Annotated in this window: 57 protein-coding genes and 1 tRNA gene (1 of these 58 only partly in view); 29 read left to right on the top strand and 29 right to left on the bottom strand. The window is 45.8% G+C overall.

From position 1 onward, the window contains the following. The 4 genes from HMPREF2794_RS21225 to HMPREF2794_RS21210 form a co-directional block, all read left to right on the top strand. A protein-coding gene (locus HMPREF2794_RS21225; RefSeq protein WP_024986810.1) for an Imm5 family immunity protein crosses the window boundary here: on the top strand, positions 1–859 show its 3' portion. Its footprint begins 260 nt before the window's first position; only the last 859 of its 1119 coding nucleotides appear in the window; its start codon lies beyond the left edge, outside the window; its stop codon occupies positions 857–859. Positions 860–909: 50 nt separating this feature from the next. Next, positions 910–3225, top strand: a complete 2316-nt coding sequence (locus tag HMPREF2794_RS21220) for a rhomboid family intramembrane serine protease (RefSeq protein WP_036617890.1) — start codon at positions 910–912, stop codon at positions 3223–3225. Between the two features lie 207 nt (positions 3226–3432). Next, positions 3433–4272, top strand: coding sequence for a helix-turn-helix transcriptional regulator (locus HMPREF2794_RS21215; RefSeq protein WP_036651041.1), 840 nt, complete (start codon positions 3433–3435; stop codon positions 4270–4272). Positions 4273–4378: 106 nt separating this feature from the next. After that, a complete protein-coding gene (locus HMPREF2794_RS21210) occupies positions 4379–4993 on the top strand; it encodes an RteC domain-containing protein (protein ID WP_036617874.1) in 615 nt (204 codons plus the stop codon). A 58-nt stretch (positions 4994–5051) separates the two neighbouring features. Here HMPREF2794_RS21210 and mobC read toward each other — a convergent pair whose 3' ends face one another. Genes mobC through mobA form a run of 3 tightly spaced genes read right to left on the bottom strand, consistent with a single transcriptional unit; the run spans position 5052 to position 8758 of the window. Continuing rightward, positions 5052–7064 (bottom strand): conjugal transfer protein MobC, encoded by a 2013-nt coding sequence (gene mobC / locus HMPREF2794_RS21205; RefSeq protein WP_168166623.1) that lies wholly within the window; start codon positions 7062–7064, stop codon positions 5052–5054. Between the two features lie 46 nt (positions 7065–7110). Next, the gene (mobB, locus tag HMPREF2794_RS21200; RefSeq protein ID WP_024986812.1) at positions 7111–8337 is read right to left on the bottom strand and encodes a conjugal transfer protein MobB; all 1227 of its coding nucleotides are present in this window, start codon (positions 8335–8337) and stop codon (positions 7111–7113) included. Continuing rightward, positions 8312–8758 carry a conjugal transfer protein MobA gene (mobA, locus tag HMPREF2794_RS21195; protein WP_024986813.1) on the bottom strand — a complete coding sequence of 149 codons (447 nt, stop codon included), beginning with the start codon at positions 8756–8758 and terminating at the stop codon, positions 8312–8314. Before mobA ends, mobB begins: the two co-directional genes overlap by 26 nt. Before the next feature lie 15 nt (positions 8759–8773). On the opposite strand from mobA, the gene HMPREF2794_RS21190 reads away from it, so the two are divergent. From HMPREF2794_RS21190 to HMPREF2794_RS21105, 18 genes are all read left to right on the top strand, one after another. Further along, positions 8774–9160, top strand: coding sequence for a hypothetical protein (locus tag HMPREF2794_RS21190; RefSeq protein WP_227225854.1), 387 nt, complete (start codon positions 8774–8776; stop codon positions 9158–9160). A 361-nt stretch (positions 9161–9521) separates the two neighbouring features. Further along, positions 9522–10280: a ParA family protein gene (locus HMPREF2794_RS21185; RefSeq protein ID WP_024986815.1), complete on the top strand. Its 759-nt coding sequence runs from the start codon at positions 9522–9524 to the stop codon at positions 10278–10280. 3 nt (positions 10281–10283) lie between these two features. Next, on the top strand, positions 10284–10646 hold the full coding sequence (locus HMPREF2794_RS21180) for a DUF3408 domain-containing protein (RefSeq protein WP_024986816.1): 363 nt from the start codon (positions 10284–10286) through the stop codon (positions 10644–10646). 12 nt (positions 10647–10658) lie between these two features. Then, positions 10659–11381: a hypothetical protein gene (locus HMPREF2794_RS21175; protein ID WP_036617877.1), complete on the top strand. Its 723-nt coding sequence runs from the start codon at positions 10659–10661 to the stop codon at positions 11379–11381. 148 nt (positions 11382–11529) lie between these two features. Next, positions 11530–11829 carry a DUF4134 domain-containing protein gene (locus HMPREF2794_RS21170; RefSeq protein WP_024986817.1) on the top strand — a complete coding sequence of 100 codons (300 nt, stop codon included), beginning with the start codon at positions 11530–11532 and terminating at the stop codon, positions 11827–11829. 31 nt (positions 11830–11860) lie between these two features. Beyond that, positions 11861–12196 (top strand): DUF4133 domain-containing protein, encoded by a 336-nt coding sequence (locus HMPREF2794_RS21165; RefSeq protein ID WP_024986818.1) that lies wholly within the window; start codon positions 11861–11863, stop codon positions 12194–12196. After that, positions 12181–14706 (top strand): TraG family conjugative transposon ATPase, encoded by a 2526-nt coding sequence (locus HMPREF2794_RS21160; RefSeq protein ID WP_057327756.1) that lies wholly within the window; start codon positions 12181–12183, stop codon positions 14704–14706. Before HMPREF2794_RS21165 ends, HMPREF2794_RS21160 begins: the two co-directional genes overlap by 16 nt. Then, positions 14696–14968 (top strand): DUF3876 domain-containing protein, encoded by a 273-nt coding sequence (locus tag HMPREF2794_RS21155; RefSeq protein ID WP_024986820.1) that lies wholly within the window; start codon positions 14696–14698, stop codon positions 14966–14968. Before HMPREF2794_RS21160 ends, HMPREF2794_RS21155 begins: the two co-directional genes overlap by 11 nt. An 81-nt stretch (positions 14969–15049) precedes the next feature. Continuing rightward, positions 15050–15679: a DUF4141 domain-containing protein gene (locus HMPREF2794_RS21150; RefSeq protein WP_036614157.1), complete on the top strand. Its 630-nt coding sequence runs from the start codon at positions 15050–15052 to the stop codon at positions 15677–15679. Between the two features lies 1 nt (position 15680). Further along, entirely contained in the window at positions 15681–16688 is a 1008-nt protein-coding gene (gene traJ / locus HMPREF2794_RS21145) for a conjugative transposon protein TraJ (RefSeq protein WP_036651044.1), read from the top strand. Positions 16689–16711: 23 nt separating this feature from the next. Next, the gene (gene traK, locus HMPREF2794_RS21140; protein ID WP_024986823.1) at positions 16712–17335 is read left to right on the top strand and encodes a conjugative transposon protein TraK; all 624 of its coding nucleotides are present in this window, start codon (positions 16712–16714) and stop codon (positions 17333–17335) included. Between the two features lie 16 nt (positions 17336–17351). Then, positions 17352–17678, top strand: coding sequence for a TraL conjugative transposon family protein (locus HMPREF2794_RS21135; RefSeq protein WP_024986824.1), 327 nt, complete (start codon positions 17352–17354; stop codon positions 17676–17678). Further along, positions 17626–18954, top strand: a complete 1329-nt coding sequence (gene traM / locus HMPREF2794_RS21130; RefSeq protein ID WP_070752603.1) for a conjugative transposon protein TraM — start codon at positions 17626–17628, stop codon at positions 18952–18954. The genes HMPREF2794_RS21135 and traM overlap by 53 nt, the downstream gene beginning before the upstream one ends. A gap of 41 nt (positions 18955–18995) precedes the next feature. Beyond that, a complete protein-coding gene (traN, locus tag HMPREF2794_RS21125) occupies positions 18996–20015 on the top strand; it encodes a conjugative transposon protein TraN (RefSeq protein WP_021936889.1) in 1020 nt (339 codons plus the stop codon). A gap of 1 nt (position 20016) precedes the next feature. Then, positions 20017–20601 (top strand): conjugal transfer protein TraO, encoded by a 585-nt coding sequence (locus HMPREF2794_RS21120; protein ID WP_070752600.1) that lies wholly within the window; start codon positions 20017–20019, stop codon positions 20599–20601. A 3-nt stretch (positions 20602–20604) separates the two neighbouring features. Further along, positions 20605–21498, top strand: a complete 894-nt coding sequence (locus HMPREF2794_RS21115; RefSeq protein WP_036614171.1) for a DNA cytosine methyltransferase — start codon at positions 20605–20607, stop codon at positions 21496–21498. Between the two features lie 13 nt (positions 21499–21511). After that, positions 21512–21958 (top strand): DUF3872 domain-containing protein, encoded by a 447-nt coding sequence (locus HMPREF2794_RS21110; RefSeq protein ID WP_036614379.1) that lies wholly within the window; start codon positions 21512–21514, stop codon positions 21956–21958. Then, a complete protein-coding gene (locus HMPREF2794_RS21105) occupies positions 21955–22545 on the top strand; it encodes a hypothetical protein (protein WP_036614174.1) in 591 nt (196 codons plus the stop codon). The genes HMPREF2794_RS21110 and HMPREF2794_RS21105 overlap by 4 nt, the downstream gene beginning before the upstream one ends. Before the next feature lie 61 nt (positions 22546–22606). Here HMPREF2794_RS21105 and HMPREF2794_RS21100 read toward each other — a convergent pair whose 3' ends face one another. Genes HMPREF2794_RS21100 through HMPREF2794_RS21075 form a run of 6 tightly spaced genes read right to left on the bottom strand, consistent with a single transcriptional unit; the run spans position 22607 to position 24725 of the window. Beyond that, complete coding sequence (locus HMPREF2794_RS21100; RefSeq protein ID WP_036614187.1) at positions 22607–22825, bottom strand: DUF3873 family protein; 219 nt, start codon at positions 22823–22825, stop codon at positions 22607–22609. 28 nt (positions 22826–22853) lie between these two features. After that, positions 22854–23441, bottom strand: coding sequence for a hypothetical protein (locus HMPREF2794_RS21095; RefSeq protein WP_036614190.1), 588 nt, complete (start codon positions 23439–23441; stop codon positions 22854–22856). Positions 23442–23461: 20 nt separating this feature from the next. Next, positions 23462–23719, bottom strand: a complete 258-nt coding sequence (locus HMPREF2794_RS21090; protein WP_024986832.1) for a hypothetical protein — start codon at positions 23717–23719, stop codon at positions 23462–23464. Between the two features lie 17 nt (positions 23720–23736). Beyond that, entirely contained in the window at positions 23737–23955 is a 219-nt protein-coding gene (locus HMPREF2794_RS21085; RefSeq protein WP_024986833.1) for a hypothetical protein, read from the bottom strand. Positions 23956–23961: 6 nt separating this feature from the next. Further along, positions 23962–24450 (bottom strand): SLOG family protein, encoded by a 489-nt coding sequence (locus HMPREF2794_RS21080; RefSeq protein ID WP_036614194.1) that lies wholly within the window; start codon positions 24448–24450, stop codon positions 23962–23964. An 11-nt stretch (positions 24451–24461) separates the two neighbouring features. Further along, positions 24462–24725, bottom strand: a complete 264-nt coding sequence (locus HMPREF2794_RS21075) for a hypothetical protein (RefSeq protein ID WP_036614382.1) — start codon at positions 24723–24725, stop codon at positions 24462–24464. Between the two features lie 565 nt (positions 24726–25290). Between HMPREF2794_RS21075 and HMPREF2794_RS21070 the strand changes: the two genes are divergently transcribed. Continuing rightward, positions 25291–25557, top strand: coding sequence for a hypothetical protein (locus HMPREF2794_RS21070; protein WP_036614385.1), 267 nt, complete (start codon positions 25291–25293; stop codon positions 25555–25557). A gap of 185 nt (positions 25558–25742) precedes the next feature. Here HMPREF2794_RS21070 and HMPREF2794_RS21065 read toward each other — a convergent pair whose 3' ends face one another. From HMPREF2794_RS21065 to HMPREF2794_RS21055, 3 genes are read right to left on the bottom strand one after another with little or no spacing between them, the layout of a single operon-like run. Continuing rightward, positions 25743–26117, bottom strand: a complete 375-nt coding sequence (locus HMPREF2794_RS21065) for a hypothetical protein (RefSeq protein WP_036614197.1) — start codon at positions 26115–26117, stop codon at positions 25743–25745. A 7-nt stretch (positions 26118–26124) separates the two neighbouring features. Further along, positions 26125–27039: a ribonucleotide-diphosphate reductase subunit beta gene (locus HMPREF2794_RS21060; protein ID WP_036614200.1), complete on the bottom strand. Its 915-nt coding sequence runs from the start codon at positions 27037–27039 to the stop codon at positions 26125–26127. 9 nt (positions 27040–27048) lie between these two features. After that, entirely contained in the window at positions 27049–27954 is a 906-nt protein-coding gene (locus tag HMPREF2794_RS21055; protein WP_036614203.1) for a LysR family transcriptional regulator, read from the bottom strand. 97 nt (positions 27955–28051) lie between these two features. On the opposite strand from HMPREF2794_RS21055, the gene HMPREF2794_RS21050 reads away from it, so the two are divergent. Together HMPREF2794_RS21050 and HMPREF2794_RS21045 are read left to right on the top strand one after the other, a co-directional pair. Then, the gene (locus HMPREF2794_RS21050; RefSeq protein WP_036614205.1) at positions 28052–28645 is read left to right on the top strand and encodes an NAD(P)H-dependent oxidoreductase; all 594 of its coding nucleotides are present in this window, start codon (positions 28052–28054) and stop codon (positions 28643–28645) included. 15 nt (positions 28646–28660) lie between these two features. Further along, on the top strand, positions 28661–29650 hold the full coding sequence (locus HMPREF2794_RS21045) for an aldo/keto reductase (RefSeq protein ID WP_036614207.1): 990 nt from the start codon (positions 28661–28663) through the stop codon (positions 29648–29650). 63 nt (positions 29651–29713) lie between these two features. On the opposite strand, the gene HMPREF2794_RS21040 is transcribed toward HMPREF2794_RS21045, so the two are convergent. From HMPREF2794_RS21040 to HMPREF2794_RS21030, 3 genes are all read right to left on the bottom strand, one after another. After that, entirely contained in the window at positions 29714–30127 is a 414-nt protein-coding gene (locus HMPREF2794_RS21040; protein ID WP_036614210.1) for a virulence RhuM family protein, read from the bottom strand. Positions 30128–30172: 45 nt separating this feature from the next. Continuing rightward, positions 30173–31432, bottom strand: a complete 1260-nt coding sequence (locus HMPREF2794_RS21035; RefSeq protein ID WP_036614213.1) for a site-specific integrase — start codon at positions 31430–31432, stop codon at positions 30173–30175. A gap of 274 nt (positions 31433–31706) precedes the next feature. Then, positions 31707–31779: transfer RNA gene (locus HMPREF2794_RS21030), tRNA-Lys, on the bottom strand. A 122-nt stretch (positions 31780–31901) separates the two neighbouring features. Between HMPREF2794_RS21030 and ettA the strand changes: the two genes are divergently transcribed. Both ettA and HMPREF2794_RS21020 read left to right on the top strand, forming a co-directional pair. After that, complete coding sequence (gene ettA, locus HMPREF2794_RS21025) at positions 31902–33590, top strand: energy-dependent translational throttle protein EttA (protein WP_010537804.1); 1689 nt, start codon at positions 31902–31904, stop codon at positions 33588–33590. A 216-nt stretch (positions 33591–33806) separates the two neighbouring features. Continuing rightward, on the top strand, positions 33807–37079 hold the full coding sequence (locus HMPREF2794_RS21020) for a TonB-dependent receptor (RefSeq protein ID WP_070752597.1): 3273 nt from the start codon (positions 33807–33809) through the stop codon (positions 37077–37079). 113 nt (positions 37080–37192) lie between these two features. Here the strand turns inward: HMPREF2794_RS21020 and HMPREF2794_RS21015 are convergent, their stop codons facing one another. From HMPREF2794_RS21015 to HMPREF2794_RS20955, 13 genes are all read right to left on the bottom strand, one after another. Continuing rightward, complete coding sequence (locus HMPREF2794_RS21015) at positions 37193–38311, bottom strand: endonuclease/exonuclease/phosphatase family protein (protein ID WP_070752594.1); 1119 nt, start codon at positions 38309–38311, stop codon at positions 37193–37195. Position 38312: 1 nt separating this feature from the next. Next, complete coding sequence (locus HMPREF2794_RS21010) at positions 38313–41030, bottom strand: hybrid sensor histidine kinase/response regulator (RefSeq protein ID WP_070752609.1); 2718 nt, start codon at positions 41028–41030, stop codon at positions 38313–38315. 67 nt (positions 41031–41097) lie between these two features. Further along, a complete protein-coding gene (locus HMPREF2794_RS21005; protein WP_070752591.1) occupies positions 41098–42303 on the bottom strand; it encodes a glycosyltransferase family 2 protein in 1206 nt (401 codons plus the stop codon). 37 nt (positions 42304–42340) lie between these two features. Beyond that, positions 42341–43843, bottom strand: coding sequence for a hypothetical protein (locus HMPREF2794_RS21000; protein WP_070752606.1), 1503 nt, complete (start codon positions 43841–43843; stop codon positions 42341–42343). A 24-nt stretch (positions 43844–43867) separates the two neighbouring features. Continuing rightward, entirely contained in the window at positions 43868–44719 is an 852-nt protein-coding gene (locus HMPREF2794_RS20995) for a glycosyltransferase family 2 protein (protein WP_070752588.1), read from the bottom strand. A gap of 11 nt (positions 44720–44730) precedes the next feature. Next, entirely contained in the window at positions 44731–45894 is a 1164-nt protein-coding gene (locus tag HMPREF2794_RS20990; protein WP_070752585.1) for a glycosyltransferase family 4 protein, read from the bottom strand. 12 nt (positions 45895–45906) lie between these two features. After that, complete coding sequence (locus HMPREF2794_RS20985; protein ID WP_070752582.1) at positions 45907–47064, bottom strand: glycosyltransferase family 4 protein; 1158 nt, start codon at positions 47062–47064, stop codon at positions 45907–45909. Between the two features lie 3 nt (positions 47065–47067). Then, positions 47068–47979 (bottom strand): SP_1767 family glycosyltransferase, encoded by a 912-nt coding sequence (locus tag HMPREF2794_RS20980; protein WP_008763460.1) that lies wholly within the window; start codon positions 47977–47979, stop codon positions 47068–47070. Between the two features lie 12 nt (positions 47980–47991). Further along, the gene (locus tag HMPREF2794_RS20975; protein WP_008765892.1) at positions 47992–49122 is read right to left on the bottom strand and encodes a glycosyltransferase family protein; all 1131 of its coding nucleotides are present in this window, start codon (positions 49120–49122) and stop codon (positions 47992–47994) included. Continuing rightward, complete coding sequence (locus tag HMPREF2794_RS20970; protein ID WP_070752579.1) at positions 49119–50594, bottom strand: lipopolysaccharide biosynthesis protein; 1476 nt, start codon at positions 50592–50594, stop codon at positions 49119–49121. The genes HMPREF2794_RS20975 and HMPREF2794_RS20970 overlap by 4 nt, the downstream gene beginning before the upstream one ends. Positions 50595–50617: 23 nt before the next feature. Further along, positions 50618–51562: a glycosyltransferase family 2 protein gene (locus tag HMPREF2794_RS20965; protein ID WP_070752576.1), complete on the bottom strand. Its 945-nt coding sequence runs from the start codon at positions 51560–51562 to the stop codon at positions 50618–50620. 46 nt (positions 51563–51608) lie between these two features. Further along, the gene (locus HMPREF2794_RS20960; protein WP_055270028.1) at positions 51609–52745 is read right to left on the bottom strand and encodes a glycosyltransferase family protein; all 1137 of its coding nucleotides are present in this window, start codon (positions 52743–52745) and stop codon (positions 51609–51611) included. Between the two features lie 136 nt (positions 52746–52881). Then, entirely contained in the window at positions 52882–53187 is a 306-nt protein-coding gene (locus tag HMPREF2794_RS20955; RefSeq protein ID WP_224207176.1) for a helix-turn-helix domain-containing protein, read from the bottom strand. 151 nt (positions 53188–53338) lie between these two features. Between HMPREF2794_RS20955 and HMPREF2794_RS20950 the strand changes: the two genes are divergently transcribed. Next, positions 53339–54328 carry a DUF4373 domain-containing protein gene (locus HMPREF2794_RS20950; protein ID WP_070752573.1) on the top strand — a complete coding sequence of 330 codons (990 nt, stop codon included), beginning with the start codon at positions 53339–53341 and terminating at the stop codon, positions 54326–54328. A 309-nt stretch (positions 54329–54637) separates the two neighbouring features. Next, the gene (locus tag HMPREF2794_RS20945; protein ID WP_070752570.1) at positions 54638–56446 is read left to right on the top strand and encodes a bifunctional DNA primase/helicase; all 1809 of its coding nucleotides are present in this window, start codon (positions 54638–54640) and stop codon (positions 56444–56446) included. A gap of 22 nt (positions 56447–56468) precedes the next feature. Here the strand turns inward: HMPREF2794_RS20945 and HMPREF2794_RS20940 are convergent, their stop codons facing one another. Continuing rightward, positions 56469–56726, bottom strand: a complete 258-nt coding sequence (locus HMPREF2794_RS20940) for a DUF4248 domain-containing protein (protein WP_008765886.1) — start codon at positions 56724–56726, stop codon at positions 56469–56471. Positions 56727–56958 lie beyond the last annotated feature (232 nt).

Below are 56958 nucleotides of genomic sequence, written 5' to 3'. Positions count from 1 at the left end.
AACGAGTAAAAAGGATTTGTTGAACGATGCCGACCATTTGGACATGTTTGCTGATGATTACATCGAAGATGATATGACAGCCTCGTTTGCAGCCAAGGTTGCTGTTCATGCAGCCTATGATGCCGGTTCAGATGCAAACAGTATTATCAGTGATTACGATTCCGATGAAGAAGTAGAAGATCCGGATGAATGGGATACGGCTTTCCTTGCAAGTTTAGTATATAATGGCGGTATTGTCGATTTAGATTTTATTGATGACGAGCGTAATAAAGAGTTTTGGAGCTGGTATCTTACCGATTGTATCAAAACTGCTTGTTCAGATGACAGGCTGCCATATCCCGCTTCAACAAGCAAAGTAACACCGTCTGCCAAATACATTCCTTATCGTACACAACTAAATCTTTGGAAAGATGATGAAAAATGCTGTGCTTATGTAAACGGCATCAAGGACGTTTTGGCAAAAATGGTGGCTTATGCCCAGTGGAGTAAATGTGATTTTTACTGTTATACCGTTGAAAGCACATCTTATACTAACATTTACTATTACAGGGGAAACGAGCCAGTTCAGTTTCGTCTTGGTATTAATGTTACAATACACCTTTCAGGAAAAATAGAAAAACTCAAAGACCTGATGTATTCCTTATGCCCGCAAGAGGGGGCTTTCTATCTATGTAAAATAACAATAGACAAAGGCAATAATATGGATATAAGATTTGGTTACGATACGAGATATGAAGAACTGAAAAAGGCATTTAGCGATAGTGATTTTAGCGAAGATTTCAGTAAATATCCACGGGCGGAAAAGTTCATTCCTGATTGGTTGGCGGATATACTGAAAAGGAAAAGAATAAGTTTCTAACCAACTTGGTAGCTTTAAAAGAATATTTTATACATAATAATATTGTAAATATGGCAACAGGATTTAGACCTAAAAGTGAACGAATAATAGAGTTAGCCGGATATTCTTCCGAAGAACTGATGCTTCTTGCTATTGAAGCATCCAAACATCTCGGTTGGCAAGCGGGTAATATAAAAAGTGAAGAAGCTGAATTTTATACATCTGCAAGTTTGAGATCGTGGCAAGAAAAGGTAGTTCTTTCTGTAATAGACGGGAAAGACGGACTGCTTCTCGCTACAAGTGTATGTACATCCATGCAGCTCTTTGACTGGGGGAAGAACAAGCAGAACCTTGACAAACTCATAGCAGCCATGCAACAGGTGCAAAACAGTCACAATATGCCTTCAAATGTATCCAAGGCCGTAGACAACACCGCATGTGCATATACCTTAGAAGAGCAGAATACCGTACTTTCTCATATCCGTCATTTCTATGGTGGTATTAAAGGTATCACCAAAAGCATTGTCTCACCGTCTGGAGTGGAAATTCTCATCATCGAACCAACAAGCAGATTCGACTGCTATACACTGGTCACCTGTGGAGTAGGAGCTTCTGTTATGCCAGTGCCGGATAAGGAAATTCCTTCGAGGTGTGAGTTTTGTATGTGTATGCCTCCAACATGGAATACGGAAGATGTGTGGCCAACTGATTGGCTTCTGCGATGCGCATCATGGCTTCAGCAGGGAAATACATGGATCACGTGTGGACACTCACTATCCGATGGTACACCGTTACATGATGATACCTCCATGACATCCCTCCTGCTCACCGTTCCTGAAGAACGGGATAGCGGGGCGGAAAACTGCCAACTACCCAATGGAGATTCGGTAGCCATTTATCAACTGATTCCCGTATATACAGAAGAAGTGTTATTCAAACAGGTCAATGGTATCATGCCTCTTTTGGATAAGATGAAAGACGTATCATACATTGTTGATACAGACAGAGAAAACACATGTAGAGATTTCTCTGCTTTTGAAGAAAATAAGGATGCTTCTATGAGTATGGACGAAAAAGCGAACGCATCCTTGCGATCGCTTTTGACAATCCGTAAAGGGAATATAGCAACGCCTCTGCTTACCTATATCAATGTCGCCTTATTTGTAATCATGGCAATATGTGGAGTAAGCCTGATAGCCCCTACGGGAATATCCATCATAAAATGGGGCGCAGATTTCGGTCCTCTTACACTTACCGGTGATTGGTGGAGAACCGTTACTTGCAATTTCATCCATATAGGAGTGATTCATATACTTATGAATATGTACGCATTACTGTATATCGGGGTATTTCTGGAACAGCTTATCGGTGGAAGAAGGCTTATAAGTGCTTATCTTCTGACAGGATTGTTTTCGGCTCTTGCCAGCCTGACCATACATCCAGAAATCATAAGTGCCGGGGCTTCCGGTTCAATATTCGGACTTTATGGCATATTTCTTTCCTATCTGATATTTCATCACAAGATAGAAAAAGGACAACGTAAATCCTTGTTGTACAGTATCGGTTTCTTTGTTTTCTATAACCTTACATCCGGTATAAGGGTGGAAAACATAGACAATGCCGCCCATATTGGCGGACTTATATCCGGAGTCGTATTAGGTATCCTATATCTGCTGACCGACCGATATGCGGTGAAAAAGGCTTCAACCCTTTGTACCTCACTCACAGAAATTTCTTTTGTGTTAATCTTCGCTTTTCTTTTTGTGGGACAGACATCCAACCTGCCAGCAGATTTTGTGGAAATCAGAAAGATGTGGGATAATGGTACACTCGAACAATATGCGCAAAACGCTTTTTTCGAAAGAGATGCCATTGAGGCAGAGCCCAATGCTTCCTTCCAGATTCCACAAAATACAACGGATGTTTCTACTTTTACCGGGAGTGAAACCGATTTAGTCAACGGAATGAAAGAATATGTCAATAGCAGTTGTGGCTTCAGTTGCCAATATCCATCAACTTGGAAAACAATAAAAAAGTCTGATACGAAGCAGATACTTCAACTTCAAGGAGATGGTGTCAATAGTTTAACCGTCAGCTACCTTAAAGCACCTTCAGAAGAAGCGATGGAACATATGCATGATCTGTTGACCAAGTCTATGGAGGAATTTCGAGTAGAAAATATAAATATTCATGGAAAAGTATTTGAAAAGGTTTCGGGGAAGATGGAATGTGCAGTAGCAGGTGGTGGAAACATCTATATAAATCAGAATATTGTTATTCATATGAATAAGAAAACATTGGAAAGTTTTATCATTGCTACTACAACGTCTGATGATAGTTCTGAATCTGAAATTTTGAAAATTGTAGAGTCTATAAAAATAAATTAGACAGCCGTAGCCGTCCATGAATAGATACTTCAAAACACATACTATCTGGTATATTATTCCTTTATAAAGGATAAGGTAAAAATTTAATTCTATTTCCAGACACGGAAATATTTCCGGCGAAAAGCGGAAGTCGTTACCATATCATGGCGGTTATCTTTGTGAAATTTCAGATGGGATACATCATGGATTTATAATAAACACATTATTATGGAAACAAAATTTATCGAACAACTGGTGACAACCGCACCGGAATCACTGAGAGAAATAACCCATACGCTCCGTGTGGATGTGGAGGCGCTGTTAAAGGCGAAAAGTACAAAAAAATTTCTTGTGCTGGAACCTTACTCCCATAACACGGAGCTGTGCCGCCATATCCTGCGGCAGATGGAACAACTGCCCGAACTGCCTTCGGTATCATGCAGGGAGTATCAGCCACTATTGATGCTGCTCTCCCTCTCCAAAGAGGTGGAGATACAGAACGACCTGCTGCACCATTTCGTCGAGCCTTACCGGAAAGCGTACCGCACGCCGGAGATGCTTTATCTATGTGAGGTGCTGTATCGTACCGGTACGCCGCAACCCCTGTACAATATGTGCAACGAGGTGTGTGACTATTTCTTTGTGGAACGGCGCAAACAGATCAGCCGACAGTACACGCCCCTCACCGAGCTGGACTTCCAGTTTGCCGAGAAACGGTTGAAGCCATTGTTTACCGCCGTCTTCCGAATGAAGGTGAACCGCTACAGTTACCGAACGCACAGCGTAGAGGAACTTGCCGGAATGTTCTGCATGAGTGTTTCGACTTTCCGTGAGAGGTTCCGCAAGATTTATCATCGCTCCGCCAACAAGTGGCTCAAAGAGCAACGCATTGAACAGATACGGAGGGACTTGAAGTATTATTACGACCGTCCGCTGATAGAGATAGCCGAGAAGAACGGGTTCGTATCTGCCAACCGTTTCTGGGAGTTCTGCATGGAGCAGATGAAGCAAAGTCCGAGCGAGCTGCATAAAGACTTGTACGATGAATTGTGCAAGGAACGCCGTTAGTTCTATCTGGGCGAATAGCCATCGGTATTTTCGGCGAAAAGCGGAACAAGCATGTCAGGTAAAGCCCCTACATTGAAGCCATTTTCATACTTAAACGAAAAACATTATGAGATTATTCAATGTTACCCCTTATCTCCTATTGCTGGGACAAGAGAACAGCAACGAGGAAACACTCTCGAAAGCTAATACAGAGTTTGTAAAGGAAGTGTACGAGCTGCAACGTGCGGAGAGCGACATCAGTATTGTCCTTTTCCAGCTGCAATACCTGAGTTGCAGGCTGGTCATCCTGCGTGAGCATTACCGCACGACACAGAAGGAACATTTGATCTGCTACTCCTATATTATCGGCACGCTGACCTATCTGGAAGGGATGCAAGCCTACTGCAAGTTCGCCTATGAGATACACCCGGCCGGTTCGGTGAAAACAGCCGCACCGACGGGTGCCCCGCCGGTTATCTGGACTTCGGACGTTATCAACCTGATAGAGTTGCTGTACGCCTGCCATGAACTGAAGCTGTTCAACGACGGCGATGTCACGCTGAAACGTGTAGTGGAACACGTGTGCGGGCTGCTGGGCATAGACGTGAAGAACGCCTCGAGCTACTACGCACGGATACGCAGGCGAAAGGCGGACGAACGAACCTACTTCATTGACCGCCTGCGTGAAGTGCTGCTCAAACGGATGGAAGAAGATGACGAGAAACATTACCGTAGCAGGTAAGTTGATTTCCGAAACAGACAAAATCCCCTGTAAACACTATGGTTTACAGGGGATTTTGTCATTTATTCAGTTCCAAGAGATGCTTTAGAGCGGGATCGTTGGCGATGCGCTCCAATTCATCGGTCACGATCCGTTTGACATCCTCCTTGATCCGATTGTAGTTCTCCTGTACCATTTCCTTCATGTGATCCATTCCGTCATCATCCACGAAGTTGGTGATAACGGGTATCTTTTGGTATGTCTTTTCTTCTTCGGCAATTTTCTTGGCATCGACAACAATCTCACAATGGAAGATTTTCTGCTCAATCCTCTCTCCGAAGTTGTCGGCAACGGAGCCGACGAACATTCCCTGCGTCAGCCCGCTGATCTTGCTGGGTGGAATAAGACTATCCATCTGGGTGGATATGGAGGTGGAAACGTCCTGCCGGTTGATAGAGATAGAGTGGCGTTTCTGGAGTATCTTGCCGAACCTTTCGCTGAGGGTTTTGGCTGTTTCCCCCACGACCTGCCCCGAAAAGAGGTTACCCACCGTGTTGATAATCACCTTCGCCTCCTTGTCGGTATAGTCACGGATAAGCTGGCTGAAATCCTGAAAGCCGAGTAGTACGGCGACCTTGTTACTGCGTGCGGTGGCTATCAGGTTGTCCAGCCCCTTGATGAAAATGGTGGGTAGTTCATCAATGATAATGGAGCTTTTCAGCTTACCTTTCTTATTGACAATCTTCACTATACGACTGTTGTACAGACCGAGCGCAGCACCGTAGATTGCCTGCCGGTCGGGATTGTTGCCTATGCAGAGGATTTTCGGCTCGTCGGGGTTGTTGATGTCCAAAGAGAACTCGTCGGCGGACATCACCCAATAGAGTGTCGGTGAGATCATGCGGGACAAGGGTATCTTTGCACTGGCGATCTGACCCATGAGCTGGTCAGCAGCTCCCGCCAACCACGCATCGAGAAAGGGACTGAGGTAGTTCTCCAATTCGGGATAAGAGGACATGATGGGGAAAATCTGCTCGTAAGGCTTGTTGAGGAACTCGACGGCATGGGGGAAGGTGCAATACCTGCCGTCCTTGTACACCCGCAAGAACCAGATGATGGCGGCAAAGAGAATGGTGGGTGACTCGACAAAGAAATCACCCTGTTTCGCCGCCCACGACCGGTTGAGGTTGAGCATGATGCTGTACGAACTCTCGTAAGCATCGGAGATGTCGGTCATGAACTTCGGGTTGAGTGGGTTGCAGCGGTGGCTGCGTGAGGGATCGTCGAAGTTGATGACATAGAACTTCGGCGGCACTTTGTACCCCTCCAAATGGCTGATCAGGTGATTGTAAGCAATGGTAGAGAGGTCGGGAAACTTGAAGTCGTAGATATAGGCGGCATAGCCTTTCTCTATCTGCTGCTTGATATAGGAATTTACCACTGCAAAAGACTTTCCCGAACCGGGCGTTCCCAATACGATGGAGGCACGGAAGGGGTTCACGACATTGATCCAGCCGTCATTCCATTTCTTGTTATAATAGAACCGTGTCGGCAGATTTACAGAGTATTCATTTTCAATCAAACGGGTTTCTTGCATGAAACTTTCGTTCTCGTTATTGAATACATCGTCCATGAGATTCTGTTTGAGCAGACGGGAGATCCATACACCGGCAGCGAGCAGGCAGAGGTAACCGACAGTAAGAGTGAATATATAAAAGGCGGTGCGTGCCATTAACGGTATGGGCAGTCCGAGCAACCACCAGTTGAAAAAGAAGAGGACGAAACCTGCGAAAAGGGCTGTCCAGACATGCTCCCATTTGATTTTTTCCTCCTTTACGCCTTTCGTCCCCAGACACGAGAGAGCAAGGAAGGTAACGGAGAAGAGTTTTGTCCAAAGGATGGAGCCGAACAATCCGGTCGTGCGCTGGAAGTTCAGCAGAATCCTGTCCACCACTCCGATATTGACGTTCCACTCCCGGATGGAGGGATAGCAGAACCAATAGATATTGACCACTACGAATAATACGCTGAGGGCACGCATAAAGTCCATGACTTTTGCCAGTCCCCGAAGATCATCTTCTTGTGACATAATGCTGAATTTTTAAAAGTTATCGAATAAATGATTCTGTAATACGGGGTCAGTCCTGACGACCGTAACGATGCCGGCGTTTCTTCTTGTCGGGTTTCAGGAGCTTGGGATGCCGGGGTACATAATTCAGTTCCGGCTCCATGCCGGAAAGCAACCCTCCCAGAATTTTCTCCCCGTTTTCGAGATCCACAACAGGAGGAACGGGTGGCTGAAGTGGCGGCATGAGATTTTGTGGCTGTTCCTGAAAGCGTTCGTTGAGCATATTTGCTGAAAACTCCTTACCCAGACGTGAGCCGTTGAGCACGGTTCGGCTGCGATGATCTATAAAGGTAACACCGTAAATCCTGCCGGTTTCGTTGCGGCGGAGAACCAAGTCTATCTGTTCTTTTGCCAAGCGGTCACGAAAATCCCGTTCGTCTACGGACCGACGCAGAGCGTCAGCCACTAACGGTCGAATCCGTTCACGGCACGGATCGGACTTGGCTTTTGCGGTGGCTTCCCGCATCTTCTTGTCCAGTTGCTCCGCTCCTGTCATTTTGCCCAGTCGGGAGGACTTGATGGGAGTGGCTACCGTTTCGCCGTTGTTGTCCAGAGCGGTATAGAGTATCCCATGATAGGTACGTCCGCCCATTTCTCCCTTCACTTCTTCCATACCTATATTATACAGGGAAAGCAAGGCACGGAACTCGCCCATTGTGTGGAAGCTGTAAAGTTTGAGCAGGGGTTTGACCGTGCGGGCTATCTGTCTTTTGATGTCCCCTTTGGCCGCATCTACCGGCTTCAGCTGCCACTCTTCACCTTTCTTTTGACCTTCCGCCGGATGAAGGCCGTATTTCTGTTCCAGAAATTCGGTAATCTCTTTGCTACGGCGATGCTCGAACTTGTCAGAAACTTTCCTGCCTTCACTATCGACACGCAGGGAAACGATGTGGATATGGTGCCGGTCGATGTCCTCGTGCTTGAAAACAAGATAGGGCTGGTTACCATAACCGAGCCGTTGCATGTATTCCCTACCGATTTCCGCCAGTTGCTCGTCAGTCAGTATATCGTCGGGATGCGGATTGAGGGAGATATGTATGACCGGCTTCTCGGTACGGTAATGGCTCGGCATCCATTCGAGAAGCTGCCGCATGGATTCATCCGGGCGAAAACACCCGTCTTCGGGATAGCGAAGGAGATGCGTGGAGAGGATTTTCGCTCCGCCTTCATCGACCTTGTTCTGGTTGTAGGCCAATGCGCCGTATAGATTCTTACCCACACTGATCTTGGCTACCATGTGAGGCGAGTTTTTGGGAAAGTTCGACAATCCGGCGGTTCAACTCCACGAGTTCAAGGGTGAGCTTTTCAAGTCTGTAGAGCAGTGCCAACGCTTTCTTTTCGGTGAAATGGATGTGTAACTCCTTGACGGCTTGGTTGTAATTTACTCCTATGGCACGGAACTGCTGGAACAGTTCCGTGAGCTTGGCTACATACTCCATTGTGGCACGGTCTGTTCGGATCACCCTGAACTCTTCGTTAAAGATCCGTGCGGCGATGAACTTGGATTTGGACAACAGGCCGGACTGCTCAAACATGGTGAGAAACCGTGCATGACCGGCTTCGTCCAGATTGACGGTTTCACGGTGGACGGCCGGGTTCGACTTGGGTAATCTGCCCCCTTTCCCCCGTGTGTGGGGATGCTTTTTCTCGTTGTTCATATATACATTTTTTATGTGGTACAATTCCACCCGGATGGAATTGCCGCCGTTAGCTTCCCTCCCACAATTTGCGACTTCGGAGCAAATTGCAGCCCCCTGCAAGGGCAAGCGTTTTTTGCTGCAAAACGGAGTGGTGCTGCAAAAAACACAGCTTGCTATGTTCTGGTGAACATAAATCTTTCCTCTTCGGAGAGGAAAGAACGCTTTCGGGGAAAGCGGGGATTAACGACCGGCGGGAAGCAAACGACCCATTCCCCGGTTGGATGGCGCAAAGTTATATGGTTGTATAATTTGTTGTATATCAGCGATATTAGCCAAATTGCGCCAAATGATAGCCACTTGTACACATGGGGTGGAACAAAGGGGAAACGGGCAGTCAATGATGGCGAGATGACCGATTGACTAACTGAACGACCAATCGGTCAGGTAACCAATCAGACGGTTAGCTATTGCAACGTTGGTGTGGCTGACCAGCCAACCAAGCGGATAACCTTTTGTTCGGACAGTTTATTTATTGTTCGGCTGTTTTCTTGGCTGGTTATCCGATAGGCAATACAATCCAGTAATATCATGTGTGGTCGGACAAGTATCCGATTGGCTAATCAGACGGATAATCCTTCGGTCGGTTAGCTGTTCATCCAGCCATTCTATGTCAGGAGCCGGCCACTCGAACCTCGCCATTTCCCAACTATGAATTTTCCCTCTTTTTCCTTCTTTATTTGCGGCGTAGATTCAAAAGTATCACTTGTAAACAAACTGCATCATGAAAAAAGAAACACTCTTTATCGCCTTTTCCACTCAAAAGGGCGGAGCAGGAAAAACAACGCTGACCGTGCTGGTGGCAAGTTACTTGCACTATGTGAAAGGAATGAATGTGGCGGTAGTGGATTGCGACTACCCGCAACACAGTATTGCCGAGATGAGAAAACGTGACCTGAAAACGGTCATAGAGGACGAACATTATAAACTGATGGCGTACAAGCAACTGCAACGGATACGGAAGAAAGCCTATCCGATAGCGGAGAGTACGGCCGAGGACGCTATCACGAAAGCGGACGAACTGTTGGAAAAGATGCCGGAAACGGACATCGTGTTCTTCGACCTGCCGGGTACGGTAAACAGCACGGGCGTGCTGAACACGCTGGCGAACATGGACTATATCTTTTCCCCCATTGCTGCCGACAGGGTGGTGATGGAAAGTACACTCCGCTTTGCGAGCCGGCTGAATGATACGCTGATCGCTACGGGCAAGACGAATATCAAAGGGTTGTACCTGCTGTGGAACATGGTGGACGGTCGGGAGAAATCGGAACTGTACACGGTGTATGAAGAAGTGATCGGCGAACTGGGATTGAAAGTGCTGAATACCTTCTTGCCGGACAGCAAACGGTTCCGCCGTGAGTTGACGGGAGAACATAAGGCATTGTTCCGTTCCACGCTGTTCCCTGCGGACAGTACGCTGGTCAAAGGCAGTAACCTGAAAGAGATTACGGAAGAATTGTTGTCCATTATCAAAAAGTAGGCTATGGGAAACGAACGGAAAAAAATAAACCTGACGGACATTGACGAGAACTCTATAGTCGCCTCGTTCAAAGAAGAACGACCGGCAGACAGACAGGTGCAAGTGGCCGGAAATAAAAGACAGGCCGATGAAGAGAACGGATATGTCCGTCTGTTCATCCATGAGTCACCGGTCTGCGCACGGCTTGGCAAGACCATCTACTTGCGTAAAGAGTTCCACGAACGGATTCAGAAGATTGTCCAGACAATCGGGAACAACGAGATGTCCATATTCAGCTATGTGGACAATGTGCTGGAACAGCACTTTGCCACCTACCAAGACGAGATCACGAAGGAATATAAAAAACGAAGTACCGAACTGTTTTAACCCCCAGAAACCATGTCAGCAACCTTATTCTTACTTATCGGCGGCTATCTGCTGTGGATAGTCGCCTACCTCTGTTACGAGCGGAACAACCGAAAGAAGAGAGCGGAAAAAGCCGAGCAGATTCTTACCCGAATGGCGGTGGACGTAAGTGATATTTTAGGCAAAAGTACATTTTCTCTTAGCCACTCCACGCCACAAATACCCGGAAAAAATGAAAATGAAAAACCTGTAAATGAAGCCGATACTTTTGCATCGGAGAAGGAAAAGTACCCGAAAATAGTTTCCGCCGAGGAACTGGACAAATTGTTTGCCGAAGGGGATTCGATGCCGGAAGAACTGGAATTGATGGAAGATATGGATGTCCCTTTGGAGTTCCGGGAAGAACCGACTGATGATGATCCTCCGATAGACGATGACGAGCAGGACAAACGCCTGCCGGGATGCACACCGCAAGCTACGGGCATCCGCTTCGAGGACATGGGACTGGCGGTGCGTGTAGCGGTCAGTGGTGAAGCAGCCAGTGAAGAGGAAAGGCTTCAGGCCGGAAAGACGCTGGCAGAGCTTCGTAACACCCCGATGTTCGACCAACTGATCTCCGGTGATGCAGAACGTGAGGAACGGATCGGCTCGCTGATAGAGTTACACCTTACGGCATACCGCAGACGGAGCTGCCCGGACAGCGAATCGGCGACAGAAACCATACCGGATACTTTTTCCCTCAGTGATATTGTCTAACGAATAAAGTAAAATGTACATGAAGGAAAGAGATTACGGATAGCCCACCTATTTATTTCCCACGAGAAACCCCCAAACAAATTTAATTAACAACAGGACACGGCGGGTTCTTTTACCGTCGTGCTCCACATTCAAATCCAATTATTTTATGAATACGAAAAGACTTGTATTCGTGGCGGTTATACTGATCGCTACAGGCTCGCTCTATGCGCAAGGGAATGGTTCAGCCGGTATCACAGAAGCGACCAAGATGGTCACGAGCTATTTCGATCCGGGTACGAAATTGTGTTATGCCATCGGAGCCGTGATTGGCTTGGTCGGAGGGATTAAAGTGTACAATAAGTTTAGCTCCGGCGATCCGGATGTGAGCAAGGTGGCATCCTCTTGGTTCGGTGCGTGCATCTTTTTGATTGTCGCCGCCACTATCCTGCGTTCGTTCTTCCTCTAAGGGATAGATTCACCTATATATAATAATGTATATGGATTATGAACTGAACAAGGGGATCGGCGAGAGTGCGGAGTTCAAGGGACTCAAGGCGCAATACCTTTTCATTTTTGCCGGCGGGCTGCTGGCCCTGTTCGTGCTGTTTGTCATTCTCTATATGGCCGGAATCGGTCAATGGCTCTGCATAGCTTTCGGTGTAACGTCCGCTTCCGTATTGGTCTGGCTGACATTTTACTTGAACGGCAAGTTCGGAGAACATGGGCTGATGAAGCTGTTGGCCAAGAAACAGCACCCCCGCTACCTGATCAACCGAATCAGTCCCCGAAAGTTATTCACGATTAAAAAGAAGAATGTATGCGGAACACACTAAAAGCTGCCACATTGGAAAGCAAGTTTCCGCTTCTCGCTGTCGAAGCGGACTGTATCATTTCCAAAGATGCGGACATCACCGCCGTCTTTGAGGTGGAACTACCCGAACTCTTCACGGTGACGGCGGCAGAGTATGAGGCTATCCATGCGGCATGGGCAAAGGCCATCAAGGTACTGCCCAATTATACAGTGGTACATAAGCAGGATTGGTTTATCCGGGAGGATTACCGCAGCCAGACAGACAAGGAGAATTTAAGTTTCCTTTCCCGAAGTTACGAGCTGCACTTCAATGAGCGACCTTTCCTGAACCATAAATGCTATCTGTACCTGACCAAGACAACGAAAGAGCGCATGAGGATGCAGAGCAATTTCTCTTCGCTGTGCAGAGGATTCATCATCCCCAAAGAGGTGGACAAAGATACTACCGCCTATTTTCTGGATACGGTGGGGCAATTCGCCCGGATCGTAAACGATACGGGACTGGTGCGTCTAAGACGGCTTGGCGGTGATGAGATTACCGGTACGGAGGATAAGGCCGGACTGGTGGAGAAATATTTCTGTCTGTCAATGGCAGATACCACTACGCTGGAAGACATTGAACTCGGAGATGACGGCCTGCGTGTCGGTGACAAGCACGTTTCGGTGCATACGCTCTCGGAACTGGATGCGTTACCCAACAAAGTGGGTACGGACTGCCGGTATGAGCGATTATCAACGGACAAAAGCGACTGCAAGCTGTCATTCGCCAGTCCGGTAGGTCTGCTGCTCTCGTGCAATCATCTATACAACCAGTATGTTTTTCTGGATGACAGCGGCGAGAACCTGCAACGTTTTGAGAAGAGCGCACGCAACATGCAGTCGCTCTCGAAGTACTCACGGAGCAACCAGATTAATAAAGAGTGGATTGACCTGTACCTGAATGACGCACATTCGTTCGGGCTTACCTCGGTACGTGCCCACTGCAACATTATCGCATGGACGGATAACCCGATGGAGGTGAAGAACATGCGCAATGACGTGGGTAGTCAGATCGCCATGATGGAATGCAAGCCACGCCATAACACGGTGGACGCCGCCACACTGTATTGGGCGGCGATGCCGGGAAACGGTGCGGACTTCCCGGCGGAGGAGAGTTTCTACACGTTCATCGAACAGGCTCTCTGTTTCTGGGTGGAAGAAACGAACTACCGCAGCTCAGTTTCACCTTTCGGGCTGAAGATGTCAGACCGCATCAGCGGGAAACCGCTGCACGTGGACATTTCCGACCTGCCGATGAAACGTGGCGTAACTACCAACCGAAACAAATTCGTATTAGGTGGTTCGGGAAGCGGCAAATCATTCTTTATGAATCATTTGGCAAGGCAGTATTATGAACAGGGCACACACGTGGTATTGATCGACACGGGAAACAGTTACCAAGGGCTTTGCTCGCTGATACACCAAAAGACTGGGGGCAAGGATGGTATCTACTTTACTTATACGGACGAAAACCCGATAGCGTTCAATCCTTTTTTCACGGATGATAAAGTTTTCGATATAGAGAAACGTGAGAGTATCAAGACATTGATCCTCACACTCTGGAAAAAGGACAATGAACCGGCGACACGTTCGGAAGAAGTGGCATTATCCAATGCGGTGGCTCTGTATATCAGGCGTATCAAGGAGGATGAAAGTATCATTCCCTCGTTCAACACCTTTTACGAGTTCGTAAAAACGGACTACCGAAAGATTCTGGAAGAGAAGCAGGTACGGGAAAAGGATTTCGACCTTGCGGGTTTCCTGAATGTATTGGAGCCTTATTACCGTGGCGGAGAATATGATTTTCTGCTTAACTCCGATAAGCAGCTTGACTTGCTCGGCAAGCGGTTTATTGTATTCGAAATCGATCAAATTAAAGATCACCCCATTCTTTTCCCGGTGACGACTATCATTATCATGGAGTTGTTTATCAACAAGATGCGCCGTTTGAAGGGAGTGCGCAAGATGATCATCATAGAGGAAGCGTGGAAGGCTATCGCCAAGGAGGGGATGGCGGATTATATCCGCTATCTATTTAAGACTGTCCGCAAATTTTATGGAGAAGCGGTTGTCGTGACGCAAGAAGTCGATGACATCATTTCCTCGCCTATCGTGAAGGAGTCCATTGTGAACAATAGCGATTGCAAGATTTTGCTTGACCAAAGGAAGTATCTTAACAAGTTCTCGCAGATACAGTCCCTGCTCGGTCTGACGGACAAGGAGAAGGCACAAATCCTGTCGGTGAACATGTCCAATGATCCGCAACGCAAATACAAGGAGGTATGGTTCGGATTGGGAGGCGTACAGTCAACGGTGTACGCCACAGAGGTATCGCTTGAGGAATATATGTGCTACACGACTGAAGAGAGTGAGAAGGTGGAAGTGGAACAACTGGCGGAACAGTTGGACGGCAACATCGAGCTGGCTATCAAGAGGCTTGCGGAAAAGAAACGAGCCCAAAGCTCTGAAATACCTAATGCCTATGGAATATGAAAACTTGTTTCCGCTCTACTGGATATGTGGGGAGTGGAAGAGCAACCGCAAATCACCGCCCGTCACAGTATTCCGTGACGGTGGCGCATACAGGATTGCCCTGATCTACCATCTTGATGCGGTGGTGGTCGGCACGATCCACCGAAGTGGCGGCATCATCTGGGCAGACCTGCTGGGAAGGGTACAGCTCGCTTATGACCGGGAGGAAGACCGTCTGGTGCTGGCTACCGAAGGGATATATATACGTGCGGATGATTCATAAGGAAAAAGGGAGAACTTCGGTTCTCCTGTAAAATGGCAGGAACAACTATCTGATTTATTTAACATTAAAATTTAAAAAGACATGAAACGAATAATGGCTGTTTGTCTGGTCGGGCTGCTTTGCTCGACCATGACGGTAAAAGCACAATGGGTAACATTCGATCCCTCGAACCTTGCACAAAGCATCGTGAATACAACCCGTAACGTGTTGCAAACCACGACGACGGCAGAAAATATGGTGAAGAATTTTCAGGAAACTGTCAAGATCTACGAACAGGGAAAGCGTTATTATGACGCTTTGAAAGCGGTCAACAATCTGGTGAAGGATGCCCGCAAGGTACAGCAGACCGTTCTTCTGGTCGGTGAAATATCGGACATCTATGTAAACTCTTTCCAGAAAATGCTGACGGACGAGAACTATACACCGGACGAGCTTTCGGCAATCGCTTCCGGGTATGCGAAGATGCTGGAAGAGAGTAGCGCTATGCTGAACGAGATGAAGACCGTTGTGACCGCCACCGGTCTTTCCATGACGGATAAAGAACGTATGGACGTGATCGACCGTGTGTATCGTGACGTGAGGAACCAACGTAATCTGGTCAGGTATTACACGAACCGAAACATCGGTATCTCTTACCTGCGTGCGAAAAAGAAGAACGATACCCAAAGGGTGCTGGACTTGTACGGAACGGACAATCAAAGATACTGGTGACATGGCAGGCGAGGAAACTTTCAGCAACCTTCACGAAGTGTTGCGTAACCTTTATGACGAGATGATGCCACTCTGTTCGGACATCACGGGAGTGGCAACCGGAGTGGCTGCGCTGGGTGCGTTGTTTTATGTGGCCTCACGGGTGTGGCAGGCTCTTTCGAGAGCTGAGCCGATTGACATTTACCCGCTTTTCAGACCTTTTTGTTTGGGAGCGTGCATCATGTTCTTTCCTACATTCGTTTTGGGGACTATCAACGGGATCATGAGTCCGGTGGTCACCGGATGTCACGGTATCATGGAAGGTCAGACGCTGAGCATACGGGAGTATTCCGAGAAGCGGCAGAAGCTGGAATACGAGGCGATGAAAAGGAATCCGGAAACAGCGTATCTGGTCGATAATGAGGAATATGAACGTCAGATCGAGGATCTGGGATGGTCGCCTTCGGATTTGAAAGCAATGGCGGGCATGGCGATGGAACGCATCAAATATCAGGCCAAACAGAGCATGAGTAATTTCTTCCGAAGTTTTCTGGAACTGCTGTTCCAGTCAGTATCGCTGATACTGGACACGCTAAGAACCTTCTTCCTGATTGTGTTGAGTATTTTGGGCCCCCTGTCGTTCGCCATATCGGTGTACGATGGTTTCCATAATACGATGATCCAATGGATTTGCCAGTATGTCAGCATTTATCTATGGTTGCCTATATCCGACCTGTTCAGTTCCGTGTTGGCAAGGATTCAGGTATTGATGATCGAGAAGGACATCGCCGCACTGAGTGATCCTACTTATGTACCCGACGTAAATAATTCCGCTTACATCATCTTCATGCTGATAGCCATTGTGGGATATTTCACTATTCCGACTGTATCGACATGGGTGATTCAGGCATCGGGAGCCGGAAACTATGGCAAGCAGGTGAACTCTTGGTCGATGAAGGGTGGCCGTGCGGCAGCTGCGGTCACGGGTGCTTCTGTCGGTCATGTGGCCGGTAAGCTAAGAGGAAAATAAATCAAAGTAAAATCTTGGAATATATGGAATTTAAAAGTTTGAAAAATATAGAAACGAGCTTCCGGCAAATCCGTACGATGGGTATCGTATTCGTTTCGCTCTGTGCGCTGGTTACCGGCTATGCGCTTTGGAGTTCCTATCGGTTTGCAGAACGGCAAAGGGAGAAGATCTATGTGCTTGACAATGGGAAATCCCTGATATTGGCTCTTTCCCAAGACCTTTCACAGAACCGGCCGGTGGAGGCGAAAGAACATATCCGGCGTTTTCATGAACTGTTTTTTACTTTGTCACCCGACAAGGCGGCTATCGAATCGAATATCCGCCGTGCGTTATTCCTGTGCGATGAGAGTGCGTTCCGCTACTACAAGGACTGGGAGGAAAAGGGGTATTATAACCGGATCATTTCCGCAAATATTAACCAAAGCATCCGGGTGGACAGTGTGGCGTGCGATTTCAATCATTATCCATACGTGGTGACGACTTACGCACGGCAGTCGCTCGTCAGGTCGAGTAACATCACGGAACGAAGCCTTGTCACCCGTTGCCGGCTGTTGAACTCGGTCAGGTCGGACAATAATCCGCACGGCTTTACGATGGAACAATTCAATATTTTGGAGAACAGGGATTTGAGAACCATTGAACGATAACTAAAAAAAACGAAGAATGAACCGATTGAAGAAATGGATCAGGTACGTGCCTGACAGGATAGACGACGGACTCCGCTATCTGTGCGGACGGATGTCGCCCGATGTACGGCTCATCTGCGTAGTGGTTATGCTCATCGGCTTCGGCTGTTTGTCGATATACATGACGGTATCTTCAATATACCATATCGGCAAGCGTGAGGGAGAACAATTGCAAATAGAGCATCTCAGGCAGATGGAACTGCATAGGGGAATAAATAAGGATAGTATAAACATTAAAAATCAGGTAGATTATGGAGAACCTAAGAAATCAGGACCGGCAACCGACGAACGCTACAAAGCCTGAAAAGGCGGAAAAGAAGGGGCAAAAAGCGGAAAAGGATAAAAAAGAAGTCAAGCCTCTGACTCCGGAAGAGATACGCAGACGGAAGAAGATGCTCGTGTATCCACTGTTCTTTCTCGTGTTTCTGGGAGCGATGTGGCTGATATTCGCTCCTTCAGACCGTGACGAGCCATTAAGGGAAGGATTTAACGTGGACGTTCCGATGCCGGAGGACAAAGGGTTGTTGTCGGATAAAAAGACCGCCTACGAACAAAGTGACTTTGAAAAGAGGCAAAGGGAAAAAATGAACATGCTTCAAGATCTGGCGGTGTCATTGGAACGGGAAGAGCCGATGACGGATGGAGTATTCCTTACGGAAGAAAACACGAATAATGACGGTTCGTCTATCCGTTCCTCCGCCAATGCCTACCAAGACATCAACCGGCAGTTGGGTAGTTTTTATGAAACACGACCTGAAGGAGATGATCAGAAAACGCTGGAACTGGAATGGCGTATTCAGGAGCTGGAGCGTCAGGCGGAGGAAGAGCGTCAGGCGAGGGAAAACGGCGAGGAACAACTTCGGCTGATGGAGAAGTCCTATGAAATGGCTGCAAAGTACATGCCGGGCGGCGGTGGCGAAGCCAAACAAGTCGCCGTGTCTTCCTCTACGGGTAAAACTCCGGTCTGTCCGGTTACACAGGTAGCGGAACAGGTGGTCAGCCTATTGGCTGCCCCACTGTCCGATGAAGAGTTCACCCAACAATACGGCAAGCCCAGAAACATGGGTTTCCACACGGTGGGGACAGTCCGGAGCCGTACGGAAAGGAACGGTATCCGTGCCTGCGTGTACAGGACGGTAACGGTTTCGGGCAGCGACGGTCAGGAGGTGGGACTCCGCCTGCTGGAGCCGGTGCAGGCCGGGGAGTTGTACATACCCGCCAACACGATACTGACCGGCACGGCGAAAATCAGCGGTGAACGCATGGAAATCACCGTTTCCTCGGTCGCCTTTCAGGGAACAATCCTGCCGGTGGAACTGGACGCTTATGACACGAGGGGCATGAAGGGCATTGAGGTCAGGGGATCGCAGGAGCTTACCGCCGTCAAGGAGATGGCGGCCAACATGGGTTCGGCAATGGGAAGCAGCATCAATATCTCCACCAATGCCGGCGCACAGCTGGCTGCGGACTTGGGCAAAGGGGTGATACAGGGCGCATCGCAATACCTTTCCACAAAGTTCAGGACTGCCAAGGCGACTTTGAAGGCGGATTACGAGCTATTGCTCGTGTCAAGACAATAAACGGTTAAAATCAATTTATTAATCAAGAAAAAACAACAAGCATGAAAAAAGTAATTTTAATGATGGCTTTTGCCATTGGTATGACCGGTGCGTATGCACAAAAGACCGTGAAAGTGGAAAAGACGGGAAATGACACGGAAGAAACGGCGGATTCCGGAGAAACGGAAACCACGCCGCTGCCGGATAAGGAGGACGCAAGGCGCAGCCCGTCCACCGGTGATTTGTTTGACGGGCTGACACGTCCGGTGACATTCGACCGGATGGTTCCTCCATACGCCTTGGAGGTGACATTCAATAAAACTGTACACCTTATCTTCCCGGCTGCTATCAAGTATGTGGATCTGGGATCGGCTGACATTCTTGCCGGCAAAGCGGACGGTTCGGAGAACGTGCTTCGGGTGAAAGCGGCGTTGAGGGACTTCTCCCGTGAAACGAATCTGGCGGTGATCACGGATGACGGCAGCTATTATACATTCAACGTGAAGTATGCGGACGAGCCGGCCAAGCTGAATATCGAGATGAAAGACTTCATCCATGATGGCGAGGCGGTGAACCGGCCGAACAACTCGCAGGAAATCTACCTTACGGAACTCGGCAGCGAGTCCCCGCTGCTGGTACGGCTGATCATGAAGTCCGTCTATGACAACAACAAACGTCTGGTGAAGCATATCGGCTGCAAGCGCTTCGGCATCCAGTATATCCTGAAGGGGATTTATACGCACAACGGTCTGCTTTATTTCCATACGGAACTGAAAAACGCTTCCAACGTGCCGTTCTCCGTTGACTTCGTCACTTTTAAGGTGGTGGATAAAAAGGTTGCAAAACGTACCGCCATTCAGGAACAGGTTATCGTGCCGCTTCGTGCCTTCAACTATGTGACGGCGGTTGACGGAAAGAGCAAGGAACGGACGGTATTTACCCTGCCCAAATTCACCCTTCTGGATGACAAGCAGCTGGTTGTCGAGATGAACGAGCAGAACGGGGGAAGGCATCAGCGGTTTATTCTGACCAACGCCGAGCTGATCCGTGCCAGAGTCATTAACGAACTGAAGGTGAAATAGTATGAAAAGGGTATCTGTTATTATATGTATACTTTTGTGCTTTGTCCTGACGGACAAGGCACATGCCCAACGTTGCCTGCCCGGTACAAAAGGGCTGCGTATTACCGCCGGCATGACGGACGGCTTTCACACTGCGGACAAACGTAACGAGCTGGGTTACCATTTCGGGATGGGAACGGACAGATATGTGAACGGCTGCCATAAGTGGGTATTCGGTGGCGAGTATCTCCAGAAGTATTATCCATACAAGGACATACGTGTCCCGGTTTCCCAATTCACTGCGGAAGGCGGCTATTATTATAATTTCCTTTCGGATGCCAACAAGGTGTTTCTCTGCTATGCCGGCGGTTCGGTGCTGGCGGGATATGAAACCGTGAATTGGGGCACAGGCACGCTGTTCGACGGCTCACGCCTGTGTGCCGGGGATGCGTTTGTCTATGGCGGTGCGGTATCGCTGGAGATAGAAACCTATCTTACCAATCAGGTAGTATTGCTGTTCCATGCCCGTGAGCGTTGTCTTTGGGGAAATGACAGCGGGCATTTTCATTTCCAATTCGGGGTGGGACTGAAATTTATAATTAATTAGGGCATGGTTCTTTTGGAATTATTTTCGGGTATTGGTGGCTTTAGTAAAGGATTGCAGGCTGCCGGATACTCGTTTGAGAAAGTATATTTCTCGGAGATAGAAAAAAATGCAATCGCCAACTTCAAATACAATTTTCCTTATGCGGAACATATCGGATCGGTTACAGAAATCGGAACAGCGAGAATCGAACATCCCGACATCATCACTTTCGGAAGTCCTTGCCAGAATTTTAGTTCAGTCGGCGACGGTAGCGGACTGCGTGGAGGGGCAAGTTCCCTTGTCTGGTATGCTGTCGAAGCCGTCAGGAGATTCAGACCTGACGTTTTTATCTGGGAGAATGTTAAGGGAGTCTTCTTCGCAAAGCATCGATCAGATTTTTGGAGCATTATCAAAGCGTTTGCCGACATTGGCGGTTATCGACTTGAATGGCAATTGTTTAATACGGCATGGTTTCTACCCCAAAACAGAGAGAGAATCTACCTTGTCGGACGTGTTGCAGACCGATGTACCGGAGATGTATTTCCTTTCCCGGCGCCGGGTGGAGGGAATCCTCCGTGCAGGAAAGACACGGTTTATCCCCGTGCCTGCGGAACGATAACACGTAACTACTACAAACAACCCAATTTAGGTAACTATCTGATAAACCTGAAACCGGGAGAAACTTTTAATGGACAACCGACCAAAGATCAGAAAGCCCGAATCCGTATGCTGACGGAGGTGGAATGTGAACGCTTGCAAGGCTTTCCCGATGATTTTACCAGATATGGAATTTTCAATGAGGAAGTGGGTACAATCTCACGAGCCAACCGGTATGCGATGCTTGGCAATGCTGTAAGCGTGCCGGTGGTACGTACCATAGCGGAACGAATCAGAAGAAACACAGTCTTAAACGATTAATTTTTTAATGTGTATGAAAAATATGATAGAAACATTGTTTATTGTTGCATTCACGCTTATCGGCGTGATTTGTGTAACTGCCTGTTCTGACAAATTGGACGTTCAGCAGGTGTATGAGTTTGATTTGGCGACCTTGCCGGTGCAGACGACAATCGTAAAGGGCGAGGAAGCGGAAATTCGTTGCCAGCTCATAAGAAGCGGTAAGTATCAGGATACTAAATACTTTATCAGATATTTCCAACCGACAGGCAAAGGGGAACTTCGCATGGAGGACGATACGGTTTTGTTGCCGAATGACCTGTATCCGTTGCCGGAAGAAACATTCAGGCTCTATTACAAGTCACTTGACACAGACCAACAGAAAATAGATATTTACATTCTTGATTCCTTCGGCCAGATTGTGCAAAAGTCTTTTGCTTTTAACAATGAAGTGGACGATAAAAAGGAGGATACCGAATGATCTATGCCGGATATACTCTGAAAAAAAGCAGCGACGAGCAGTACACGCCGGCTTATGCGGTGGCTCCTATAATCAAATATATACCCGGAAATAAAATCGTCTGGTGTCCGTTTGATACGGAACATAGTGAATATGTGTTGGCGTTGAAAGCCGCCGGTATCAGGGTGGTTCACTCCCATATCCTTACCGGTGAGGACTTCTTCGTTTACGAGCCGGAAGAATGGGATCTGATTGTTTCCAATCCGCCGTTCAGTATCAAGCAGAAGGTTGTGGCACGCTGCCTTGCACTCGGCAAACCGTTTGCGTTACTGCTTTCCAACCTATGGTTGAACAGTAGTGCGCCAGCTCGCTTGTTCCGGGAAAAGGAGATGCAGATGTTGTTGTTTGACAAGCGTATTCAATTTACGGAAAAGAATGCCGCCTATTTCGGATCAAGTTACTTTTGTTGGAAAGTCCTTCCAAAACAGATCGTGTTTGAGAATCTGAACCGTTCCAGATATGAGGAGAGCCGGATGGCTGATGACATGAAGAAATATGTTGGTACGTTGTCCGCATCCACACGGCGTGGAAGAACCGAACCTGAATGAAAACTAATGAGATAGCTCCCTTTACCGGCTTCCATTCCGGTAAAGGGAGCTTGTTTCTGTATTATTTCCTATCCTCTTTCTTTTTAAGCCATTCATTACACTGTCGCCTGCACTCTTCCAATGTAGGCTTTACACAGGAGAAAAGTTCATTGTCTGCCGTATCCCTGTAATCATAATGGTAGAATGTGCGCCTTTTCCGTCCTATGGTCATTTGGAATTTTTCATATTTCTCACCTGCCTTGCAGGTTGAAACTCCGTTCTTGTTCATTTTCGTTGTCATAACTTATGGATTTTATGGTTCATGAATATTAAAACAGACTTAATTGTCGGGGTTGGGTGTATTGCCGTTTGATTTCCAGTAATTTACCTTTCAGGTTGCGGATAATATTCGGGTTATAATTGCCTCTGTCAGAATCAGAGTTATGTTCCGCTTTATTGTATTGTTGCTCCAACAGGCGGATTCCTTGCCGGACAGCTTCTTTATAATCTCTGACAGGTGCATCCCAAACGGACGGGTGGCTACCGCCTCCGGCTGTGCCGGTACACCAATTGATGGTTACCGTATACGTTCCGTCAATGGATTGTCCGATGTGGATTGTATTGAATGTGTCCAATTTGATTTCCTCTATTATCGGTAACATGCCATTTATCCAACCGTGTTCGTTGAACTGCTTGCCAATATAGCCGAAAATCAACCCTCTTTCATACGTGCGCACGTTGAGTATGATGTGGCGTACACTCTTTCCAAAACTCTCGAAATAAGCGATTTGTTCCGTATCGTTACGGTGTATCGCTAACAAGTAACGAAGGACAGCATTACGTTCTATCCTGCAAGGATTGTATTCTACAATCTCCTGCAATTTCTCTTCTCGTGTCATTTGAGATATTGGTTTCATATCATCTATATGTTAGAGGGTTAAAATTCTGCAATGAATAGCCGACTTTGGATGAACAGTACATTCCCTTTGGAAATGCGCTGGTTGCACCAGAAATGGTGTGAACCGTAGCCGTAAGTGAAATACTCGTCCAGTTCGGTCGTTTCCCGAAGTTTATCAATAGATTGGCGGAGTTCTTCTTCTGTCCGGCAAAAGAGAAGGGTATTTACTAGTTGGATAAGGAGTGCAGGGATTTTTTCATCCCATGCACAAATTACGGTTTCAAATGTTACGTTCATATTTTCAGATTTATTCATTAGACAGTCATTTTCAAAATTTCTCTCCAGTATATCGGCTCCACCTCACTGAGAAGGAAGTCGACAAAATCTTTTCTCGCTTCTTTGCACAACTCTCGGTAAAGCTCTCCAAAAGTGGTGATGTTGCCATTCAGGTAAGTTTCCACCATGTACTCAAAAATGTTGCTTACCTCGTAATATCTGCACTGCTGTGCGACTGTCTTGCTGTATCGTTTCATAAGGCTTTATTTATAAAGGTTTATAATGATTCTGTTTATCATTTGTGCTTTTCCTATGGTATAAGAAGTACCGCCATAGGGTTGCTTGTCCCAATAGGCTAACATAATCTCGGAGTTGTCAATCAGGTAGTCGTTCCTGTGGTGGAAGCAGCCTTTGCGGTAATCTTCCCGGAGAATAACCGCTTTGTCGGCAGTTTTCATTATCCGATCGTATAAAGATTTATTCTCCGGCCGGTATCTGTTTGACTGATGGCGGAACGGTACAACGGCAATGAGTCGAATGTCCGTATATTCTGCTTTGAGGTCGGCTACAGCTTGGGCTGCAAGCAGATCAAAGCCTTCTGCCATTCCGCTTAGAAAGTATCGGTAGCCCAAATCATACAACCTTCTTACTTGCGAAACTATATCCAGATAAAGATGTAGCATACCGACTTGGTGGATACGTTCCGGACGATGTCCGGTGAACGCTACTGATATTGTAATATCCATTGTCATAACTATATGTGTTAAAACATTAATAACCAAATGATAATCCCGACTATGATAGCAAAGGAAAGCATGGCAATCAGGCAACCCCATACAAAACGGAACACGCCTGTCATCAGCTCTTTTGCAAGCCACAAACCGATAAACCACGCTAAAAGACGACCTCCGTACATACTCCAACAGAAGCCAGAAAGGATGAGCCGAACTGACCAGCCAAGCCATTTATGCAGAGGCAGATTGAGTCTGTTCTTATTTCCGTTATGTATTTCTCTTGCTGTTTTCATAATCACGACATTTTTTTTATGCATTGACGAGTTGAGCTGACTTATTTCATGTGCATCAAAAGGTAGGGTTCAGGAAAAACAAGGTTTTTGGAAAAAATACCTCGTGCCATTTATGGCGCAGGGAAGATTTTTTTCAAAACCGGAACGGCTTGACCTTGTTTTTTCGTTAAGAACCCGAAGTACCTTTGCACTTGAATAAGTTAGCTTAATTCGCTTCTTTGCTTTAAATGTGGAGTGATGGCTATTGAAAACAGTGAGAGAAATACCCCATAGGAAGTTAATCCTAAACATTACTTAAACCTGTTATGCTATAAATCCTTTATACAGAAAGCGATGTTAATGCGGAAAAATTTCTACCTTTGTGTTTGCGATGCAAGTAGCATCGTGTAATGTTGTTCGTTTACCGTAGTCCAGAAATCGCCAATTTCAAAAATACAGAGGGTAAATGAACCGGGTAGGTTATACTTTGACGTAACCTGTCGGTTTACTCTGTATTGAGCGTTTGGCGATGCTTTGGACTTGTAACTGGCAGTGTTACGTCAATTTATATAATAACCTTATGATTATGGATCTACAATCGACTTCCTTGAAAGGAATAGTCCGGTCTTCAGAAGATGGACTTTTCTATCTGTTACCTATTCAGAGTTTATCTACATTGCAAGAAATGAAAGGACATTTGACCTGTGCGATAGATGTCTTGAGTAATTTGGATGAAAGTGATACGGAAAAGCGTTTGGACGCAGTTAGGACATTGAACAGCCTTGTTGCTGCGTTGAGCGTGAATGACGGCGATCATTACAATGCAATGGATATTGCCTTTGAGGAAGTCTGAAAGTAAAAAACGGATAGACACAAAATAAAACTTTTCTATTTTGAAACCGGGAAAAAGAAAGGTGTTGTACTGGCCAATGAGTGATTCATCACGCTTGCTTGTACAACACTTTTCTGCGGTTTTGTGTAGATTGTTCCGGTTCCGAAGGAATGGGAATAATTTTTTTGCCAATAATAATATGGCTTTTATTCCACTGTTCGGGGTTGTGGATTGGATGGCAGAACTTCATCCGTTTCGTTATCAGCCTGTTTCTGTTCACGTTCTTTACGTCGCATTTCTTTGTCCTTCTTTTTTGCTTTAGCCTTTATTTCCTGTTCTTTAAGGATTTGCTTTAGGGTCTTGACTACATCAGGACGTTCTTTTTTGAAACGTTTATAGAAGCTCTCTTCTATAAATTCCGGCAAGGGGGCTTTCCACACCTCTTGCTTGTGGTTGTCAATCTTGCCGAGTTTATCGGGGTTGAGTCCAAGTTCACGAGACATCTGCACATGTGTGTCCGATAGCCGGTGTTTCTTTTGGGCTACTATCCATTTTTCTATCTGGGATTTCTTGATTGCCATATTGCTTTTAATTCTCAGACTTTATTGTTTTACCTAAAAATAAACCGGTAACGGATTTTGCACCAAGTTGCATCAGCTTACGTTTCATTTGCGTAAAATTCTCACCGGAAGAGATAATGTCATCTATTAAGAATACATCCCGCCCTTTAAAATAATCGGGGTGAAAGATCAAGTTGGACAACTTGTCTTGTCCATGAGTTCCTTTCATCTGCTCACGGTCTTCTTTTATCCATGTGGCACGAAAACCGTCCACGATTTTCAGCCGGCGTGAAAGAAGGCTGCAAAAACGGGCGAAGCGGGCGATGTTCCGTTCACGGGTTGCCGCAGGTATGGGGATCAGCACGGCATTGGCGGCTTTTTCTTTAAAGAATGGCATCCGGGCGATGCAGAGCGAGAATATCTTGGCAACAAGGGCTGCTTGTCTACCTTCCTTAAATCGAAACACCAAATTGCTCGTTTTCCTATCGGATACTGATATGTCCTTGCATCTGGTCGGGTAATAATCGTGGATATAGAAACACAAGGCTCCGTCGATACGCATCTTACCTTTGAAATGGGTATTGTACGGGAAGAACTGGCGCACGAAGTCGCTCTCGAAAGTAAAGCGGAGTATATCACGCCAAAGGGTGAGCGTGGTTTCATCCTGCACACGATAGAGTTCCCCATTGATACTTTCTTTGTCCGATAAACCAATGCCAATTATCAGGCGGTCATTAAAAGCGTCTTTTGATACAATATACCAATCAAAGGATTGGCAGATGCTCACGATGTCACAATCATTGGTGCAAAGGAAATGGAAGGTGTTATCGGGCTTCTGGATAATCAGAAACTTGCCGGACATTTCGGAAAGGCGAAAATAGTTTCCGACATGGGCTTCTTCTACTTCGCTGAAGGATACGGATATAGTGAGTTTTTCTATCATAACATTATTTTATTTACTCCCCCATTCTTTGGTTAACAGCTTTTCCAGCACCTCCACTTCTTGCTGGTAAATCGTCTTTTTCCTTGTGCCGAAATAGAGCGTGTTCTCCAGTGGCATGTTGCCCTCCCATACCACCTTTATCTTACCAGTGCAGACGGCCTCTTTGCACAGGAAGTCGGGCACGACCGAGAAACCGTCTCCCTCGCTCAGGCAGCGGATGATGGAGCTGATGTTGGGCACGATGTAGTTGGGGCTGAAGTCCGGGTGTTCCTTGAAGTGCTTTTTCCAGAAGTTCAGCAGATGCCCCATGTCGGCGGAGGTGCTGTACCACAGTCCTTGCTTGAGGAGGTGGACGGCCTCTTTCATCCGGTTATTCTCCAAGTGAAGCCCCAGTTGCGTAGTATCCGTATGTGCCCCCGTGACCAGCACGATGCGTTCTTTGGCAAAGTCCTTGTACTCGATGTTCTGCTGCGTGCCTTTGTGCGGGGTGATGATGAGGTCCAGCAGTCCGTTGTCAAGGTCTTGCAGCATCTGTGGATATTCGCCAAACTTGATAATCAGGTTGAAGGGCAGGGTGGGGATATACTTCTCCAAGGTGTACTGAAAGGTCTCGAAGCACATGCCTACGCTGATGGTGTTCCGCTCCTGCTGCGAACGTTTGTGGAAATGCTTCTCGCCCCTTTCGAGTTTCTCCAGCGGGGCGACAACGAAATTATAGAGTATCTTGCCCTTTTCGGTGGGCGTCATCTTCTTGGCCGTCCGCTCGAAGAGTTTATATCCTGTGTAGGCCTCCAAGGAGTTGAGGTGCAGGCTGACGCCCGGCTGGGAGATGAACAATTCTTGTGCGGCGGCTGTTAAAGTACCGGTCTCGTATATGGCTTTGAAGGTGCGCAACCATTCCAGATTCCATTTCATAACTATCAGTTTTATGATACACTCCTATTAGTTAAACTATTTTTATGTGGCAAAGATACGCATTATCTTTGCACCGACAATCTAAAAGAATAAACGTATGAACGTATTTATAATCAACGGCGGACAGACCTTTGCCCATTCGGGAGGGATGTTCAACAATACCTTGACCGGATGGACGGTCGAAGTGATGAAAGAGAAAGGCTTTGCCTATCGGGTGACCAACATCAACGATGCCTTCGACCCGCTGGCGGAAGTGGAGAACTTCAAATGGGCGGACGTCATCATCTACCACACCCCGATCTGGTGGTTCCAGTTGCCCAACGGGATGAAGCGATACATCGACGAGGTGTTTACCGCCGGACACGATAACGGCATTTACCGCAATGACGGTCGAAGCCGCAAGAACCCGGACGTGAACTACGGCACCGGGGGACTGATGCAGGGCAAACGCTACATGGTGACCACCTCTTGGAACGCCCCGCAGACGGCATTCACGCTGGAAGGCGAGTTCTTCGACCGCCACACGGTGGACGAGGGCGTACTCTTCGGCTTCCACAAGATGAACCAGTTCGTGGGCATGACCCGGATAGAGGGCTTCCACTTTCACGATTTGGAGAAGAACGCTACGCCCGAGCGCATAGCCGAGTACCACAAGGCGTATGTCGCACACATCAATCGAGTAATCATCTAAAAACAATTGAACATTATGGAATATAGAACATTAGGCACTTCAGACTTGCAGCTGTCGGCCATCACCTACGGCGCCTTTGCCATTGGAGGAAACATGTGGGGAGGCAATGAGGAGAAAGACTCCATCCATGCCGTGCAAGCCTCCATCGAACACGGGGTAACGACCTTGGACACCGCTCCTTTCTACGGCTTCGGGCTGAGCGAGGAGATGATAGGCAAAGCCATCAAGGGACGTGACAGGAGTAAAATACAGCTGCTCACCAAGTTCGGCTTGGTGTGGGACGGCAGCAACGGAGGAAAAGGCGAGTTCTTCTTCGATGCGGAGCGGAACGGAACTTCTGTCCCCATCTATAAGTATGCTGCCAAAGAAAGCATCATCAAGGAGGTGGAAGCGAGCCTCCGCCGCTTGGGGACGGACTATATCGACCTGTTGCAGATACACTGGCCTGACAGCACGACGCCTATCCAAGAGACCATGGAAGCCTTGGACGTACTGATTGGGCAAGGCAAGATACGGGCGACAGGCGTCAGCAACTACAGCGTGGAGCAGACGGCAGAAGCCGGAAAGTACTTGAATGTGGCAAGCAACCAAGTAAGTTACAGTATGCTGAACCGTGGCATCGAACAAGAGCTGGTGCCCTTTGCCCTGCAACACCATTTGGGAATCATTGCCTACAGCCCTATGGAGAGAGGTCTGCTGACCGGCAAATACTTCCAAGGCAGCCACCTCAAGGAGAATGACCATCGCAACGGCTACTTCCGGCAGTTCGATTTACCTAAAGTGCAGGCATTCCTCGAGACCCTCACCCCGATGGCAGAGGACAAAGGAGCCAGCCTCTCGCAATTAGTTCTGCGCTGGACTACGTTGCAACCGGGCATCACCATCGTGCTGGCCGGAGCAAGAGACGCCAAGCAAGCCATCGCCAATGCCCAATCCATGGACATTCACCTGTCTCCGGACGAATTGCAGTTCATCAACCATGAGCTTGCCAAACTACAGCTTTAAGCAGACGAGCGTTGTCCGAAAACCGGGCAACGCTCGCTATTTATTTATATTCTTCTAAATATATTAGTTATAAGAAATGGTCGTCTGATTGCTGCCGGGATTGAAAACGACAAGGACTTCGGGTTTTTTCTCTTGCAGGCGTTTGTACTCGCACAGGGAGTTGAGTACCCACTCACGGAACAGCTTCGTGCAATAGGTGTTGATGCGGAAGCTGAGAAATATGATCGCTTCCAGATTATAATAGGTAACGATGCTTTTGTCCTGCTTCTCAGTTATGGTCACATCGCCGTCGTAAAGCAGGCGGGATTTGAAGATGGAGCGCACATTGGCGTCTATTGTCTGCACGAACACTCCGAACAGACGGGCAAGCTCGTGCTTGGTCATCCATACGTTGCCGTTCTCTATTTTTACACTGACGATGGGTTGTTCGTCCTTGTTTTCCAAACCGGTGATGGTGATGTATCCTCTATTTTCCATAAAGCGTTGTTTTTAAATGGTGTGACAATATAATGATTTGTTTATTCATACAGCGTTTTGCGCCGTACCTTTTTGCATACTTTTTAGTTTCCGATCCAACATATTCATGTCATGGCTCAACTTTCTATCCACGACACGGGCGTAAATTTGTGTGGTCTGAATGTTGGTGTGGCCGAGCATCTTGGATACGCTCTCAATGGGAACGCCTTTGGTCAGGCAGATCTCCGTCGCAAACGAATGACGCGCAAGGTGATAGGTGATCCGCTTGTTTATCTGACAAATAGCTGCAATCTCTGCCAAATATTCGTTCATCTTCTGGTTGCTGATTACCGGAAGCAATCTTCCGTCTTTCAACTTGCCCTCGTACTTGGCGAGAATATCCAACGGTATTTGCAGTAAAGGGATGAATGATTCCACGCCGGTTTTACCTCTGTCTTTCATGATCCACTTTTTTCCGTCCACGCCGATTTTAATGTCATCGGCAGTCAGGGTGTATATGTCGCAATAGGGCAAACCCGTGTAACAGCTGAAGATAAAGGCATCCCGTACATGCTCCAGCCGTTTTGATTGGAACTCCTTATAATAGATCGTGTCAATCTCTTCCTGAGTGAGATAGCCCCTGTCCGTCTTGTCAAAGTTGAATCTGAAATTACCGAAGGGATCTATAAAACTCAATCCGCTTTTCTGGGCGAACAGCAAAATGGTATGGAAGCGTTGCACGAACTTCATGGCGGTGTTGTTGCTGACCTCACATTCCTGACGCAAGTAAAGGTAGAAGTTCTCAATGTGGGTGACGGTGATTTCTTTCACCGGAATATCCGATAGCCGATATTCTTTCTGCAAGAACTCTATCATCCGCTGTTTGGTGAGTTCATAGCGGCTGTAAGTCTTTTGGGTAGCCGTCTTGCCCACTTTCTTTGCGTACTGCTCGTTGTGTTGGGTGAAATAGCTGATGAGCGTCTTCTCCTTTTCCTCCAACCCAAGGAATGCGTTCCTGATTTTCTCCGGCAGGGCATAGCCGTCCACGTTCATCATGCGTGTGTAGTGCATGGTGATGGCCGAACGTATCTCGTCCAATGTCTTGTTGAGTGAGGATACCCTGAGATTTTCTTTCTTATCCGCACTCTGCTTGTTGATGATGGCCTTGCTGTTCTTCGTGTCCCAGTTGTCGGGGTGGATATCCAGCTTGCTGCTGAATTGCACCTGATCACCGTCCACCGTGATGCGCACCATAATTACTACATGACCGTTTTTCTTCGGTTCGTTCTTCTTCAAATAGAAGAGTGTCTTGAATGTCGATTTCATACCGTAACTCCTTTCTTGTTGCAAAGTTAATTTGTTCGTTCCGTAACGGCTCTGACTTTCGACTGCCAATATTCGACAAATGAGCGACTTACCTATAAATTCGTTACGGTTTTTATCGTAACGGAAAACCGTAACGAATTAGTAACGATTCTTTTTCACAGGGTGGCTTTTTGAGGTCTTTTTTCTGTCGCAAGGGGATAAGAAAAAAGCTCCTTAAACCATTGGTTTAAAGAGCTTTGTCTTAGATTGTCGGAGTATTTTCTTTTCTCCTTAGTGATCCGCCTGGGGCTCGAACCCAGGACCCCAACATTAAAAGTGTTGTGCTCTACCTGCTGAGCTAGCGAATCAATCCTTTGTGCTTTCTTTCGAATTGCGGGTGCAAAGGTAGAACATTTTTTTAGAACTCCAAAGCATTTCAAACATTTTTCTTATCTTTGTGCCATTATCAACAATATACAATCATTAATATATGGCTGACGATAAAAAAATCATCTTCTCAATGGTGGGAGTGAGCAAAGCTTTCCAACCAAATAAAAATGTACTGAAAGACATTTACCTGTCGTTCTTCTATGGAGCGAAGATTGGTATTATTGGTCTGAATGGTTCCGGTAAATCTACCTTATTGAAGATTATCGCAGGTTTGGAGAAATCCTATCAGGGGGAAGTAGTCTTCTCTCCGGGATATTCTGTGGGCTATCTGGCACAGGAACCTTATCTGGACAACACAAAGACCGTAAAAGAAGTAGTAATGGAAGGTGTGCAACCAATTGTTGACGCACTGGCAGAATACGAAGAAATCAATCAGAAATTCGGTTTGCCTGAATATTATGAAGATCAGGACAAGATGGATATTCTTTTCGCCCGTCAGGGAGAGCTGCAGGATATTATCGATGCAACCGATGCGTGGAATCTGGACAGCAAACTGGAACGTGCTATGGATGCACTCCGTTGTCCGCCCGAAGATCAGCCGGTGGAAAATCTTTCCGGAGGTGAACGCCGTCGTGTTGCCCTTTGCCGTTTGCTATTGCAGAAACCGGACATACTGTTGCTTGATGAGCCTACCAACCATTTGGATGCTGAATCTATCGACTGGCTGGAACAGCATCTCCAGCAATACGAAGGTACAGTAATCGCTGTAACCCACGACCGTTACTTCCTGGATCACGTTGCCGGATGGATTCTCGAACTTGACCGTGGTGAAGGTATTCCATGGAAAGGAAACTATTCGTCGTGGCTGGAACAGAAGACCAAGCGGATGGAGATGGAAGAAAAGACTGCCAGCAAGCGCCGCAAAACATTGGAACGTGAGTTGGAATGGGTGCGCATGGCTCCGAAAGCTCGTCAGGCTAAAGGAAAAGCCCGTCTTAATTCATACGACAAGTTGCTGAACGAAGACTTGAAGGAAAAAGAAGAGAAACTGGAAATCTTTATTCCGAACGGTCCCCGTCTGGGTAATAAGGTGATCGAGGCCAAACACGTAGCGAAGGCATACGGTGACAAACTGCTGTTTGACGATCTGAACTTTATGCTTCCTCCTAATGGTATTGTTGGCGTTATCGGTCCTAACGGTGCGGGAAAAACAACCCTTTTCCGTCTGATTATGGGATTGGAAACGGTGGATAAAGGCGAGTTTGAAGTAGGAGAGACCGTAAAGGTATCCTATGTAGACCAGCAACATAAAGACATTGACCCGAACAAGAGCGTCTATCAGGTAATCTCCGGTGGTAACGATTTGATCCGTATGGGCGGACGTGATATCAATGCACGTGCGTACCTGTCCCGTTTCAACTTTGCCGGTGCCGATCAGGAAAAACTTTGTGGTGTTCTTTCCGGTGGTGAAAGAAACCGCCTGCACTTGGCAATCGCTCTGAAAGAAGAAGGTAACGTGTTATTGCTCGATGAGCCGACCAATGACATTGACGTGAACACCCTTCGTGCTTTGGAGGAAGGTTTGGAAGACTTTGCCGGTTGTGCGGTAGTCATCTCTCACGACCGTTGGTTCCTCGACCGTATCTGTACGCATATTTTAGCTTTCGAAGGAGATTCAAATGTATTCTACTTTGAGGGTTCTTATTCAGAGTATGAAGAGAATAAACTGAAACGTCTGGGCAATGAAGAGCCGAAGCGTGTTCGTTACAGAAACTTAATGACTGACTAGTATTTGCTGACAGATTACAAGTTAAATCTCGCTTAATATACGAAAATGAAAGGCTCTGCAAGCATTGCAGGGCCTTTATTGTTTTCGAAAGCAATAAAATGTTTATCTCTCTTAAAAGAATGTAGCATAATTGTCATCTAAGTCTAAATAATATTAATTATCTTTGTGCACAGTTTCAATGAAACAAACAATTAGTATTAACTAATAAATTACATTATGTTGAAGAGAATGCGGTCTTTTTTAGTGGTCGTAATGTTACTGATTACTGCTACGATGAGTGCGCAGGTTACCACAGCAAGTATGAGTGGTAAAGTAACAGCACAAGATGAACCTATTATTGGAGCAACGATCGTTGCTATTCACGAGCCCTCCGGTACCCGCTATGGTACAGTGACCAATGTCAGTGGGCAATTCAATCTGCAAGGTATGCGTACGGGCGGCCCTTACAAAGTCGAAATCACCTATGTTGGCTATCAGTCAGCCATTTACAAGGGCATCCAGTTGTCATTAGGAGAAAACTACGTATTGAATGTTTCTTTGAAAGAAAGTTCAGAGTTGTTGGATGAAGTAGTAGTAACAGCACCAAAAACTATTGAAAAAATAGGTACCGTTACTAATGTAAGTGAACGTCAGATGAACACTTTACCTACTATTAACAGAAGTATAACAGATTTCACAAAGCTCTCTCCTTATGCCGGTGGAAGCAGTTCTTTTGCGGGGCGTGATGGACGTTATAACAATATAACGATTGATGGTGCTTCGTTTAATAATAGTTTCGGATTAAGTTCTAATAATTTACCTGGAGGAGATTCTCAACCCATATCTTTAGATGCAATCGATGAGATTACTGTAAATGTCTCTCCTTACGATGTTAAATATTCCAACTTCACAGGTGCTTCTATTAATGCTGTAACAAAAAGTGGAACAAACTCATTTTCGGGTACTGCATATACCTATCATAAACCAAGAGGATTTGCAGGGAGCTCTATTGACGGTGAGGATATTCTTAAAGCAAAAGAATACAACTCTCATTCATATGGTGTAACTTTTGGAGGTCCAATCATTAAGAATAAGCTTTTCTTCTTCTTGAATGCTGAAATTGAAAATAAGGAAACTCCGGGGGTAACTTGGCTTCCTAACCAAGATCAAAATGGAACAGGGGATAGCGGAAAACGTATCTCACGTACTTGGGTGGGTGATATGCGTACTATCAGTGACTTTGTTAAAACTAAATATGATTATGACCCCGGACAGTATGAGAACTTCAATAATTTCCAAAGTGATAATTGGAAGTTAATGGCCCGTATTGATTGGAATATACATCAGAACCATAAGTTGACAGTGCGTTTTAATTCTGTTTCCTCAGAAGATGACAGAGAAGTAAGCGCTAAGTCCACTATTATAACTAGTACTAATTCTAATCGTTATGGTTTGGATGCCTTTTCTTTTGGTAATTCAAACTATAAGATGAAAAACGTAGTAACATCGATAACAGGTGAGTTAAATAGTCGTTTCTCGAATAATGTTCAGAATAAACTGTTAGCCACATATACTCATATTAGTGATACACGCGAGCAGAAAGGCTCTGATTTTCCTTTTGTCGATATATATAAGGACGGAAAGCAATATATAACTTTAGGTACAGAAGTGTTTACTCCTAATAATCAGGTTATCAATAATGTATTTAGTCTTGTTGATAATGTGAGTATATCATTAGGAAGACATGAATTGCTTGCTGGCGTTTCTTTTGAACGCCAATATTTTAAAAATTCTTATTTGAGAGGCCCTTACGGATATTATCGTTATGATTCAATGGATGATTTTATGCAGGGAAAAGTACCTACCATTTATGGTATTACATATGGGTATAATGGTAATGATGCTCCAGGTTCTGAGTTGACATTCGGAATGGCTGGTGTATATGCCCAAGACGTATGGTCTCTTACTCCTAATTTTCGTTTGACATATGGCTTACGTCTGGATATGCCAATATATATGAATTCATTGGATTCTAACAAGTCAATAGAGGAATTAGCTTTTGTAAATAATACTCATGTCGATATTTCTAAGTGGCCGAAGACACAAGTCTTGTTTTCGCCAAGAGTCGGTTTTAATTGGGATGTAAAAGGTGATCGCTCCGTAATTGTATCAGGAGGTACAGGAATCTTTACTGGATTGTTACCTTTTGTATGGTTCACTAATCAACCAAGTAATTCGGGCTTATACCAAAATATGGTAGAGTATAATACACAAAAAAATCCGGGCTCTTTACCTGCTGACTTTGGTTTTAATCCTAATTATAGAGAAACTCTGCAGAAATATCCCAGTTTATTTCCTTCTACACCTTCAGAGCAAGCACCTGATGTTATAGCATATGTAGATCCTAAGTTTAAGATGCCGCAAGTTTGGCGTAGTAATTTGAATGTGGATATTCAACTGCCGTATGATTTTATGTTATCTGTTGGAGCAATGTATACAAGAGATATTTATAATGTTGCGCAGATCAATATGAATGAGGCTGAGCCTACGGGTGTGTATAATGAACAACCGGATCGTATTTATTGGGCTTCAAAAAAATACGAGTATAATGATTATACTAATGGTAAGAATGTAGTAGTAAAACTTTCTAATGGAGAAGATAAAGGATATCAATATTCTTTTAATGCTATTTTGACAAAGAAATACGATTTTGGTTTTACAGGGTCTATCGGCTATACTTATACAATGGCTAAAGATCTGACTGCAAATCCTGGGTCAGCACCTAATTCAGCATGGCAAAATAATGTGGCAGTAAATTCATTGAATGATCCTGGAGTATCTTATTCTTTATTTTCTACGCCTCATCGTATTATTGCTAATGCTTCTTATGAAATTAATTATGCTAAATGCTTAAAGACAACGTTCTCGTTATTTTATTCAGGATATCATACAGGACGTTATTCCTATACATATTATAATGATATGAATGGTGATGGCAATTATTCGGATTTAATATACGTGCCTAACTCTCAGGATGAAATGACCTTTGTTGATATTACAGATAAAAGTGGTGCTATTACTTATTCTGCTGTAGATCAAGCTAAAGATTTTTGGGATTTTGTGAACAATGATTCTTATCTTAAAGATCGTAAGGGAAAATATGTGGAACGTAATGGATCTTTAACACCTTGGATTAATCGCTTTGATTTTAAAATTGCTCAGGATTTTTATGCAACTTTAGGTGGGCGTAAATATGGAATACAGGTTAGCCTTGATATGCTGAATGTAGGAAATATGATTAATTCAAAATGGGGAGCATATCAATCTTGTGGTCTCAAGAGTTATGACAATGTACAGTTATTAAAAACTGCCAGCAAAGTTGGTGAACCCTTGACTTACCAGATAAATGCTAATTCACGTGAAGCTTTTAAAGAAAGATCATCATGGCAATATACCAATACCATTGGTAGTGCATGGTCTATGCAATTAGGAGTAAAAGTTACTTTCTAATACAAGTTTTAAAGTTAAAAAGAAGGATTTTATTTTAATGGGAGCCGGTTAATTCATAATGAGTTAACCGGCTTTTTTGTTGCCTTACTATATAGTGATATACAGCGTAAAGCTTATAACCTCATCCTCATCACCACCGGATTATGATCACTATACTCCAAATCCGGAGAGAAGTAATCCACCCCTTGAAACTCAGACGAATGGAGGATATAGTCGATTCTCAGCAGATGCTTGAAATATCGGAAAGTGTACATATACCCATGTCCGCAGGTCTGAAAACCATCATTCAGTTTTTCTCCTTTTACCGTTTGATATACATATGAAGAAGGGAGAGAGTTGAAGTCACCACATACCAGGGTGGGATAGGGAGAAGCGGAAATCAATTGATTGATATGTTCAGCTTGTGCGGCACGTTTCTTGAAGTTCTCGTGCAGACCATCGGCAAGGGTGAGAGCGGCACGTTCCGCACGGTCGGTATCGTCCGCACGAAGTTCTTTTTCCAGTTTGCGCTTGTTGCGGCTGACTTCCGTAGTCTGCAGATGATTGTTGAACAGACGGATCGTTTGGCCGTTAATGTCGATATCACACCACAGGCTGCAGTTGTTGGAATTTGGGTAGGTGACGAGCTGCTTCTCCTTGATAGGATAACGGCTGAACACAGCCAGTTGTAAAAGATTCTCCCCGGCAGGAGAAGAAGGTACATAGTAATACGGCCATTCGGAAAGAATGGTGCGAAGACTGTCAATACCAAATTCATGATTGATCCCAAACTCTTGAAGACAGAAGATATCTACACCGAGCTCCTTCATGTAAGCAGCGATTCCCTTGCATGAGAAACCTGTGTGTTCGTGATTAAAGCTGTTAACGTTATAGGTGGCAATAGTCAGTGCTGATTCGGTGCCTCTTTCGTTTTTCTTCAGAGACAAAGATCCAGTATTCGGTTGGGAAGCTGAGTCAAAAAGCGGAGACTGGAGAACACGAGTCAGGTATCCCCAGTTTCCCAATATGGCGATGAAAGGAATGAAAACCCAGCATCGCCAGCGGACCGTCCAATAGATCGCAGAGACGACATTAGCCAGCAAAAGTACCGGCAAAATCAATCCGATAAAAGGCATTAGCGTAAAGCTGTCCGGTGAAGCATCTCCGGCAAAGGCTCCGGCTAATGTGAAACCAGCCAAAATACTTGTCAGCAGGATAGACAGATAGTAGAGTAATCTATAGAAGGCTTTCATTTTACGGTAACCATTTATTAATCATATCCTTGAGCTTCGCTTGCGAGATCGGTTTGGCAATGAAGTCATTGCAGCCGACGTCCATAGCAGCTATCTGATCCTGCTGGTAGGCATAAGCACTTTGTGCGATGATGGGCACAGTGGTAGAGAGCTCACGAATAATCTTTGTGGCCTCCAGACCATCGAGATTGGGCATTTTGATGTCCATCAGGATAAGGTCCGGCTTCGCTTCGTCGTATGACATGACGGCTTCCATACCATCCCGGGCACGTATCAGCCTGTACTTCCTTCCAAGAATGGCCTTCAGCAAATCAAAGTTGCTGTCCTCATCTTCTGCTATCAGAATCGTTTGCTGGCTGGGAGAGGCATCAGCAGAACTACCTTCGGAACAGCCTTCCTCTGTATTTCCGGACACGCTGCCGGAAGCATCCTGGACAGACGTTTCAGCGAACGTTCCCATGGCTGCCGTATCACTCGGATTTCCGTTTGCATTCGTCGCATTCCCTTCCTGTTCTTCCCTATCTCCGGATGCTTGATTCGATTCGTAAGGCAGCGTGAAAGTGAAAGTCGTCCCTTTGCCTACCACCGAAGAAACAGAGATTTCGCCACCCAACCGTTCAACGATTGTTTTACAGATAGACAGTCCCAGTCCTGTGCCCTGCGCGTAGTTGTTCAGTTTGGCAAAGCGTTCGAACACACGTTCTATTTTCTCCGGTTCGATGCCCGTACCGGTGTCAGTCACGTGGAAAACAACCTGCTTGTTCACCAGCTTGTATCCGTAGCTGATGCTGCCCGCCTTTGTGAATTTGAACGCGTTGCCTATCAGGTTCGAGAACACCTGGAACACCCGGTTCTTGTCAGTCTCTATCACCAGACCATTTTCGGATGGTTCGTAGATTAGCTTCACCCCTTGTGGAGTACGGAAGACGTGGGCATCGTACACTTCCTTACACAGGCTGTGGATATTTACCGGTGCGCTGGTGAACTCAATAATGCCCGATTCGATTTTCGAAAGATCGAGAATCTCGTTGATCAGTTGCAGCAAACGTTCGTTGTTGGCCTCGACAATCTCGTAGAATGTATGCCGTTCTTCCGTATTTTCACTTTCGGCGATCAGATGCGAGAAGCCGACGATGGCATTCAGCGGAGTACGTATCTCATGACTCATATTGGCGAGGAAAGCAGATTTCAGTTTGTCGGACATTTCGGCTTTCTCCTTGGATGTCTGAAGTTCCCGTTTGATCTTTTCCAGTTCCGTGATGTCCCATTCGATGCTGACAATGATAGGAGAGGATAGTTCGTCCCCGTCCACCCGTATCTTCCGTTTGTCCAGAATGAGCTGGTTTCCGTTTTTGTCTTTTCCTTCCATCGTCCAGTGGAGTCCTTGTCCGGTAGTGGCAACCAGTACATCTTCCTCCCTTTTCTTTTCTGCCACTTCGGGCGGATAGTAGTCGAAGTCATTCTTGCCGATAGCTTCGCCGACGCACAGGTCCCGGTTGTACGATTCCCGGTTGCGGTAGATATATCTGAAATCATTGTTGACCTCCTTGACGACAATTCCGGCGGGAAGATTGTCGATGGTGGTATCCATGATCAGGTTGAGCCGTTTGATTTGCGCTTCATAGTGCAGCCGTTCGGAGATGTCGTGTGAGAACGACCAGTAACTTTCCTCTCCGGAGTCGTTGGTGACATTGTACATGATCCCTTCGTAAGCCAGTATGTTTTTGCTTATCCTCGAGGGGTGATGGGCGATGAAACTTCTGCTTCCTCCGTGAAGAATATCTTTGCAGCGTTCCTGCCAGTCATTCTCCGTTTTCATGTCCCCGGCTATTTCGTAGATTTTCAGTTTGCCGATCTCCTCACTTTCTGGAATGCCATGATTCTGGAGGAACTGGCGGTTGGCGAAGATCAGCGTGCCATCCTCTTTGGCGGCGAAGATACTCTCCTTTGCGTTGTTGATGGCATGTGTCAGCGTGTTGATATCGTTTCTGTGACGCTGTATGTAGGTGATGTTCTGGATGTACCCTTCGATGTTGCAGCTACCGTTCGGCAGCTCTTCGCGCAGATAGGCCTGCAGACGCATGTAGTAGATCTCTCCGGCAACGCGGACGCGGTAGCTGATGCTCTCCTCGTTGGGACCTTCCTCGTTTTTGCGGCACCAGTTGGTGAAGTTCAGGCGGTCTTCTTTGACAATAAGCTGCTGGTAGTTGTCAAGAGAGATACTTCGGGAGGACTCTTCGCACAACACTCCGGTGTAGCCCATATAATAGAATACATTGTCGTATGTGTTGTACATCCACTGTCCGATCTGGGCCACTTTCTGTATCTCCCGTAAGTTCCTGTTGACCTGCTCCAGCTGGCGTTTCACGTTGCTTCGCTGGGTGATGTCCCGATATTGGCAGAGCACGTTGTCATCGTAAGGATACATGATACACTTGAAGTAATAGGTATCATTTTTCAGTTCCAGCTTGTAGTTTTTGCTGATGCTGCGCTGTTCCCGGAGTACGGTTTCGAAGGTGCTGTAGACCTTCTCCCGGGTATGTTCGGGCATTAATTCGAATATATTTTTTCCTAAGAGCCTCTCTTCTTGCAAAAACCATAAATTGCTATGAATATCAATATCAATGCAAATGCCATTTCTATCGACTAATAGCATGGTGTCGGCAGTCAGTTTCAGTATCCTCTGCGCATTATCCGCCTCATGTAATGTTCTGTTCATGCTTGTCCGATTAGATTTATAAGATTCTGTTTCATGCAAAGATAATAAAAGATTTGTTTCTCTGTTCTTATTTTTCCGCGCGTTTTGCTTTTTCCCACGCTCCGCTTCCTTTTTTTCTTTTCAGGTAGCCGATTCCTTTGAGCACATTCACGTTCATGAATAAGAAATAATAGGGAATAAACAGTACTTTATTCTTTATTTGTCTGGTAGAGAGGTAATATCCCCAGTATCCCATTCCGTAGAAAAGAATCTGTAACCCCAGCAGGGTGCCATAAAACAGGGGAGATCCGCCCAGCAGTAAAACGACTATATTCAGCGGCAACAGCACAAACAGCAGGAATGGAGTGACAGACCAGCGCAATACCCGGTGCGACGTGTACTGAAAACTAAGGATTCCGTAACGGAAAGGATTCAGCAACGGGCGCAGACGCCAGATCGACTGTAATCCTCCGGCAGCGATGCGCACTTTCCGTTTTTCCTCTTCACCCATATTTGCCGATCCGCTTTCGATGGCGTAGGCGTTGGTGCAGTAGGCGATGGTGTATCCTTTCATGGCGATGCGGAGAGAGAGGATGAAGTCGTCGAGCAGCGTATCCGGTTCCATCGGTTCGAAGAGTTCGCGGCGGACGGCAAACAGTTCTCCGGCAGCGCCTACAGCTGAGTAGAGACGGGAGTCGAGCGCTTTCAGTGTCGATTCGTATTTCCAGTAGATGCCTTCGCCTCCGGCGGCTGCTCCGTCCTTCGTCTGTACGGCTATACGTTTTTCTCCTGCCACGCAGCCCACTTTCGGGTTTTGAAAAGCCAGTACGATTTCACGGATTGCCTCGCTGTTGACCATCGTGTTGGCGTCCGTAAAGACGACAAGCGGGGTCCGGACGAGTGTCATTCCTCGTGTCATGGCGGCTGTCTTTCCCTGCCGTTTCGGCTGGAAGTAGACGGTTACTTTTCCGTTCCAGCGGGTTTGGAGACGGTCGTTGGTGCCGTCATCGCTTCCGTCCGTCACCCAGACGATGCGGAGTTTGTCCGCAGGGTAGTCCAGGGCGAGGCTGTTCTCCATCTTTTCGTCCACCACGTCTTCTTCGTTGAAGGCGGTGATGAAGAGGGTTACTTCCGGCAGGTCACTGTCCGGTGGCAGCACCCGTTTCACGGGTTTCACGAAAAGCTCTTTCAGCTTGACGAGGGCGTAGAGGACGATACCGTAGCCCAGATAGGTGTAGAACACCATGAACAGGGCGAACCAGAAGAGGATTTCGAGGGTGAGAGTTTCGTTCATAGCTGTATTCTCGTTTAATAGATGTTTGTTGATTTACTTATTGAAGTCGTTTTTTCAGTGCCTCTTTTTTAGCCGATTCTTTCAGCATGTTTACAAAGTAGAGGGCATCTGCTTTGTTGGAAGCATCGGAAGGATTGGCCTCGTATCGTTTTACGAAATTCTCGGCGTGTTCAAACAGGTATTTCCGACAGTCGATATTGAGCATGATACCGTCTTTGTAGTCAGCATAAGATAGTCCGGTCAATGCATCATTTCCTTCGATAGAAACAATGTCATACATGCTAATTCCCGGCAAATTGATAGTGGTAGAAGGATAGTAGAAGAACTTTTCTCTCGGTAAATTTACTGTTAATTTGAAAGAACTTGCGTCTATTTGTGCTATACTAATATGGCTGTTTAAACGATAATAGTTATATTCATAATATTCTTCCTGGCTTGGAAACCATAACGAATCATCCCCATCTTTACCATAATTACTATTTAACCATAATAAAAAGTCGATCCAATTGTTGTCCGTACCATGAACACCTATGCAGATTGCTTTACGTTCTTCTTTGGGTAATTTTAGCAGGTCAGTAATCTGTTGTTTAAAATATGCTGGTGAATCGTTAAACTCCCGTTCTATCAGAGATTTTTGTAAAGTTTCAGACACCTGATACGGATATAGGGTAATTGCTCCTGCTTGTGCGGTCATCGTTTGAATTTCCGGACATTGAAGAGCAGCAGTTACGTATGTCTTATTTCCATTGGGTTCAGCAAGAAATTTGCATCCCCTTCCTGTGAGTTTCTCTACAATAATGTTTTGGGCAATATCAAAATGTTCCAATATTTGTATTGGATCATTAGCATCCTTTGTCATTACATCATGGAGGGCAATGCCTGTTCCATAGTTCAACATCTCTCGTATGTTATCCCATATAAGTCCGGATTTCATATAAAAACGATAATAGTTTGCAGTAAACCCCGGCAGTACGTTTGTTTCAGCATCCATCCATTTTTCTTCAGGGGCAAGAGTGGTAGTAATAGCAAACCGAACTTCATTTCCTGCTCCGTCTGTACATCCCAAAGATTGGTTGGCGGAAATAATAGTAGGGGGAAGATCCCCTTTTTGCAAATGTTTGATGTCAAAATATAATTGATGTTTCATATTCTGATCAGTGGGAGTTGGAGTAGGATAAGGTATTGAACTTGAGATCGGTTTACCGTTTATTGCAGCCCACGTACGGCAAAAAGCAGCCTGCATGCAGTCGTCTTGTGTTAGCATCAACATCCATGTCTTATTGTATTTTAAATGAGGGATTTCGACATTAATATCTTTGGTCTGTATTTCTTTTTTTGTGTGGATAATGATTTCTGCTGTAACGTTTGCTGTTTCTTTGTCGAAAGGATACATATAGACGGGAGTAGAATCTGTATCTTTTTCGTTATTGTCTTGTCCTGTATTTCTATTCTCATCGTATAGATTCATTTTTCTTATACAGGAAGTATAGGTGAAAAGACAAGCTGTTACTAAGATGATATTTACTATATATTTTGCCATATCCATAATGATTTTGATGAGACCTTATTTGATGAGATTAGAGTCTTTATCTTTGTATGCCGTTTTTTTGATAAAGAGTCCGGTGATTTCTTTCAGTGCTTTGATTACCCGTATCCATATATTATCAATCAGTGATCCTTCAGAATTTAGGGTTCCATTACTTGTAAGCACTCGTGCTTTGCGACTTGTAATAAATACGATTTTTCCATACGGTTTCATAGCTAATGCTAACGAACCGTCTTCTCCGCGGATAATATCTGTACGAAATCCAAACCGACGTCCTGTTTCCGTATTAAAACTGAAAGCCATACCTCGCACACAGAGTTCAGGACGCTGGATGGCTTGTAAGCGGAGGTATATATCGCGCAGGCCTTCGTAGCACCATAGTCCGAATCGGGAATGTCTTTCGTCAACCATAAAACTCCATAAACTGAATGTACATGCAACCTTCGGATTCATTAGATATTTTACATGCGTTTCAATGTAATGCGGTGGATATAAAGTATCTGCATCAATACAAATATGATATTTTCCTTTTGCATGGTCCAATCCGCATTGGCGGGCGTATCCCGGACCTTTCTTCGTTTCGTTATAATAGGTAACTCCCAATGATTTTAATACTTCTTCCGTTTTATCCGTTGAATTGTTGTTAACGGCTATTATTTCAATGGGGAAATGGCAATGATTCTCGGAGAGTGACCAGATACAACTTATCAGATGACGTTCCTCATTGTATGCAATGAGTACAACCGATACCAGTGGAGAATCGTTTTGACGTTCTTTGAGTTGTCTTTTGACTTTGCGGATACTATCGTCAGAAATCTCATCAAAAGATTTCCCGTATACTTCCAGATAAGTTTTATACCACTTTACCATATATTGTTCTGTTATTTAGAAGAATAAGTTAATGATTCGAATAAGTTTTTCCATTGTGGCATCACATTTTCCGGCAGAAAGCGTTTTACGTTTTCCCTGGCTTTGTGTCCCATCTTGATGCGTACATTTTCATTCTCAATCAGATAGCAGATTTTGTCTGCAAGTTCCTTGATATTTTCTTTCTCCACTAGTAGACCGTCTTCATGGTCTTTTATGATATCCGAAGGACCATGCGGACAGTCAAATGAGACACAGGGTATACCACATGACATTGCTTCTGCCAGAACGAGTCCAAAACCTTCGTATCGGGAACTCATGACATAAAAGTCGCTATCCATGTATTTTTGATAGATATCGGGAGTGGGAGGATGAAATAACACGGAGTTTTCCAGTGCCAGATTTTTCCGTTTCTCCAATAACATGTTTTTGTCTTCACCCTCTCCATATATATCAAGAATCCACTCAGGGTGTTTCTGATGTACTTTACTCCAGGCATCCAGTAATAAGTCATATCCTTTCTGCTCTACCAGTCTTCCTGCGGTAATAATCCGTTTTTGAGTTTTCTTGTCTGGACTGATTTCTGCAGGATACCGGTGCAGCATATTGGGGATGATTCTTGCCTGCGGTGTTATGTCGGACCAGTCTTTCGCATCGTTGTGAGTCAGTGTTACAAAAGCGGACATATGTTTGATATACTGGTGAAGTTTCTTGTCTCTTCTTTTGAATGCCCATCTCATCAATAGATTTCCGGCAGGTGGATTATTTTTTTCAATACTTGTCCTCATGCTATGCGTTTCCAGTATGGTATGCGTTTTTCTTTGAAGTAAATCCATACCAGCCATAGTTGTGAATTCGCAACTAGCTCCGATGACTATGTCGGCTTGAGTTGTATGTACGAAATTACTGAGTTTTTTAAAAAACTCTTTTTCCATTTTCCACTGCATGAACATGCGTTTGAAAAGCCCATATTGATACTGGCGATAGAATAGTATGCCCCAATCTATATGGGTCACTTTGGGTGATAAAGGGTAAACGATGGAATGTCCCCCTTGCTCCCAAGTAATAATATATACGTGGTATCCGTAATGTTCTGCCAGATAATTCGCCTTGTCGATGAAGATTCTTTCTACGCCACCAAAAGCCGCTAGTGAGCGATATAAATAGATGATAGTCATTCTTTTCTTCTTTTATTGGGGTGCATATTCCATCAATTCTTCAAATAAACTTTTCCATTGTTGCGAGATTGCTTCCATAGTAAAATCTTTGGCCCTGATTTTTGCCTGCCTACCCATTTCTATGCGGATATTCTCGTTCTCAATCAGATAGCAAATTTGCTTGGCCAATTGTTCAATGTTTCCGTTTTCTACCAAGAGCCCGTTTTTTCCATTCGTTATCATGTCCCGCGGACCGCATGGACAGGCAAAGGCAACCGGAGCAATTCCATAAGCCATTGCTTCGCCCAATACCAGAGGTAGCCCTTCGTATCGGCTTGACAAGACAAATATCGAACTCATACAGTATTTTTCGGCTATATTCGATACAGTGTGATGAAGCAGACAATTATTATTTAGTTGTAGTTCATCTATTAGTTTGGTGAACTTCTCTTTCAGGTCGCCTTCTCCATAAATATGTAGTTTCCAGTCCGGATGTCTTTGGGCGACAATGCTCCAGGCGGGGATTAGCATATCAAATCCTTTTTGGGGCGCATATCGCCCTACAGCAATAGCATTATGTGACAGAATATCTGTTTGTTTTCCTTCTACAGGAGTAGAAATAGGATTAGGGATGATGCTGATATTAGTCAGTTCCGGCCAGTCTTTAGCTCCTTCACTTGTAAGTATAATCACTCTGGACAGTTTAGACAGGTTTTTGACAAATCTGTTTGCCCATCTTTTCTTTATCATGTTGACAATCGGGCTTTTACGTTTCAGTGCTTCTGCGCCATAGGCGTAGCGGCTGACGTGAAACTCTCCGATTTTCAGGCTACCGTCTTTCAATTTAGTGATAAAGTTCAGTTCCCGGCGCATGGTTGAGATAGTAATGTCCGGTTTCAGTTCGTTCAATAGATTCGATAGTCGTTGTTTAAACCGATAGTAGCGGAACGGATACTTCAGCACTTTACTTACTATGGATTGAGAGTAGGGCAGGTCGAAAGATACTCCTAAGTCGATATGCTTTACTTTGGGGGATAATGGAAAGTGTGGTGCTTTACCCATTTGTTCGGATGTAATGATGGTGATGTCGTATCCTTCAAAATGTTCTGCAAAATAATTGGCTTTGAATGTAACTATCCGTTCTATTCCGCCAGGTGCCTGTAGTGAGGGCAGGTAATAGGCTATCTTCATGATTTAATAGATTTTAGCAATGATTTGTTTCCGATAAAATTCTCCGGCGTCGGACACTTGTTTTCCGTTGGCGGCTTCGTTTACATATTTTCGTTCCAGCTTTACTTTCCGTTTGGCTCCCATTCGCCACCATTCATATTCTACGTCCACGTGCCCTGCGTCAATTGCCTGATAACCGGACTTGAATAAATCGTAAGCCAGTACAGTAGCCGTAGGTCCTAAAGCAATCAGGAAGAGAGCGGTTTTCTCGAGTTTTTGCGCTTCATTCAGTATTTCTTCGTAGCGGTCAAATGCGTCACGGGGCGGACAAAGAATACGTCTGATGCTTTTTACATTGTCAAAGAGGTCGTTGCCTACCCCCAAACGGCTTTTTTCGCCTTCAATGAATACGACATCCCTGTCTTTCCAGATAGCTTTCATCTGGTGAAACCACCGTGGGCAGTCTTCTTTGGAAGCGAAGTCCATGTAGGGACGGGTGATGAATGTATTGTAGTATAGCCTGTCGGGCAACAGCAAGCGGTCCCACCAACTGCCATACAGAAAGAAGTGAGTTCTCCAGAATCGGCGTGCTTTGCGGTTATAGCGATAAATGTTTTCGAAAGTATCGGAGATACAAACCAAATGTCCTTCTTCATGGCTTGTCAATACTTCCTTGAGACGCTGAGCCAAGAGTACATTTCCTTTTTGGAATCCTATTTCCTTGTCCGGGTTGGTAAGCAGCATCTCACCATCGCCGAAACGGCTCACGGAACATTGGTCTTCTACGATTATCCGAATGGTCTCATCAATGGAAGCTACCTGCGGAGTTATTTTCTGATGGCATCTGAGAGCCATGTACCAGAAATTGTACCATTCTACAGTAATGCCATAACGCAATTTATAGCGGATAGCATTGATCAGTGGCTGTATATTCATAGTGATATAGTTTTATTCAAAGGTTTCATTAATAACAATTTGCATCTGGGCTTTCCATGAAAGTGATTGCTCTATAGACATCCGTATTTGGAGCGGCGTTGTTTTCAATGATTGATAAAAGCGAATTACTTTTTCGATGTCAAGGGGCGAATCGTCCGGTGCTGCCTTAAGTATGTATGGTTGATGCTCAAAGTCATCATCCGTTTCTGAATAAACAAAAGGAATGCCTCTTGCTGCATATTCACGGTTTTTTAAGGTCTTAATTTTGTCAATACCGCTACGATGGCGAGCCAGACTGCCTATTCCCATGTCCGACTGCTCGAACACGGCATCCAGTTCTTTGCCGTATAAGGCACTATGAAAGATGATATATTTCTCTAACTGATGTTTGGCTACATCTTTTTTATAGCTGTCCACCAGTTCGGGAACCCCGAAGCCTACGATATTGAGATATACTTTATAATCATGAGTGTCCGTATGTGTACGATAGTAATTTGCCATGCCGGCTATAACTCTGTCGAAACCATGCCATGGGTGCATTGTCGCTACGGCAATCAGTTGTAGAGAATGTGCGGTATCATTCTTTGGACCTCTTAAAGGGATTTCGCTGAAATCAATTCCATTTGAGATGCGGATGGTGGGGCGATTCCAAATAATGTCATAGTCCGAAAAAGTGACGATCTTGTCAACATAGCGTGCCAGATGCTGTCGGAAACATTTGTCTATAAATAGGATTCGTTGGTATACGAATGGGAGTCCCTTATATTCTTGGTCGTATGGATATGTCGGGATTTCCATCACTATACGTGCTCCGGTCTTTTTTAGTAGTTTCATCAGCCGTATGCTGAAAGGGCTGGCATTATGGACATAGCGTACATAGATAAAGTCTATGTTTTCTTTCTGTACATAATGTACGATACTGTCAAATTCGATTCTTTTTAGGATTTTTCCTTTGATCCCGAAACCATAGTCGGCGATTATCGATTCATCTACCATACGGCGTTTATGGTTGTCCGTATCGTCTAGCCAACACGTATGCATTTCTAGTCCGCATTCTTTGAGGGCTTTTACTTGATAACGTATCTTTTTACTGATTCCGTTGAATGCTTCGAAACCATGGAATATGAGGAATAATCCTTTCATTGTTTGTTCTTTTGTACCAACTTTCTATTTCTTGCAAGAGTCTTCACTTTGCCTGTGATATCATAGGTGTGTGTTACTTGCATATATGTTCCAAAGATAATAAAACTTACGAAACTTTTTGCAATAAGTGTTACGAAAATATTCATATTTTCCATCATATAATATATAGGCGTGAGGAATGCCGTTATTAGTAGGCTGACAAGGAGTGGAGAAAGAAGTTGTCTGATAAATATCCATGCGTTTCTTTGAAAAGTTACTCGGTACATCATCCAATAACATTGTACGAAATTGATAGTAAAAGTTATCACGATACATGTTGCTACAGCTGTCAGTGTGCCGAAATAGAATATCCCTGCCAGCATTCCGGTCACATTGAGTATGGACGAAAAGAGTCCGCAGACAAAGAGGCTCCTTGTATCACCTGCTGCCTGAAAAATAGAACCTGAAGAAGAGAGTATGATCTGAATACCGACCGAAAGTGACAGTATCCGGAATACAGGAACCGAAGGCAGCCATTGATCACCAAAAATAATCAATGTCACTTCTTCTGCCGTAAAGAAAAGCAGTACGCTGAGTGGCAGACCGATGAATGACAGAAAACGGACAATGCGTTCGTAGGATGTTGCCAGCTTTTCCTTGTCATTCTGGAAATCGCTGAAGATGGGGTGCATTACCGGTGTAATGACTTGTGTAATATTCTGCAGAGGGAGCATCATCAAGCGGTAGGATTTTTCATAGTATCCTAGTGCTGACATACTCATATACTTACCAATCAGCAATTTATCCAGATTGCGGCTGAAGTAGTTAATCACGTTAAACAAGAATTGATAGGCCGAATAGGAGAATATCTTTCGGAGTACTTTCAGTCCTAACGTGAAACGCAGCCGTTGCGGATAGCGTTGATAGGAAATAACGAATATCAGTATGCTGGAAAGTATAGGATTGATGATCAGCGCATATAAACCGGCTCCGCAAAGCGCGGCAGTTATTGCTCCGGCGCCTCCGGCTATCTGGATGATAAAGCTTCGGATAGCAATGAACTTGAACTCTTTGTTGCGGTAGAACAAGGCTCCCGGCACGATGTTGGCAGAGGCGAAGAACAGGTTGACGGACAGGAGCTGGCACAACGTCCGTAAGATCCCACTTTCGTAGTAATCGGCGATCAGCCAGGAAGCGGCAAAAAAGAGTATGCTGATTCCGATGCCTGTCCATACGGTGAATGAGAAGATGTCCGACAGTTCTTCTTTAGTCAATGATTTATGTTGTACGATAGCAGGCGATATTCCCATATCCGTAAAGAGATTGAAAAATGCAATAATGACCGTAGCGATTGCCACTACTCCGAAGTCATCCGGAGAGAGCAACCGCGCAAGAATCCCTGCCACGACGAGTGATATAATGATTCCGCTGTATTTGGCTAGTGCCGTGTAGAATACTCCGGAAAATAACTGATGTTTAATATTGTTTGCCATTGTCTGAATGATCTTTTTCTGGTCTACTTGTGAATGATGGATTTGAATAACAAGACTCCGATGCTTCTTATAGATATGAGTTTTTTGTATCTAAACAGACACCGCCACGCCAGCCGAAGCCGGTACGGGTAAGGGAGCACATGGGCTTGCCAAATGACAGCATTCAGCATTTGCGACAGATATAAATCAATAGTATTCCTGATTTCGTATTCAGAGGTTTGTTGCTTGAATTTGACTATCTCTTGAGCAACAGTGAGATATCCTTTTAAATTTTGGAGTGAAAAATCGCATGTCATAATTGAATTTTTACGTATGCGCCGGTGAAAGAACGATCGTTGGATACAGCTTGTTCTTCGGGCTTGCAGATAAAGTAAGGTCGTGAATAGCTGATCTTCGTGTACAATGTCCGGATAAAAGAGGAGCTGCCGTTCTTCCAGAAAAGCTGTGCGGATAACGTTCAGACAGGCGGATGGGGTGTACGTTTTGTGCTGCAATTGTATGTTGATAGCTTCGGGACCTGTATAAACCTTGTCTTCTAACTTATCGGTACGTTGGTAATTTAGTGCGGGAGCATTGCGAATATTCTCTTCAAAAAAGCTCTGGGCATCAAAGAAAACGAAATCCAGTTCTTTTTCTTCGCATTTGCTGTAGCACAACTCCATTGCATCTTTTTCCAACAGATCATCACTATCCATGAAATAGATGTATCTTCCGTGAGCATGCGTGATGCCGGCATTGCGTGCCATTGACAATCCCCGGTTGGTTTGCGAATACACCTGTATCCGACTGTCTGCCGCAGCCAGTTCTTCTGCAACTTGCAGACTGTTATCCGTGGAGCCGTCATTGATGATGATGATCTCCAATTCCCGCAGTGTCTGATTCATAATGCTTTCTACTGCCTCCCGAACATATTTTTCGGTGTTATAGACAGGTATGACGACACTGACTTTTATTTCTTTATTTTCCATAAATACTGTGTATGGCTACTCTATTGTTGTTTGTTTTTGAGATCGTTTAAAGAGAGAGATTGGGCAGGTTTCTGTAAAGCTCCGCATATTCTTTTCCTATTTTTCCGCTGTTCATGTTTTCAATGGCATATGCATAGTTGTCTTCCCCCTTCCTTCGGGCGGACAGTTGGCGGGCCGCTTCCAGTGCTCGTATGATATCAAATTTGTTGTCGGGGTGGAAGACGGGGTTGCCCGTATCCTGGAGGATTTCTCCTATATTCCCGATATTGGGACCTATGACCACTTTGTGAAAAAGGAAGGCGAGAGGTATACTGGCAGAGTTCAGAATATCTTTTCGTTGGATGAATATTACATCCGAAGCGGCCATGTAGTAAGGCAGGTCGCAGTTGTCTATAGGTTCGTCGCTGGCTCCGGCGTGCATTCTGGTTCCGGTGTGCATTCTGCGCAGGCGGTTGAGCAAGGGTATAAGCAGGTAATATCCTGTCCGGGATGTCCAGCGCTTGAAGAAGTTGCTGCCATACCTGTTGAATCTCGAAAACGGGTACAGTCGCGGAGCAAGCAGGAACTTCTTTGCTTCATCCCATTTTCGGAACGCTCCGGTCACCATCCGCCTCTCTTCACGATTCCGGAACTTTCCGAACGACGTGACGATAAACGCCTCCTGCGGCAGATTAAGATACTGGCGCGCACGTTCCATACTGATGTCCTCCTTGTACGTGTATTGATAAATAGGGTGAGGAATGATGACATTCCGGCTGTCCGCATGTCTGGCTGCAAATTCGTCGCGACTGTAACGTCCCATGTGCACCACCACATCGCTTTGTTCTTCGATGATGTCATAAGCACGGCCGGTCACCTCGTCCGCATCATGCGGACGGACATTGTGGCGCGTATACACGAACCGGGCCCCACGGGACCGGAAAAAAGCGATACGCTCTTCCAGGCGGCAAATCCTGTCCGGATCGTCACAACTCCCTTCCGTCACCTCTTCGGGCCATTGGAAGTGGATGATGTCGTAAGGTGTATCCGAGTTCCAGAACTCATTTGTGGAACATCGTACGTCAATCCCCGTCGTCCTGATAGCATCGCATAAAATGGGGACAAAAAGATTGTCCGTATCTCCATTCTCTCTGAAAACGATTAATGCTTTTACCGGTGGATTGCCTATTTCATTGTCGTTCATGCTTGATTCTTTGTTTTTGGTGGGCTTTTGCCACATACAAAGGTAATAAAAGATATGATACTTTTCATCTTTTTTGCTTTTTTTCGGTGTTGTGCCTTCATTCTTTGTGTGTCCGTTTTATCTCTCTGTTTCTCTATTAGTTATCAAACGTATTCATATCTATGAGAAACAGACTCCTGTCGAAGGGGATATGCTGCTTATAGAGGTACTTCTGATAGTGGTAGCATATCGTTATGAAACTTTGTACGCTGCATTTGGTCACTTCGTTTTCGTACCGGCTCAGGGTGGAAATACTGAGATTGGTTACATCTGCCGCCTCTTCAAGGTTCAGATTACATAGATGGCGCAAATGGATGATTCGTTCTATTTGTGCATGACAGTTCTCTTCAATACGCAGCCGGTCGTTAATTTCTTCCTTGGTCGCTCTTTCGTATCCTTTCATAATTTCTTTCTTTTTACTAATTATGCCGCAAAGTTCATAGAAAAATGTCAAACATCGTTTGCAGTTCTGCAAGTAGTTTTTCAAAAAAGTATTCAGACCTTTGCAGAACGAATTCGGGACATCCTGAATCACAGTCAATTAATTATAAGATATGAAGAAAGATCAGTATTTTAATTTAGAGGTAAATTTTTTGAGTAATGACAATATTGTCAGGATGATGATGGAACTTGACGCTGCGCAATCGCTCGGAATCTATATGATGCTTCTTACGCATTTGCGTAAAGCGGACAATTATGAAGCATCCTGTTGTCCGCTTTGTATGGGGGCTTTTGCGCGGATGTATGACTTGGATGCCGATGTGTTGCAAAGGGTTCTCCGTGAGTTCGACCTTTTTGTGCTTGATGAAGAACGGCAGATGTTCCGTTCGCCTTATCTGGACAGGGTGATGGCAAAGCTCGAAGAAAGACGGATGATTAATGTGGCAAACGGCAAAAAAGGAGGTCGTCCGAAACGCATGGAAAGCACACCGGAAACACCGATGGATAAAGGCGGAAAACCGAATCAAAACCAGAAGAGTAGAGAAGAGGAGAGAAGAGTTACTACTGTTGTCAAAGACAACAACAGTAGTAACGAAGAAAAGACAGAGAAAGAGCACTCTGCCGCCGTCGCTTCTGACGGACTTCAGATTGTTACTCCACCGGAGGATAGGGGACAGTTGCCCCTGCAGCCGGTTCTTCCGTGGGAGATGCTGGTGGATCAGATGGCCGAATCGGAAAGTTACATGGAGTCGATGGCTATGCACTCCTGTATGGGCAAACTTTTCGTGGAACGGCAGGAGGAGGTGATCGCTGCTTTTAAAGAGCATATCCGACGCTTTGGCAGGGAAGATGGCTTGCTGTTTTTGAGGGATGTGAAACTGTATTTCGGCAATTACCTCTCTCCGGGCGGACGTCCGGCTCAGGAGCTGAAGAAAAGGCTGCTCGGCAGTTGCCGGCAAGCAGCTGAGGAAGAACTGTATCGCTTTGAACAACTCATTGGCGGGCAACGGACGTATCTTGGGCATCCGATTCCGAAGGATGCGCCTCCAAGACCGGACAGGTCTGCCGTGTGGGATGAAGTGCATTGGAAGTGGGGAAATTAGCTCCGGATTTCTCCGACATCCGGCTACGTGAGCGTTGCCTTTCGGCTCGCTGCTCGTTCATGCTCGGCTCGCTGCTCGTTCATGTTCGGCTCGCTGCTCGTTCATGTTCGGCTCGGTGCTCGTTCATGTTCGGCTCGCTGCTCGTTCATGTTCGGCTCGGTGCTCGTTCATGTTCGGCTCGCTGCTCATTGGTGTTCAGCTCGCTGCCCATTGATGCTCAGCTTTCCGCCTGCATTGGGAACTGATAGAAAAATTATTAATACAAACTTAAAATCTCCTTTTCGGAAGGGGAGAATAAAAACAAGAAATATGAGAAATTTTGCTAATTATCATGTCGATGTCCGCAGACATACCAGCGGTGTCGTTAAAACCATCTGCGAGCAATGCCTCCCGACGAGGCACAACAAGCGTGACCGTTCGCTGCGGGTCAATATCGACACAGGGCATTGCCATTGCTACCATTGCGGAGCCGACTTCTACGTCCCCGACGATGCCGAAGAGCGTGAGAAAGCCGAGCGACAGGCTGCCCGTAAACGTCGTGTGGCATCTGCCGTTCCCCAGCACTTCCGCCGTCCGGTGTTCGACGCTTCGAAAACGACGCTTTCCGAAGCTACGGAGCGTTGGCTGGTAGAGACGCGTTGTATTCCGCAGTCCGTCATCGCCGGTCTGCGCATCACGGAGCAGGAAGAGTTCATGTCGCAATCCGGAGCGAAAGAGCGGTGCGTCTGTTTCAACTATTTTGAGGACGGGAAACTCGTCAACACCAAATTCCGTAGCGGTGCCAAAAATTTCAAGATGGTGCAGGGAGCCGAACTGATTCCCTACAATATCGATTCCGTGCTGGGACAGGACACCTGCATCATCCACGAAGGCGAACTGGATGCCGCGTCCTCCCTTGCCGCCGGATTCAAAAGCGTGATCTCCGTACCTGCCGGAGCTAACGCGAACCTTTCGTGGCTCGACCGCTTCATGGAGTCGCACTTCGAGAATCTGAAAGACATCATCATAGCCGTTGACACCGACTCTGCCGGGCTCAAACTGCGTGACGAGCTGGTCAACCGTCTGGGTGCCGAACGTTGCCGTGTGGCCGTCTACGGACCGGGCTGCAAGGATGCCAATGAACATCTTGTCAAATATGGGATCGACAGCCTTCGTATCGCCATCGAGCAGGCGGAAGAAATCCCTCTTGAAGGCATCTTCACCGCCGCCGATCTGCACGAAGATCTGCGGGCATTGTTCGACAACGGCTTCGGTCCCGGTGCGGAGACGGGCTGGGAGGAGATGGATAAGATTTGTACGTACGAACGTAGGCGGCTGGTCATCGTTACGGGCATACCGGGGGCCGGAAAATCGGAATGGCTGGATGAACTGGTGTTGCGCCTCTGTATGCGCCATCAGTGGAAGATCGCGTTTTTCAGTCCGGAGAATAATCCTATCGTCTACCATCTCCGCAAGCTGGTCGAGAAACTGACCGGACACCGTTTTCAAAACGGTTGCGGCATGACGGAAGGGCTTCTGCTCCGTTCGGAAGAGTTTCTTGCCGAAAACGTCTGTCACATCGCCCTCAAAGGCAGCGCCACTCCGGAACGGGTGCTTGCCAAAGCCCGTGAGCTTGTCCTGCGTCGGGGATGCCGCATCTTCGTCTTCGACCCGGTCAACCGTTTCGAGCATACCCCCGCGCCGGGGCAATCGGAAACGCAGTATCTTTCCAATTTTCTGAATCTGTTTACGGAGTTTGCCACGCAATATAACTGTCTGGTGATTCTTGTGGCGCACCCCCGAAAGATGAACCGCAATCCGGTGACGAACCATACTCCGCGTCCGGAAATGTACGACGTAAACGGGTCTGCCGATTTCTTCAACAAGGCGGATTATGGCTTGGTAGTGGAGCGTGACAAGGAGGTCGGAGTGACACGCGTCTATGTCGAAAAAGTGAAGTTCAAACACCTCGGAGCGGGTGGTGTGGCTACTTTTGTCTACGATCCCGTCAGCGGACGTTACCTCCCCTGCGAAGAGTCCCAAGACCCGTCCGTCCCACCGGAACAACGGGTCAGAAACACTGTCAGTGACAGCTCGTGCTGGTTGCCGGAGAAGGAGCTGTTTGAAGGGGCTGACTAAAAAGTCGGCCCCATACTTATCTTCAAGGTTCCTGCAGCACCTCTACGATCAGTCGTACTTGTGCGGGTGTGTAGTGTCTGCTTCGGGGATTCATGCCGGTGGATAGCAGGCGTTCTTTTAGTCCGGGTGCGGCTTCGATCCATTCGTTGAAGCGGTCTACTGCGCTTTGTTGCTGGACGTTGGGGATATATAGCATGGCGAGTTCTCCTTTTCCGTAGCTGCGGTATTGGAAGGATTTTTCTTCTTCCTGTTTTTGCAGGGTATCTGTATTTGCTTTCATTTTTGATTTAATTGTAGGGTGTTGCAATGGGTATAAAGTTACTGTTTTTTACTGGATTTAGCAAATTTGTTGCTCATGAAAGTGTCGCTTTTATGTTTGTATTGTTTAGCTGTTATTCACGTTGTCTGCTTATCTTTTTTTTTGGGGGGGGTATTCGGGGTCAGTCCGAAAAACCCTGTTTGAGCTCCATACTATACCGAAAAGAATATATTTAGGCACGGATTACACGGAT

The organism is Bacteroides sp. HMSC067B03, from assembly GCF_001811315.1.
Taxonomy (GTDB): Bacteria; Bacteroidota; Bacteroidia; order Bacteroidales; family Bacteroidaceae; genus Bacteroides; species Bacteroides faecis.
Note: the sequence above shows the minus strand (reverse complement) of the source record. Positions and strands in the feature narration are given on the sequence as shown.

What these genes read in the sequence shown, in the direction of transcription:
- HMPREF2794_RS21220 (WP_036617890.1), top strand. Translation starts at nt 910, where the DNA reads ATGGCAACAGGATTTAGACCTAAAAGTGAACGAATAATAGAGTTAGCC.
- HMPREF2794_RS21215 (WP_036651041.1), top strand. Translation starts at nt 3,433, where the DNA reads ATGGAAACAAAATTTATCGAACAACTGGTGACAACCGCACCGGAATCA.
- HMPREF2794_RS21210 (WP_036617874.1), top strand. Translation starts at nt 4,379, where the DNA reads ATGAGATTATTCAATGTTACCCCTTATCTCCTATTGCTGGGACAAGAG.
- mobB (WP_024986812.1), bottom strand. Translation starts at nt 8,337, where the DNA reads ATGGTAGCCAAGATCAGTGTGGGTAAGAATCTATACGGCGCATTGGCC.
- mobA (WP_024986813.1), bottom strand. Translation starts at nt 8,758, where the DNA reads ATGAACAACGAGAAAAAGCATCCCCACACACGGGGGAAAGGGGGCAGA.
- HMPREF2794_RS21185 (WP_024986815.1), top strand. Translation starts at nt 9,522, where the DNA reads ATGAAAAAAGAAACACTCTTTATCGCCTTTTCCACTCAAAAGGGCGGA.
- HMPREF2794_RS21180 (WP_024986816.1), top strand. Translation starts at nt 10,284, where the DNA reads ATGGGAAACGAACGGAAAAAAATAAACCTGACGGACATTGACGAGAAC.
- HMPREF2794_RS21175 (WP_036617877.1), top strand. Translation starts at nt 10,659, where the DNA reads ATGTCAGCAACCTTATTCTTACTTATCGGCGGCTATCTGCTGTGGATA.
- HMPREF2794_RS21170 (WP_024986817.1), top strand. Translation starts at nt 11,530, where the DNA reads ATGAATACGAAAAGACTTGTATTCGTGGCGGTTATACTGATCGCTACA.
- HMPREF2794_RS21165 (WP_024986818.1), top strand. Translation starts at nt 11,861, where the DNA reads ATGGATTATGAACTGAACAAGGGGATCGGCGAGAGTGCGGAGTTCAAG.
- HMPREF2794_RS21160 (WP_057327756.1), top strand. Translation starts at nt 12,181, where the DNA reads ATGCGGAACACACTAAAAGCTGCCACATTGGAAAGCAAGTTTCCGCTT.
- HMPREF2794_RS21155 (WP_024986820.1), top strand. Translation starts at nt 14,696, where the DNA reads ATGGAATATGAAAACTTGTTTCCGCTCTACTGGATATGTGGGGAGTGG.
- HMPREF2794_RS21150 (WP_036614157.1), top strand. Translation starts at nt 15,050, where the DNA reads ATGAAACGAATAATGGCTGTTTGTCTGGTCGGGCTGCTTTGCTCGACC.
- traJ (WP_036651044.1), top strand. Translation starts at nt 15,681, where the DNA reads ATGGCAGGCGAGGAAACTTTCAGCAACCTTCACGAAGTGTTGCGTAAC.
- traK (WP_024986823.1), top strand. Translation starts at nt 16,712, where the DNA reads ATGGAATTTAAAAGTTTGAAAAATATAGAAACGAGCTTCCGGCAAATC.
- HMPREF2794_RS21135 (WP_024986824.1), top strand. Translation starts at nt 17,352, where the DNA reads ATGAACCGATTGAAGAAATGGATCAGGTACGTGCCTGACAGGATAGAC.
- traM (WP_070752603.1), top strand. Translation starts at nt 17,626, where the DNA reads ATGGAGAACCTAAGAAATCAGGACCGGCAACCGACGAACGCTACAAAG.
- traN (WP_021936889.1), top strand. Translation starts at nt 18,996, where the DNA reads ATGAAAAAAGTAATTTTAATGATGGCTTTTGCCATTGGTATGACCGGT.
- HMPREF2794_RS21120 (WP_070752600.1), top strand. Translation starts at nt 20,017, where the DNA reads ATGAAAAGGGTATCTGTTATTATATGTATACTTTTGTGCTTTGTCCTG.
- HMPREF2794_RS21115 (WP_036614171.1), top strand. Translation starts at nt 20,605, where the DNA reads ATGGTTCTTTTGGAATTATTTTCGGGTATTGGTGGCTTTAGTAAAGGA.
- HMPREF2794_RS21110 (WP_036614379.1), top strand. Translation starts at nt 21,512, where the DNA reads ATGAAAAATATGATAGAAACATTGTTTATTGTTGCATTCACGCTTATC.
- HMPREF2794_RS21105 (WP_036614174.1), top strand. Translation starts at nt 21,955, where the DNA reads ATGATCTATGCCGGATATACTCTGAAAAAAAGCAGCGACGAGCAGTAC.
- HMPREF2794_RS21100 (WP_036614187.1), bottom strand. Translation starts at nt 22,825, where the DNA reads ATGACAACGAAAATGAACAAGAACGGAGTTTCAACCTGCAAGGCAGGT.
- HMPREF2794_RS21095 (WP_036614190.1), bottom strand. Translation starts at nt 23,441, where the DNA reads ATGAAACCAATATCTCAAATGACACGAGAAGAGAAATTGCAGGAGATT.
- HMPREF2794_RS21090 (WP_024986832.1), bottom strand. Translation starts at nt 23,719, where the DNA reads ATGAACGTAACATTTGAAACCGTAATTTGTGCATGGGATGAAAAAATC.
- HMPREF2794_RS21085 (WP_024986833.1), bottom strand. Translation starts at nt 23,955, where the DNA reads ATGAAACGATACAGCAAGACAGTCGCACAGCAGTGCAGATATTACGAG.
- HMPREF2794_RS21080 (WP_036614194.1), bottom strand. Translation starts at nt 24,450, where the DNA reads ATGACAATGGATATTACAATATCAGTAGCGTTCACCGGACATCGTCCG.
- HMPREF2794_RS21075 (WP_036614382.1), bottom strand. Translation starts at nt 24,725, where the DNA reads ATGAAAACAGCAAGAGAAATACATAACGGAAATAAGAACAGACTCAAT.
- HMPREF2794_RS21070 (WP_036614385.1), top strand. Translation starts at nt 25,291, where the DNA reads ATGGATCTACAATCGACTTCCTTGAAAGGAATAGTCCGGTCTTCAGAA.
- HMPREF2794_RS21065 (WP_036614197.1), bottom strand. Translation starts at nt 26,117, where the DNA reads ATGGCAATCAAGAAATCCCAGATAGAAAAATGGATAGTAGCCCAAAAG.
- HMPREF2794_RS21060 (WP_036614200.1), bottom strand. Translation starts at nt 27,039, where the DNA reads ATGATAGAAAAACTCACTATATCCGTATCCTTCAGCGAAGTAGAAGAA.
- HMPREF2794_RS21055 (WP_036614203.1), bottom strand. Translation starts at nt 27,954, where the DNA reads ATGAAATGGAATCTGGAATGGTTGCGCACCTTCAAAGCCATATACGAG.
- HMPREF2794_RS21050 (WP_036614205.1), top strand. Translation starts at nt 28,052, where the DNA reads ATGAACGTATTTATAATCAACGGCGGACAGACCTTTGCCCATTCGGGA.
- HMPREF2794_RS21045 (WP_036614207.1), top strand. Translation starts at nt 28,661, where the DNA reads ATGGAATATAGAACATTAGGCACTTCAGACTTGCAGCTGTCGGCCATC.
- HMPREF2794_RS21040 (WP_036614210.1), bottom strand. Translation starts at nt 30,127, where the DNA reads ATGGAAAATAGAGGATACATCACCATCACCGGTTTGGAAAACAAGGAC.
- HMPREF2794_RS21035 (WP_036614213.1), bottom strand. Translation starts at nt 31,432, where the DNA reads ATGAAATCGACATTCAAGACACTCTTCTATTTGAAGAAGAACGAACCG.
- ettA (WP_010537804.1), top strand. Translation starts at nt 31,902, where the DNA reads ATGGCTGACGATAAAAAAATCATCTTCTCAATGGTGGGAGTGAGCAAA.
- HMPREF2794_RS21020 (WP_070752597.1), top strand. Translation starts at nt 33,807, where the DNA reads ATGTTGAAGAGAATGCGGTCTTTTTTAGTGGTCGTAATGTTACTGATT.
- HMPREF2794_RS21015 (WP_070752594.1), bottom strand. Translation starts at nt 38,311, where the DNA reads ATGAAAGCCTTCTATAGATTACTCTACTATCTGTCTATCCTGCTGACA.
- HMPREF2794_RS21010 (WP_070752609.1), bottom strand. Translation starts at nt 41,030, where the DNA reads ATGAACAGAACATTACATGAGGCGGATAATGCGCAGAGGATACTGAAA.
- HMPREF2794_RS21005 (WP_070752591.1), bottom strand. Translation starts at nt 42,303, where the DNA reads ATGAACGAAACTCTCACCCTCGAAATCCTCTTCTGGTTCGCCCTGTTC.
- HMPREF2794_RS21000 (WP_070752606.1), bottom strand. Translation starts at nt 43,843, where the DNA reads ATGGCAAAATATATAGTAAATATCATCTTAGTAACAGCTTGTCTTTTC.
- HMPREF2794_RS20995 (WP_070752588.1), bottom strand. Translation starts at nt 44,719, where the DNA reads ATGGTAAAGTGGTATAAAACTTATCTGGAAGTATACGGGAAATCTTTT.
- HMPREF2794_RS20990 (WP_070752585.1), bottom strand. Translation starts at nt 45,894, where the DNA reads ATGACTATCATCTATTTATATCGCTCACTAGCGGCTTTTGGTGGCGTA.
- HMPREF2794_RS20985 (WP_070752582.1), bottom strand. Translation starts at nt 47,064, where the DNA reads ATGAAGATAGCCTATTACCTGCCCTCACTACAGGCACCTGGCGGAATA.
- HMPREF2794_RS20980 (WP_008763460.1), bottom strand. Translation starts at nt 47,979, where the DNA reads ATGAATATACAGCCACTGATCAATGCTATCCGCTATAAATTGCGTTAT.
- HMPREF2794_RS20975 (WP_008765892.1), bottom strand. Translation starts at nt 49,122, where the DNA reads ATGAAAGGATTATTCCTCATATTCCATGGTTTCGAAGCATTCAACGGA.
- HMPREF2794_RS20970 (WP_070752579.1), bottom strand. Translation starts at nt 50,594, where the DNA reads ATGGCAAACAATATTAAACATCAGTTATTTTCCGGAGTATTCTACACG.
- HMPREF2794_RS20965 (WP_070752576.1), bottom strand. Translation starts at nt 51,562, where the DNA reads ATGGAAAATAAAGAAATAAAAGTCAGTGTCGTCATACCTGTCTATAAC.
- HMPREF2794_RS20960 (WP_055270028.1), bottom strand. Translation starts at nt 52,745, where the DNA reads ATGAACGACAATGAAATAGGCAATCCACCGGTAAAAGCATTAATCGTT.
- HMPREF2794_RS20955 (WP_224207176.1), bottom strand. Translation starts at nt 53,187, where the DNA reads ATGAAAGGATACGAAAGAGCGACCAAGGAAGAAATTAACGACCGGCTG.
- HMPREF2794_RS20950 (WP_070752573.1), top strand. Translation starts at nt 53,339, where the DNA reads ATGAAGAAAGATCAGTATTTTAATTTAGAGGTAAATTTTTTGAGTAAT.
- HMPREF2794_RS20945 (WP_070752570.1), top strand. Translation starts at nt 54,638, where the DNA reads ATGAGAAATTTTGCTAATTATCATGTCGATGTCCGCAGACATACCAGC.
- HMPREF2794_RS20940 (WP_008765886.1), bottom strand. Translation starts at nt 56,726, where the DNA reads ATGAAAGCAAATACAGATACCCTGCAAAAACAGGAAGAAGAAAAATCC.